Source organism: Streptomyces sp. NPDC093510 (genome assembly GCF_040683555.1).
Lineage (GTDB): Bacteria > Actinomycetota > Actinomycetes > Streptomycetales > Streptomycetaceae > Streptomyces.
This window is the reverse complement of record NZ_JBFBEE010000032.1, coordinates 55851-109671: the sequence shown is the minus strand read 5'-3', so window position 1 is coordinate 109671 and position 53821 is coordinate 55851. Positions and strand designations below refer to the sequence as shown.

Here is a 53821-nt window from a genome sequence, read left to right as displayed (position 1 = left end):
CATGTCGGTCACTTGGCGGGGAAGGCCTCCTTCCTCTCGGTTGCCTTCGCTGGTTCCGGAGCGGCTTGCAGGCCGCACCCATTTCCCCGTAGTAGAAGTCGGCGGCCCCGGGCTCGTGCTTGCCATCCTCGAACGCTTTACGCAGCGCCCGGTACACCGGTGCCAGTTGCAGCGGACCGACGTGGTCAGCGCCGGACGGGGCCGCTTGCCAGCCGGGGGCCGCAGCTAGCTGCCGCGCCCGCCAGTGGTGTTCTTCGACGAGGGTGCGCCGCTGGGTGAACCGTGCGAGGTGCCAGCCCCGCCGGTGCACGGAGCGCGGGACAGTGCTGAAGAGGCAAGCGCCCTCCAGCCGCAGTTGGTCCAGGTGCACGGTCCCGGTGAACAGGCACCCCGTCAGGTCGACGTTGGCGAGCACCAGGTGGGCCGCATCCACTCCGCGTAGCGAGGTGATATGCACTGCGACGTCGGACGTGTCGGACGCCGCGGTAAGAGGCTCTTCTACCATCTGGCGGCCGGGGGCATGCGGTTCGGTGAGAAGCGCCTTGAACGTGCTGCGAGACGAAGGGCTCATCCGCACCATCCACGGCGCGGTAGCTTCGTCGCCGATGTCGGTGAGACCACGGGTGAGTTCAAAATCGACTACACCCCACCTGCCTGGTACCTGGCCAACGACAGCGAAGCCAAGCCGGAGGGAGAAGCCGACCGCGGAACGCGGGCCTGGAGTCCCGGCACGGCCGGCCTCGTGGGTCAGCGCGCCGCTCATCGGGTCGAGGCGGAACAGATCAGCTGACCAAAGCTGGGGGTGCGATCGTTCGCGCTCGGTCGTAGAGATCGCGGGCCGCAGCATTCTTCAGGTGCGGCCGAATCAGGCTGAACATCGTCTTCACGCGATCGTCGGCCCGCCCGGATTGGACCATGGGGTAGTCGTCGAGCGCCTGGTGCCAGGTGGCACAAGCCGCTTCCAAGTGGCCTACCTCCAACTGTCGTTCCGCGAGCGTGGCACGGTGCCGAACCCGTGCCCGCCGGTAGACGCTGAAGCGGACCTTGTCTGATTGCTGCATGGCTTCGACGGCTCCGGGCACGTCACCGAGTTCGTAACGCACCTGGCTGATGTGGTAGTTGAGCGACGACGGATCGTACGAGCCGAACGCTTTGCCGCGAGATTCCGCGCGGTCCATGGCGGCCTCTGCCTCCCGGATGTACCGAAGGGCGCTCGCACGGTCACCCGTCTGCGCCGCCGTGTGCGCTTGCTGACCGGCCAGGAAGGCCCGCATCCGAGGGCCGGCCTTCGGGGATGCTGCGGCAGCGGCGTCCGCCAGTTCCATAGCCTTGGACCCGTGGTGCAGATCGACCGCTTGCACACTCATGCCACGCAAGGTCGTGCAGTACGTGAGGTGATCCTCAGCCGCTCCAGCCAGCTTCAAAGCCTTGACGTAGTAGCGCTGAGCGAGCCCGTGGAGACCTTCATCCACGGCCATGTATCCAGTCAGGTACAGCAGGTCGGAGGCAGCGGATTGCATCGCTTGCCGGACATCGGCGGGAGCATCGGCGCGCAGGTACGAGGCGACCGTGTTGACCATGAAAGAGGCCGCCATGGGGCGGGCGTGACGTCCGCCGAATTGGTCGTCCAGCTCTGAGACGCGCTCGGTCATCGCTATGACCATGTCTACTTCGTTCATGCCGATGCGTGACGCGCGGCCGGACTGCACGGCCTCAGCACGTCCGATCACGTCGGGCCACCCGGGGATCGTCAAGGCGACCGAGAACAGGCCCGCGCCCAGGACTCTGCGGCGGGACGGGTCCATATCTTGCCTCCCCAGATCGATCAGCCCTTCCACGGTATCCGCGGGCACAGGGGAGTGATCGGGGGGAACGGGCAGGCCCGCTTCAGCATGCGTGACCGGACGGCCGAGCCGACGGGAGAAGACTTCGAGGATGCAACCCCGCACAACGTCACGTGGAACGGTGCCGCCAAGCCAGTGGCTCACGGCTGACTCGTCGTAGCGCAAGGGGGTGCCGGTCTCCGTGCCTATGCGGTTTACGGCCCGTGCGAACTGGCGGTACGTCCAACGGCTCTCGGCGAGCAGGTGGCCGAGCGCTCCGTTCGGGTCGCGCTTCGCCATGACTCTCAACTCCCCACGCTCTTGCGTGCTTTCAAGGCTTTCAAGTCCCGAGGGTGCTGCAACGGTACCGCCGTGCGTGGTCGCGCGGTTGCGTAGAGCACACGAAAGATCGGCGAACCGCTCGCCACAGACATCTCCGCCGAAGGGCTGAGTCATGAGAAGCGAAGCGCGGGCAGTACTTGCCCGGATGACCGAGAAACAGGGCACAGACGGAGTGCTGAAGCTCGATGCTGCTGACGGGCACGAGCCGCCCCCGGGGTCGATGAAGTACCTACCGTGCCAGTGCCCCCAGCATCGAGCCCGTCAGGCACAGGACACCGCCAGCGGTGTGCTCCGAGCCAAGGTTCGAGAGGCCAATGAACGCAGTGCGGGCGAACAGCCGTGAGCCGGTTAGCCGCCCGCGTGACGAGCTACGCCGGGCCCCTCCTGATCATCACCATCTCGGCGTCGATCGGATTCGTACTCGGCGTGACTGCCGCAGGCCCGGCCACCCCATGAACTCCTTCCTGGCCGCGTGAATGTGGCTCCCCCACGGGCGGCCAGGGAGGGCAGTACTGCCGCCCACATACGGCGGTAGCCCCCCGTCCGACTGCCTTGGCGTGACGGCGGTTGGCAGCCGGACGGGCCCACCGATGCACCAACCAACGAAGGAGAGTGCAGCAGTGTCCGCAACGCTAGTACGGCCCGCCCCGGAGATTGTGGCGCGGCGAGCTCGCGACATCCTCGCGATCGTCGAGGCTGACCGCGAGTTCGACCGCCTGCGCACGGCGTGCGCGAAGTACGACGAGGACTGGCAGAGCTTCACGGGGTACGCCCTGGTGGATGGGTTCGACGTCGCGAAGGACACCGAGCCTCTGTTCCCCGAGGCCATGCGTGCCATGGCGATCAAGTCGGCCATCTACGAGATGGCGGACCAGAACGAGGAGGCCGCCGAGATTCCCGTGGCGGTGCCGGTCGACGAGATGATCCACGCGCTCGCCGCTCAGTTCACCGTGCTCTGCCGCATCCAGGACCGTACGAACATCAAGTTCGTGCACGCCACCGACTGCGAGGTCATCGGCGAGTGGGATCACGGCGACTACACCCACCAGGTCTACCGGGAGGCGTGGGGACCGATGAACGAGCGCTACTGGTTCGGCAAGGAGGAGACCGCCAGGCGCAAGGCGGTCGTCACCGCGAAGTACGGCCCGATCGGCGTCCTTGACGGTGGCCGCCGCTTCGCTCCCGGCTTCCCCATGGCGAGCCAGGAGCGCTAGTTGAAGGCACGGCGTAGCGCCAGAGTCGCGTCGACCTCCGGGAAGGCTCGCCGGATCTCACGGTCTGCCAGGTCGATCAGCAGCTCCAGCGCACCAGGTGCTGCGCCGTGCACCAGTTCACGCAGGTACTCATCAAGGTCGGCGACGTCAGCGGGTAGCGCTACGTCCCCGAGCAGAGCCACCCCGTCCGTCTTGTACGGCGCGGGCGGTAGCCCCACCTTCTCTGGATGAACACAGACAGGCACACCACGCAGGGTGTACCTGTGGCCGTCCTCCGGGTTGAAGGGGCACTCACGAGACGGACGCTCGACCACGTCGAACTCACCGAGCGGGAAGAGTCGCGACGGACAGATGCCGCACGCGCGGTGGCCGTCACCGGAGACGAATGCCTCAGCCATGGGCGGCAGCGTAGCGTGGTCGACGTGGCGGGACAGCAGCTCTAGGAGGCCCACACCCGCGCGGGTGACGGCCCCTTTTTCGTCATCAGCAATCGGCTGGGTTGTTCGCCCGCTTGGGCAGGCAGAACAGCAGGACCCACATCAGGGCGAGGAGGCTGCCGACCCACCACAGCACGGTGATGAACGCGTCGCGGTTGAGCCCGGCGTCGAGGGAGCCGTCGGTGGTGGCGAAGAACACCAGGGCGGTCAGCGCGGTACCGAGGGCGATGCCCAGGTGCATGACGGTGTTGAACAGGCCCGAGGCCGATCCGGCGTCCTCGTGCGGCACTCGCGCCAGCGACATGTCGGCGAGCGGGCCGCCGACCATGCCGAGGCCGAACCCGATCAGTACCACCGGAGCGGTCATCGCCGGCAGGGTCAAGGCCGCCTGGCCCGCGTCGATCTGGAGCCCGTAGGCAGCCATCGAGGCCAGGGTGATGAGGGCACCGGCCTGTGGCAGCCGGCGGGCGAAGCGCCCGCCGCTCTTCGCCACGACCGTCGCACCAGTCAGCTCTCCGAGGGAGAGCAGCACGAAGGCCAGGGCCGCGTGGAAGGGGCTCATGCCCAGCCCACGTTGGAGGTAGAGCGTCCAGGTCATGAAGAACAGCCCGCACAGCAGACCGTGCATCAGCTGCGCGGCCATGCCGCCGGAGAACTGCCGACTCCGGAAGAGGGACAGGGCCACGAGGGGTGCGTTGCCCTGTTTGCGCTGCTGGTGGCGGAGGAAGGCGCCGAGGACGAGAACGCCCGCGGCGAGCAGGGTGAAGCACCACAGCGGCCAGTGATGCAGGTGCCCCTCGGTGAGAGGGAAGACGATCAGGACCATGGCCAACGCGGACAGCAGCATGCCGGTGAGGTCGAGCCGGTCGGCCTTCTTCACGGTCGACTCGGGGATGAACCTGCGTCCCAGGAGGATCACGGCGAGGCCGACGGGCACGTTGACCAGGAAGATCGGCCGCCAGGACATCCCGAACAGGTCCGCCTCGGTCAGCAGACCGCCCATCACCGGGCCCAGAACATTGGCGAGTGACATGACGGCTCCGTACAGGCCGAACACCTTGCTGCGGTTCTGTCCCTCGAAGGTGACATGAAGGGTGGCCAGGATCTGCGGGATCATCACGGCCACTCCCACGCCCTGGAGCGCGCGGGCGGCGATCAGCACGCCCGGCCCGGCAGCGAGGCCGCACAGCAGCGAGGCCGCGGTGAACACGACGGTGCCGATGAGCAGGACCCTGCGCCGGCCGTAGAGGTCGCCGAGGCGTCCGCCGGTGATCAGCCCGACGGCGATGGGCAGTGAATAGCCGGTGGTCAGCCACTGCACCGTGTCCGGTCCGGCGCCAGTGGACTCCTGGATGGCGGGCAGGGCGGTGAGGACGACCGACTGGTCGATCATGTCCATCAGCTCGGCGCCCAGGAGCACCAAGAGGGCGGTCCAGGCAGCCAGGCCCATCTTCGACAAGCCAGGTACTGGGCGGGTTGGGGACTGGGTGGTGTGCTGCGGCTCGTTGTCGAGCGCGGAGGAAGACACGACGGGAACTCCTGATCCAAAGGAATCGGGGAGCCCTGCCGAAAGCCGCACCGGGGCCGGAAAACACGAAACCCGGGGCAGACGGCAGAGCTGCACCCGGGAAAAGACAGAAAACTGCGGGGGTGACGCAACTCAGACCAGCGCGACGTCCGCCCCCGGACACGTGCGACAAGACAGCACGTGGGGAACGCGGACGACTACTTGGCCTGGTTGATAGGACGTCACCTCAAGATCGACGCAGAAGGAACAGGAACTCCAGCCACTGCTGCCGAAACCTCCGGCGCAGAAGCCTGACCACTTTATGACATCTCGGGGCCCTTCGTACAGCAGATAGTGCGCGGGCTGTCTGCTGAGCAGGAGGTGAGGTCACATCACGGGCGTATGCGGTCACGCATGGCCCGTGAGGCGGGCCGCCGAGGCGATGGTCGAGTGGGCCTCGCGTTCGGTGAGGCCTACACGGAGTGCCGCTTCCGTGAGGTGGGGGGCCAGGGTTTCGCCGAAGCCGTTCTCGTAGGCGCGGCAGGCTGCCCAGAAGAGGCGGGTGTTGCGCTGGCCCTCGTGTGCGGCGAGGACGAATTGGACCAAGCCGTGGCCGCGTTGGGGCTCTGGGGCGGGGTGTCCGGCCGGTGAGTGGCTGACCGGCGAGTTTTCGGCCGGGGGGTGGCCGGTCGGTCGGGTTGCGTGCTGGGGGGTGCGGGGCGGGGGCGTGAGCAGGCGCAGCAGGGACGGGGGACAGTGCGCTGGTGGCAGGCGTGCCGTGCCGGGCGCTGTGCTGTAGAGGCCGTGCTCGGTGCGGGAGCCGGGGCCGACGAGGTAGCCGCCCGCGCCCCGGATGTCGATGCCGGGGGCCAGCCGGCCGGCCGAGTTGGGGATCACTGTGTCGGGCGGCCCCGCCAGCCAGATGTGGCGGCCGCCGCTGGGCGTGATCACTACGACGGTGTCGGGGATCGTGAAGAGGTGGCGCAGCGCCAGTTCGCGCAGGGCCGCCGAGGCGTCCGTACCGGACTTGGTGTCCAGGTCGATGCCGATCAGATGGTGTGGGGGCAGCCCGCAGGCGATGCCGTAGCCGGTGGCCCATGGGGCGGCGGCGAAGAGTTCGCGGATGCGGCGTGGGTCGGTCGTCGCGTCGTACACACCGTGTCCGACACGTCCGCATTCGCCGTGGCAGAGGGCGGGCCGGGGGTCTTCGTGGTGGGGGGAGCGCAGGGCCGGGAGCTTGGTGCGGGACAGCGGGATCACCGCGAGGCCGCGTTCGGCGGCCGACAGGGCGTGGGCGAGCGCGAGGGTGGTGGCATGGCGGTCGGTGGTGGCCATGACTTCATTTTCGTACGCATGTTCGAAGAAGGGAAGGGGGAGCGGTCGGGGAATGGGCCGGACGGGGTGGTCGGGGAGGGGGCGCCGCCCCTGCGCGCGGTCTGCGCGGAGGGTGGTGCAGGAACGCTTCGTCCCTTGCGGCGTATGGCCTGAGCTGCGGTCCGGCCGGAGGTGCGCGAACGTCGTGAGAGGCCGTCGGGGGCGCTAGGAGCGTTTATCGATATGTCATCACGCTTGCGGGGGAATCGCGGCTTCCTGGGTGGTTCGCCGGGGATTCGGTGGGCAACTCTGGACTCGCGACGTCGTGCAGCGCACTCCGGGGCGGTCGGCCAACTGCCTTGGATCAAGCCGTACTTCCGGTGCGCCCGGCCTCGGCCGGCGCGTATCTCCAGCTCTGGAGGAAAAGACATGGCAAGCATCCGTACCGCCCGCATCATCGCGGCCGCCGCGGCCGTACCGCTGGCTGCCGCGCTCTTCTCGGGCGTCGCGACGGCCGACAACGGAGCCTTCGCGAACAACGGATCGAACGCGGGTGTCGCGACCGTGAACGGCAGTGGTGTCGGCGACGACAACGGCGGCAACTCGTCCACGACGCAGCAGCAGGCCGTCGGCAACGGGGCCTCCAACCAGAACAACACCGCCCAGGCGAACGGTCCGGGGTTCACGGCGATCGACCAGTCGAACGACAACCTCGCGGTCAACTTCGCCCAGCTCTGGTGAGCCGGTGGCCCCTGGACCCGCTCGGGACGGCTCCAAGGGGCGCGAGCTGTGGGGTGTGACGGTCTGTGCGGCGGTGTTACGACACCGCCGCACAGGCGTGTTCCCTCCCCCCGGGGCGTCTCTTCCGGGACCGGGGGCGTCTCTTCCGGGGACGTATCTCCTCCGGAGGAGCGGCGGCGGGTGATCCCTTGACACCGGCACGGTAACTGACGGACAGTCAGAAAGCCTTGTCGGTACGAGAAGGAGAGGCCGCCCCCGTGCACCTCGCCCCCACCGAACGCCAGCGCCGACTCCGTGCCGAACTGCGCTCCTACTTCCGGGACGTGATGCCCGAAGGGCCGCCCGACGGCGCGGACGCGCAGGGACGGCGCCGACTGCTGCGACGGATCGGCGCCGACGGCATGCTCGGGCTCGGCTGGCCCGTCGAGTACGGCGGGCAAGGGCGGGGCGCCGACGAGCAGTTCGTCTTCTTCGACGAGGCATACCGCGCGGGCGCCCCGGTGTCGATGGTCACCTTGAACACCGTCGGCCCGACCCTCATGAAGTACGGCACCGAGGAGCAGAAGGCCACCTTTCTGCCCGGCATCCTCAGCGGCGACCTGGTCTTCGCGATCGGCTACAGCGAGCCGTCCGCCGGCACGGACCTGGCGTCGCTGCGGACCCGGGCCGTGCGCGACCGTGACGGTGACAGCTGGCGGATCGACGGGCAGAAGATCTTCACGTCGAACGCGCAGGACGCCGACTGGATCTGGCTTGCCTGCCGCACCGACCCGGACGCGCCGAAGCACCAGGGCATCTCCATCCTCCTCGTGCCGACCGGCGACCCCGGCTTCTCCTGGACGCCGATCGAGACGGTGGGCGGGCTGACGACGACGGCGACGTACTACGACGGCGTCCGGGTGCCCGCCGCGAACCTCGTCGGTGAGGAGAACGGCGGCTGGGGTCTCATCACCAACCAGCTCAACCACGAGCGGGTGGCGCTCGCCGCGATCGGCATGCAGGCCGAGGACTTCTACGCGGCGGCGCTGGACCGGGCGCGGACGCCCGATCCACTGACGGGCGAGCGCCGGATCGACGCGCCGTGGGTGCGGTCGAGACTGGCCGAGGTGCATGCCCGTCTCGCGGCGACGCGCCTGCTCAACTGGCGTCTGGTGGGCGATGTGGGCGCCGGCCGACTGGCGCCGGGCGACGCGAGCGGCGTGAAGTTCACCGGGACCGAGTCGGCGGTGGAGGTGTACCGCATGTGCCAGGAGGTCGCGGGCGAGGCGGGCCTCGTGCGGGCCGGTTCGCCGGGCGGTCTCGGGGACGGTGAGCTGGAGCGGATGAACAGGGCCGCGCAGATCAACACGTTCGGGGGCGGGGTGAGCGAGGTGCAGCGCGAGATCGTCGCGACGATGCGGCTCGGTATGCGGAGGGGGCGGCGGTGACGCCGGTGACGGCAGTGGCGAAGGGGAACGCGGTGACGCCGGTGGCGGAGGGGAACGCGGTGGCGGCGGTGGCGGAGGGGAACGCAGTGGCGGCAGGGACGGCGGTGCGGGACATCGCGTACGAGGAGTTGAAGGCGTTCGAGGGCAGGGCGGCGGCCGAGGCGGGCCGCGGCAAGGACCCGGTCAACGAACCCATGATCAGGCACTGGTGCGAGGCGATGGGTGACACTCATCCCGCCTACACGGGCGCGGACCCGGTGGCGCCCCCGACGATGTTGCAGGTCTGGACGATGGGCGGCCTCTCCGGCCACGGCGGCCACGGCGGCCACGGCGGCCACGGCGGCCACGGCGGCCACGGCGGCCGCTCGGAGGCCTACGGCGAGTTGTTCGGCCTGCTCGACGGTGCCGGTTACACCTCGGTGGTCGCCACCGACTGCGAGCAGGAGTATCTGCGGGCGCTGCGGCCGGGCGAGGAGATCACTTTCGACGCGGTGATCGAGTCGGTGTCGGAGCGCAAGACGACCAAGCTGGGCACGGGGCACTTCGTCACGACACGGATGGACGTCCGCGCGGACGGCGAACTCGCGGGAACACACCGCTTCCGCATCCTCAAGTACGCCCCGGCGCGACGGAGACCCGAAGGCGAGCGGCCCCGCCCGGTCGTCAACCGCGACAACGCGGGCTTCTGGGAAGGCGTCGCCGGGCACCGCCTGCTCATCCAGCGCTGCGGCGGCTGCGGCACGCTCCGCTTCCCCTGGCTGCCCGGCTGCAACGCGTGCGGTTCGCCCGAGTGGGACACGGTCGAGGCGAGCGGCGAGGGCACCGTCTATTCGTACGTCGTGATGCACCACCCGCCCTTCCCCGCCTTCGACCCTCCGTACGCCGTGGTGCTCGTCGAGCTGGCGGAGGGCGTGCGCGTCATCAGCAACCTCACCGGGGTGCCGCACGACAAGGTGCGGATCGGGATGCCCGTGCGCCTCGTGTTCGAGCGGGTGGACGCGGAGTTGGAGCTCCCCCTGTTCCGGCATCTGGAAGGCGCGGAGGCCGCCGGGGGCTCGTCGCGGCCGGCCGCGGAGCGAGGAGGTGGCTGACATGGACTTCACGCCCACGGAGGAGCAGGCGGCCGCGCGCGGCCTCGCCGGAGAGATCTTCGCCGACCTGGCCACACCGGAGCGGCTCGCGGCGGCGGGCACCGGTTCGGACCCCGAGCTGTGGAAGGCCCTGTGCGCGGCGGGGCTGCCGGGTGCGGTGGAGGACATCGGGCTGCTCGGCCTGGTGCTGCTCCTCGAGGAGCAGGGGCGGGTGACGGCACAGGTTCCCTTCGCGGCGAGCTGTGTCTACGGCCTGCTCGCGGTGGCCGCGCACGGCACGGCCGAGCAGCGGTCCCGGCTGCTGCCGCCGCTCCGGCAGGGAAGCGCGGTCGCCACGGGTGCGTTTCCCGCCCGGAGCGGGGTGGAGGCGGCCCCGGACGGGACGCTGAGCGGCACGGTGGGGTGGGTGCCGTGGCTGCGGGACGCGACGCAGGTCCTGGTGGCGGCGGCCGACCGGACCCTGTGGCTGGTGCGGGTCGCCGACGCGTGTGTGGAGCCGGTCGAACTGACCGCGCCCTGGGCAGCGGGCCGGCTGGCCTTGGACCGGGCGCCCGGGGAGCGGCTGGGCGGCCCCGGAGCCTACGAGGACGTGCGGGCCGCCGCGCGGACGGCCTTCGCCGGGCTGCAGGCCGGGGTGTGCGCGGGATCGCTGGCCCGCGCGGTGACCCACACGAACGAGCGCGAGCAGTTCGGCCGCCCCCTCGCCGCGAAGCAGGCCGTCCAACTGCGCGCCGCCGACGCCCATATGGACACCGAGGCGATCAGAGTCACGGCCTACGAGGCGGCCTGGCGCCGTGACGCCGGTCTGCCGTACGGCACGCACGCGCTGACCGCCGCCTGGTGGGCGTCGGAGGCGGGCAAGCGCGTCGTGCACGCGGGCCAGCACCTGCACGGCGGCACGGGCGCCGACCTCGACCACCCCGCGCACCGGCACTTCCTGTGGGGGCGGCAGCTGGACGCGTACCTGGGGTGCGGCAGCGAAGCCCTGGAGGAACTGGGCGAGTTGATCGCGAAGGAGGAGCCGGCATGAAAGAGGACGTCGGCACAGAAGAGGCGACCGGGGCGAAGGCGGGTGCCCATGCGGAGGTGGCCGGGGCGAAAGCGGGTGCCCACGCGGAGGCGGCCGGGGTGAAAGCGGGTGCCCACGCGGAGGTGGCCGGGGCCAAGGCGGGCTTCGGCGTGGCGAAAGGAGAGGAGCTGCCGTCGCTGGAAGTTCCGATCACCCGCACGCTGATCGTCGCCGGAGCCATCGCGTCCCGCGACTACCAGGACGTGCACCACGACGCGGAGCTCGCGCGGGCCAAGGGCTCCCCCGACGTCTTCATGAACATCCTGACGACCAACGGCCTGGTCGGACGGTACGTCACCGATCACTTCGGTCCCACCGCCGTGCTCCGCAAGGTGGCGATACGCCTCGGTGCGCCCAACTATCCGGGAGACACGATGGTGCTGACCGGCGTAGTCGAGGACGTCGAGGCGGGGCCCGGCGGTGACACGGCCGTCGTCAAGGTCGTCGGGGCCAACGGCATCGGCAAGCACGTGACCGGCACCGTCACGGTCACCGTTCCCGCGGGAGGCACCGCATGAGCGTCCGTACGCGCGACAGCCTCGGCGGAAAGGCCGCCGTCGTCGGCATCGGGGCGACCGAGTTCTCCAAGGACTCGGGGCGCAGCGAGCTCAAGCTGGCCGTGGAGGCGGTGGGCGCCGCGCTCGACGACGCCGGGCTCACCCCGGCCGACGTCGACGGCATGGTCACCTTCACCATGGACACCAGCCCGGAGATCACGGTCGCCCAGGCGGCGGGCATCGGGGAGCTGTCCTTCTTCTCCCGCGTCCACTACGGCGGCGGCGCGGCCTGCGCCACCGTCCAGCAGGCGGCCCTCGCGGTGGCGTCCGGAGTGGCGGAGGTCGTCGTCTGCTATCGCGCGTTCAACGAACGTTCGGGGCGCAGATTCGGCTCCGGGGTGCAGCGGCGCGAGCCGTCCGCCGAGGGCGCGGCGCTGGGCTGGGCCCTGCCGTTCGGACTGCTGACCCCCGCCTCCTGGGTGGCGATGGCGGCTCAGCGCTACCTCCACACGTACGGTCTGACGCCTGACGCCTTCGGCCAGGTGGCCGTCATGGACCGGAAGTACGCGGCCACCAACCCCGCGGCGTACTTCCACGGGAAGCCGATCACGCTGGAGGACCATGCCGCGTCGCGCTGGATCGTCGAGCCCCTGCGTCTGCTGGACTGCTGTCAGGAGACGGACGGCGGCCAGGCCGTCGTCGTGACGAGCGTGGAGCGGGCCCGCGACCTCCCGCGTCCGCCGGCCGTGATCGCGGCGGCGGCCCAGGGCGCGGGTCGTGCCCAGGAGCAGATGACCAGCTTCTACCGCGACGACCTGAGCGGGCTTCCCGAGATGGGAGTGGTGGCGAAGCAGCTGTGGCGCACCTCCGGGCTGGCTCCGGAGGACATCGACGTCGGAATCCTCTACGACCACTTCACACCGTTCGTGCTGATGCAGCTGGAGGAGTTCGGGTTCTGCGCACCCGGGGAAGCGGCGGGCTTCGTCGCCGAGGAGCGGCTGCCCATGAACACGCACGGCGGCCAGTTGGGGGAGGCCTATCTGCACGGCATGAACGGCATCGCGGAGGCCGTCCGGCAGGTGCGCGGCACCTCCGTGAACCAGCTGCCCGGCGCCGCGCTCACTCTGGTCACCGCGGGCACCGGCGTCCCCACATCGGGGCTGATTCTGCGGTCGGACGGCTGAACGCGGCGCGTCTACCTGACACGGGACGGGTTCCGGCCCTTTCACTCGGCGTATGCGTCTCCAAAAAATGATCATTGGACTCGTCCTCGTCCTGACGGTCCTGACCGTGGATCTGACCGCCTCGCCGCCGGGTGCCGCGTCCGACCGCCCCGCCGGCAAGGCCCCCGCCGGGGTGTCGACCTTCCGCGGCTGGGCCTTCGACACCTGCCACACCCAGTCCATCGACACCATGCGACGCTGGCGGCAGTCCAAGTACCGCGCGGTCGGCGTGTACTACGCGGGGCGCGGCCGGGCCTGCAAGCGCCAGCCGCATCTGAACCACAGCTGGCTGCGCGAGGTGAAGCGGATGGGCTGGAAGGTCCTTCCGGTGTACGTCGGGTCGCAGTCGCCGTGCGTCGTGGCGAAGAACAAGAAGCACATCCGCATGGGGCGGTACCCCTGGCGTCAGGGGAGGAACGAGGGCCGTGACGCGGTCCGCACGGCGAAGGCGATGGGCATCCGGCAGCGGAGTCCGCTCTATCTGGACATGGAGGCGTACACCTACCGCCAGAAGAACTGCGCGCACACCACGCTCGCCTTCGTCCGCTCCTGGAACCGCGAAGTGCGCAGACACGGCTACGTCCCCGGCTTCTACAGCAGCGCCGACGCCGGTGTGCGGCACATGGACCTGGCGCGGCGCTCGGGCGTGCGCGATCTGCCGTCGGTGATGTGGTTCGCGCGCTGGCACACCCCGCCCCACCTGTACCGGGAGCCCGCGCTGAGCAGCAACGCGTGGCGTCCGGCACGGCGTATCCACCAGTACGCGGGGAACGTGAAGGAGCGGCACGGCGGGCGCACCGTGGTGATCGACCGCAATCTGGTGCACGCCCCCGTGGCACGCATCAGCTAGCGGGGGCGGCCGTCCGGGCGGGCTGTCCGTCCGGGCGGCTCTCGGGGGTCAACCCTCAGGGACGTGCTCCGCCTCCTCCACCTGTAGGAGGTGGAGCCAGCACCACTCGTACAACCTGAGGCGGACACGGCTTCGGGACCTGCGGCCGATCCGCGAAGTAGGGGGCGCTTCTAGCGTGGAGCCATGACCGCATCCATGGTGTCCGTGTGCACCAGCGCTTCCAAGGCCGCGACGCGGGGCACGGGTCCGACACGGGCCACCGGGCCCTGCGCGTACCCGTCGTTCGCGTCCTACGTGCGGGCCCGCCAGCCCGTACTGCTGCGCACCGCCCGCTCGCTGACCGCGAATCCGAGCGATGCCGAGGACCTGCTGCAGACCGCGCTCACCAAGACGTACGTGGCGTGGGACCGGATAGAGGACCACCGCGCGCTCGACGGCTATGTGCGCCGGGCCCTGCTGAACACGCGCACGTCGCAGTGGCGCAAGCGCAAGGTCGACGAGTTCGCGTGCGACGAGCTGCCGGAGCCCGAGGTGACGCCGGCCGGGGACCCGGCCGAGCAGCAGGTGCTCCGTGACGCGATGTGGCGCGCGATCATGAAGCTGCCGGCGCGGCAGCGCGCGATGGTCGTCCTCAGGTATTACGAGGATCTGAGTGAGGCGCAGACCGCCGAGGTGCTCGGGGTGTCGATCGGCACCGTCAAGAGCGCGGTGTCGCGAGCGCTCGGCAAGCTCCGTGAGGACCCGGAGCTCACGCCGGTCCGCTGAGCGGCCACGGTGCCGCCGATGATCGATCATCCCCTGGACTAGTGACATACCGCGCGGTATGCGCGCAGAATCAGCGCAGCCCTTACTGCCGCGTAGGCGATGTCGCCCCAGGAGGACGCCGTGCTGAGCACGATGCAGGACGTACCGCTGACCGTCACCCGCCTCCTGCGGCACGGAACGACCGTGCACGGGACGTCGCAAGTCATCACCTGGACCGGCGAGGGCGCCCCGCAGCGCCGCAGCTACCGCGAGGTCGGCGAGCGCGCCGCCCAGCTCGCACACGCCCTGGTGGAACTGGGCGTCGCGGAGGGCGATGTCACGGGGACCCTGATGTGGAACAACGCCGAGCACGTCGAGGCGTACTTCGCGGTGCCGTCCATGGGCGCGGTCCTGCACACCCTGAACCTCCGGCTCCCCGCCGAGCAGTTGGGCTATGTCGCACGCCACGCGGGCGACAAGGTGATCCTGGTGAACGGCTCGCTGGTCGGGTTGCTGCTGCCGCTTCTGCCGAACCTGCCCCAGCTGGAGCACGTGGTCGTTTCCGGGCCGATGACGCAGGAATGCCGCACGGCGCTGGACGCGGCCTCCGGTGTACGGGTCCACGAGTACGAGGAACTGATCTCGGGGCGCCCCACGGCCTACGACTGGCCCGAGCTGGACGAGCGCCGGGCGGCCTCCCTCTGCTACACCTCCGGCACCACGGGGGAACCCAAGGGCGTCGCGTACTCCCACCGGTCCATCTACCTGCACTCCATGCAGGTCAACATGACCGAGTCCATGGGCCTCACGGACGCGGATCTCTCGCTCGTCATCGTCCCGCAGTTCCATTGCAACTCCTGGGGTCTGCCGCACGCGGCCTTCATGACCGGTGTGAACATGCTGATGCCGGACCGCTTCCTCCAGCCCGCCCCGATCGCCGAGATGATCGAGAGCCTGCGGCCCACGCACGCCGCGGCCGTCCCGACGATCTGGCAGGGCCTGCTGGCCGAACTGACCGCCAAACCGCGTGACGTCGGTTCCCTGACGCAGGTGACCATCGGGGGTTCGGCCTGTCCGCCCGCCCTCATGAAGGCGTTCGACGCGCTCGGGATGCGGGTGTTCCACGCCTGGGGAATGACCGAGACCTCCCCTCTGGGCACGGTGGCGAGGCCGCCGGCCTCCGCGGCGCCCGGCTCCGACGAGGAGTTCGCCTACCGGATCACGCAGGGCCGTTTCCCCGCCGGAGTCGAGGGGCGCCTCATCGGCCCGAGCGGCGAAGAGCTCGCCTGGGACGGCGAATCGGCCGGTGAGCTGGAGGTGCGCGGCCCGTGGATCGCGGGAGCGTACTTCGGCGGTCCGGACGGCGAGCCGTCGCGCCCCGAGGACAAGTTCAGCGAGGACGGGTGGCTGAAGACCGGCGATGTCGGCGTCATCAGCCCGGACGGGTTCCTCACCCTGACCGACCGGGCGAAGGACGTCATCAAGTCGGGCGGCGAGTGGATCTCCTCGGTCGAGCTGGAGAACGCCCTCATGTCCCACCCCGACGTGGCCGAGGCCGCCGTCGTGGCCGTCCCGGACGAGAAGTGGGGCGAACGGCCGCTGGCCGCCGTGGTGCTCAAGGGGGGCGCCGCACCTGACTTCCAGGTTCTCCGTGAGCACCTCGCCACCAGCGGCATCGCGAAGTGGCAGCTTCCGGAACGGTGGTCCGTGGTGGCGGAGGTGCCGAAGACGAGCGTGGGGAAGTTCGACAAGAAGGTGTTGCGGGGGCGCTTCGCCGAGGGGGCACTGGACGTCACCCGGATCTGAGAGTCGTCCGCGCCGGCAGCGTGGTCGTCGCCCAGCCGAGCGCGAGCCAGAGGGCGGCGACCGCGCACACGCCCGTCCACCCCCAGTGGGTGAACGCGGTGCCCGCGAGGGCGGAGGCCACCGCTCCGCCCGCGAAACCGGCCACCACATAGGCGGTGTTGGCGACCGCCGGGCTGGAGGTCGCCGTCAGCGCCCGGGTCTGGTTGGCGACGTGGTTGGCGACCAACGCCATGTGCAGGACGACCGCCGCCGCGCACAGGGCCCACAGCGCCCCGCCGCCCAGCCAGAACAGCGGCACCGACACCGCCGCCGTCCCGTACGCGTACGAGACGATCTTGGCCGCGCCGAAGCGGTCGACGAGGCCGCCCGCGAGCGGTGCCACGACAGCGGCGGCGAGACCGAAGAGACCGAAGAGACCCGCGGCGGCGGTCGTCATGCCGTACCCGTCGTCGCCGCTGCCGGTGAGCAGCAGGGCCAGCGAGGTCCACAGCGCGCTCCACGCCCCGTACATCCCGGCCTGGCGTATGCAGGCGCGTCGCAGCTCCGCGGAGCCCCGCACCACGGCGGGCAGTTGGGCCAGGCCGGAGAAGAGCGGGCCGGGCCGACGGCCGCGCTCGGCGGGCAGCACCGCGGCGGAGGCCAGGCCGAGCAGTGCCGTGAGGACGGCGGCGCCCACGAAGACGTAACGCCATCCGAAGGCCTGGCCGGCGAGGCCGCCGAGGACACGGGCCGCGACGAGGCCCGTGAAGAGGCCCGCTATGAGCGCGGCGACATGCCTGGCCCGCCGGTGCGCGGGTGCCCGCTCGGCGACCAGCGGCACGAGCAGCTGCGGGACGACCGTCGCCGCGGAGGCCACCAGGACGGCGGCGGCGAGCGCGGTGGCCCCCGAGGCGGCCGCGCCCAGGCCGAGCGCCGCCGCCGTGACCACGGAGAGCACCGCGACGAGTCTGCGGCGGTTCACCCTGTCGCCGAGCGGGGCGAAGAACAGCAGCCCCGCCGCGTACCCGAACTGGGCCACCGAGGCGATCCAGGCGACGGCCGACGGAGTCGATCCGAAGTCGCGGGCCATCAGGGGCAGCAGCGGCGCGGCTATATAGACGTTGGCAGCCGTGACGGCGGTGCAGACCGCGATGAGGACGAGGAACAGGCCGGGCCGGACGGTTGTCCCGGTGGCCGTACCGGTGGCCGTACCGGTGACGGTTGGTGTCGTGGGTGTCGTAGGTGTCGTGGGTGGCGCGGATTTCGCTGATGAAGGCATGGGCGTAGGACTCCATCGGGACCGTGTGGTCGTGGACAAGGTGGCCGCGGCCAAGGTGGCCCAGGCCAAGTAACTAACCGGTTGGTTGGAAAAAGTCTGCGCCCGTCGGAGCCGCGCTGTCAAGCAACCAAACGGTTGGTTACCCGAATGGGTTCGCCTACCCTGTGGGCATGGCAGTGAGAGACCCCGAGGCCACCAAGGCGCGGATCTTCGAGGCGGCGGTCGCCGAGTTCGCCCGGTACGGCATCGCGGGCGCCCGCATCGACCGCATCGCGAACCAGGCGAAGGCCAACAAGCAGCTCATCTACGCCTATTTCGGCAACAAGGCGGAGCTGTTCACACAGGTCCTGGAAGCGCGGATGCTGGAGATGGCGGCCGCCAACCCGGTCGACGCGGACGACATGGACGGCTGGATGGACCAGCTGATGGACTACCACGCCGCCCATCCCGAGCTGCTGCGCCTGCTGTTCTGGGAGGGCATCGAGTACAGCACGGACGAGCTCCCCGACGAGCAGGAGCGCCGCGGCCTCTACGACCGCAAGGTCGCCGTCCTCGCCGACGCCCAGGCCCGGGGCGTCATCAGCGACGAGATCCCCGCGTCCCACCTGCTCTTCATGGTGGTCGCGCTGGCCGGCTGGGCCACGGCCGTGCCGCAGATGCGGCGAATCCTCGTCGGGGACGAGGACGCCGACAAGGAGCGGCTGCGCGCCTCCGTCAAGGCGGCGGTGCGGCGCATCACCGCCTGACGTACGAACGTACGCCAGTGGTCAGTTCGTGCCGATCTTCGCCAGGAGGTCCACGATCCGGCTCTGCACCTCGCCGCTGGTGGAGCGCTCGGCCAGGAACAGCACGGTCTCGCCCGCCGCGAGCTTCGGCAGCTCCGTCTCGTCGACGGCCGCGGTGTAGACGACCAGCGGAGTGCGGTTCAACTGGCCGTTCGCACGCAGCCAGTCGACGATCCCGGCCCGGCGACGGCGTACCTGGAGCAGGTCCATCACCACGAGGTTCGGCCGCATCTGCGCCGCGAGCGTCACCGCGTCCGCGTCGCTCTCGGCCCGCGCGACCTGCATGCCGCGCCGCTCCAGAGTGGCGGTCAGGGCGAGCGCGATCTCCTCGTGCTCCTCGATGAGCAGGACCCGTGACGGGTGCTGCTCGCTGTCGCGCGGGGCGAGGGCCTTCAGGAGTACGGCGGGGTCGGCGCCGTACGCCGCCTCGCGCGTCGCCTGGCCGAGTCCCGCCGTCACGAGGACGGGCACCTCGGCGGCGACGGCCGCCTGCCGCAGCGACTGCAGCGCCGTGCGCGTGATCGGCCCGGTCAGCGGGTCCACGAAGAGAGCCGCGGGGAACGCCGCGATCTGCGCGTCGACCTCCTCGCGCGAGTGCACGATCACCGGGCGGTAGCCGCGGTCGCTGAGCGCCTGCTGGGTGGTGGCGTCGGGCGCGGGCCACACCAGGAGACGGCGCGGGTTGTCCAGCGGCTCGGGCGGCAGTTCGTCGTCCATCGGCTGGGGCTGCGGCCGGTTCGCGACCTCGACGGCACCGCCGGGCCCGTCCAGCGGCTCCGGACCCTCGTCGGCGTCCTCGTCCGGGGCGCCGATCGCGTACGAACGGCCGGTGCCCTCGGTGGTCGACGAGATGCGGGACTGCGGGTGCGGGCGCGCCGAAGTCTCCGGGCGTCCGTCGGCCGTCTGGCCAGTTGTCTGCCCTGCTGTCTGTCCTGCTGTTGGTCCTGCTGTCTGTCCTGCTGTCTGTCCTGCTGTCTGGCCGGTCGCGGGCTCGGTCGTCGGTTCGGGCGGCGTGGACAGCCTGCGCCTGCGCCCGGAGCCGCCCAGCGTGTGCGACTGCGCGGCGGCGGGCGGGGCCTCCGGCCCCTGGGGTGCCGGGGCCGGGGCCGGAGCCGGAGCCGGTGCCGGCATCGGCCCCGCCGCGGCAGCCGCGGCCGCGGCCGACTGCTCGGTCTGCGGACCGTGAGGCGCCTGAGCGGCGTGAGGCGGCAGCGGAGGCTGCGGGGGTTGCGGCGACTCCGGGATGCGGGCGGTACGCGGCGGCTGCTGGGCCTGGCCGGGTACGGCCGGGCCACCCTGGGGTCCACCCTGGGGACCGCCCTGCGGTCCGCCCTGAGGACCGCGCTGCTGCTCGGTGATCTGCTGGCCGAACGGCACACCCTGCCCGAGGGTACGCACGCTGATCGAGCGCCCCTGCGTCGAGTTGGGGTCGCCGGGCGCGGCCTCGGCGGGCAGCGGCTGGGCCGCACGGGCCTGCGGGCCGCGCTCGGGCGGGAGCGCGGCACCCCGTGCCTGCGTCGGGACGCCCTGCGCGGGAGTACCTGTCGCGTGCGGCGTGCCCGTGGAGTGCGAGGGGCCCGTGGCGCGCGGCGTGGCCTGCGCGGGCACTCCGCCCGGCGGCGTGGTGCCGTCGGGCCACGGCTGCGGCGGCGGCAGCGGTCCCGGATCGGCGACCCGGGCGCCCCCCTGGTGCGGGTTCCCAGGAGCCTGGGGCGCGCCCTGGGACGGCACCCCTTGAGAGGGCGTCCCGTGAGCAGGTGTCGCCCTGCCCGAGGCAGCGCCCGGAGCCCCGCCCGAAACCTCGCCCGAAGCAGTGCGCGGAGCGCCACCCGGGTTCACCGGGTGCGGCTGCGGCGGGGTGTGGTCGTCGCCGCCGCGCACGGCCGCGGCGTGGTGCCCGGTGTCGCCCTGGGGGGCCGCGAACTCCTGCCCCGCGGTGGTCTGGCCCGCGGTGGCCTGGCCCGGCGTGCGGTCGGCCGGGGCGGGCGGCAGCGCGAAGACGCGTCCGTTGTTCGCCTCCTCCGCGGCGGCACGCTCCTTCGCGGCGGCCAGCGCGCGTCGCGCCCGCCGCCCCGTGGGCCGCGCGGCGTCCCCGTGCTGCCCGGCGGCCTCCACCGCGGCGAGCTCGGTGCCGGGCGTGGCCCCGGAAGTCTCCGCGGGCCCGGAGGCCAGCGCGGGCAGCGCGTGCTGCTCGCCGGCGCGCCGGGCACGACGGCCCGTCCCCCCGGCAGGCACGGGCACGCCCTGCGGCGGCACCGTCTCGCCCAGCGCGGCGGAACCTGCCGCGTGCTCGGCCGCCGTCATCACGGCACCCTCGGCGCCCTCGGCGGCGCTCGGCCGGCCGCGTCGCCGTCCGGTACCGCCACTGGCCGTCTCCGTGGCCTGCGCCCCTACGCCGGGGCCGCCCACCGGACCGCCCACCGGACCGGCGGGACCGGCCGTGGTCCCGGCCGCGGGCCCGGGCACCGCTTCCGTGGCCACCGCCCCGCCGAGGGTCTCCGGAGCAGCGGCCTCCGCCGCACGCCGACCCCTGCGCCGTCCCGTACCGCCGTCGGTACCGACTTCGGCCCCACCAGGAGAACCCGCTCCGCCAGAAGAACCCGCCTCACCGGAAGAGCCCGGCGCGGCACTCGCACTTCCCAGGAAGGAGTCCACCGAGGAACGCCGAGCCCGCCGACGCCCCCCACCGGAGGTGCCCGACGCCTGCTGGGGCACCACAACCGCACTCCCCGGAGTGGCAGCCGCAGAGGACGAACCCGAACCCGCCCCCTCCGTAGAGACCGAAGAGACCGCGGAGACCGTAGAGACCGCGGAGACCGTAGAGGCCGCGGAGACCGCCCCGATCGGCACTTCGAGGACATACGCACTGCCGCCCATGCCCGGCACCTCGTGCGTCTGCAGGACGCCTCCGTGGGCCCGCACGATGCCGCGCACGATGGGCTCGTGCACCGGGTCTCCCCCGCCGAACGGCCCCCGCACCTCGATGCGGACGACCTCGCCGCGCTGAGCCGCGGCGACGACGACGGTCGAGTCCACGTAGCCACCCGCGCGCGTGTTGCCGGTCGCGTCGATTCCCGCCACGTCCGCGACGAGGTGGGCGACCGCCGTGGCGAGCCGTCCCGCGTCGGCCACGAGCTCGATCGGCGGCGCGTGCACCGCGAACTGGGCGCGCCCGGGCCCGATCAGCTCGACCGCGCCCTCCACGCCGGCGGCGACGACCGCGTCGAGCATGACCGTCGTACGGGAAAGCTGTTCGTCGCCCGCGTCGAGCCGCTGGTAGCCGAGGACGTTGTCGACGAGCGTGGTCATCCGCGCGTACCCGGCCGACAGGTGGTGCAGGACCTGGTTGGCCTCGGGCCACAGCTGTCCCGCGTCGTCAGAGGCGAGCGCGGCGAGCTCGCGGCGCAGCTCGTCCAAGGGGCCGCGCAGGGACGAGCCGAGCACGGCGAGCAGCTGTTCGTGGCGCGCGGCCAGCGCGTCGTACCGCGCCTTCTCGCGTTCGGCCAGCTCTTCGAAGCGGTCCTTCTCGCGCTCGGCTAGCGCCGCGTACCGCTCCTGTTCGGCGGCGAGTTCCTCGGCCCGCTGCTCCTCGGCGGCCTTGATCTCGGCGGCGCGCTCCTCGGCGGCGGCGGTGAGCTCTTCCGCGTGCCGGGCGAGAGCAGCCTCGTACTTCTCGTTGAGCTCGTCGTAGGGCCTGCGGTCGGTGAACGTCATCACCGCGCCGACCAGTTGGTCCCCGTCGCGCACGGGCGACGTCGTGAGGTCGACCGGCACCTTGGCGCCGCTCTTGGACCACAGGACCTGCCCGCGCACCCGGTGCTTGCGCCCGGAGCGCAGGGTGTCGGCGAGCGGGGACTCCTCGTAAGGGAAGGGCTCGCCGTCGGCGCGCGAGTGCAGGACCAGCGGGTGCAGTTCCTGCCCGCCGAGGTCGCTCGCCCTGAAGCCCAGTATCTGGGCGGCGGCCGGGTTGACGAGGACGACCCGGCCGTCGGTGTCCGTGCCGACGACACCCTCGGCCGCGGCGCGCAGGATCATCTCGGTCTGCCGCTGCGAACGCGCCAGCTCGGCCTCGGTGTCCACCGTGCCCGACAGGTCGCGCACGACGAGCATCAGCAGCTCGTCGCCGGTGTACCCGTACTGGTCGTAGGCGTCCCTGCCGTCCTCCAGCGGGGAGCTGGTGACCTCGACGGGGAACTCGATGCCGTCCGTGCGCCGGGCGGTCATCCGCGTCGGCTTGGTGCGCCCGCGCTCGTCGATGGTGTCCGGGCGCCGCATCGACCCGGGGATGAGCCGGGAGTCGAACTCCGGCAGCAGGTCGAGCAGACCGCGCCCCACGAGCGCGGTGCCGGGTGCCTCGAACGCCTCCAGCGCGATGGCGTTGGCGTTCACCACCGTGCCGTTGGCGTTGACGAGGACCAGCGCGTCAGGGAGCGCGTCGAGTATGGCTGCGAGGCGAGCAGCGCCTCGGGATGGCCTGCTGCTCACGACGACGCTTCCTCCCTGGTTACCGCTGCTTGCCGACTCGCTCAGGCCATTTTGCCCCTCGGCCCGTGGCGTGTCACGGGAGGGAGTCTACGGGGAGTGGTTGTGCGCGCGACGCCGGATGAGAGGGAGGTCGCACGCAGAACATGTGAGTTTTCAGTACCGCCTGGTCACGCGGAGGTCGCGGGGAGCACCGGCACGAGAGCGTTCCACCGCCCGATCTCGCAGCCGTTGCTGCGGTCGTACGTCGCGTTGACGGGCCGCCCCTGCCAGGTGCCCGTGACGTGCGCGGTGGCGGGCCCGCCGTACTGCATCGTGCACATCGCGCCCTTGGGCACGGGCGCGAAGGGGTCGGTGCCCCAGACGGTGACTTCCTTGAGGCGCTCGCACGCCTCCGCCGCGTTCGGGTGGGTGCCGCCGGTCGGGTGGCAGGTCAGCTTGTACTTCCCGTCGGCCTCGCCCCCCGTGCCGGTGACCGTCACGGTGAGCTGGTCGGCCGGGGGCACGGGGGGCGTCGAGGCGTGGGCCGTGGCGGGCACGGCGGACAGCGCGGCGACGGAGGCGGCGGCGGTGAGGGCGAAACGACGCAGCATTGCGGGCTCCTCGGAGAACGGGGGGGAGGGGCGGAGCGGTGGGTTCGGCACCGCCCCCGGGACGGATGGCTCACCCCTCTAACGCCGTGCGCCGCGCTACGTTGCGGTGCGACGAAACGCTTTGCCCTGCGGGCCGCGCGACTAGTACCGTGGAGGCCGCGATTGGTGGCACACCGCTCGGCTGTGTCATCATCTGCACGCACCCCGCGCTCGCGCAGGTGTGCAAGCTGGAGGCGTCGCCTAGTCCGGTCTATGGCGCCGCACTGCTAATGCGGTTTGGGCCTTAAAGCCCATCGAGGGTTCAAATCCCTCCGCCTCCGCACCTTGATCCGAAGCCCCGGTCCGTCTGGACCGGGGCTTCGGTGCATCCTGGCGCGTCACCGCTCCGGAGCGCGTTTTCGCAGCTCACAAGGGGTCCGCCTAACGGATTTCACATGGCGGCGGCAGTCATGTAATGTTCTTCCTGTCGCCGCGAGCGGGCCGAAGGGCCGGGGAGCGGAGACGGAAACAAAAGAAAAAACAAGCACTCGTAGCTTAACGGATAGAGCATCTGACTACGGATCAGAAGGTTGCAGGTTCGAATCCTGCCGAGTGCACACAGTCGAAAGGCCCCCGGAGAACATCCGGGGGCCTTTCGCGTTGTCGAGGCCGTCGAGCCGATGAGCTCGATGAGGTTGTTGAGCTCGATGAGGTTGTTGAGGGAGTCGCGGGGATGGAGTGGCGGTGCGCGGGGCTCGGGTGGCCGGACGGCAGGCCCGTGCTGCGGTGGGAAGGGGGCCGGCGCAGCGAACTCGCGTACGGGACGGACATCGGATTCCGTGCCGTCGGTGAGCGGCGGTGCGTGGGGGCGCGTGGGAATCCGTGCCCGCTGCGGGCCGTCGTGCCGGGCCGGGCCACGCAGGCGCGCTGTCCGGAGTGCGCGCGGCTCGACCGGGCCTTCTCGGTGGCCGCGGACGGCGTGCCCGACGATCCGCGGACGTACCGGGTCTATCTGGCGTGGTTCGGGGCCGGACTGGTCAAGGTGGGGATCACCGCGGAGGAGCGGGGTGCCGTGCGGCTCCTGGAGCAGGGGGCGGTGGCGTTCTGCTGGCTGGGGCGCGGGCCGTTGATGGCCGCGCGGCGTACGGAGGAGCTGCTGCGGGCGGCGCTCGGAGTGCCGGACCGGGTGCCGTATGCGCGCAAGCGGGAGGTTCGGGGGGCGCTGCCCGCGTGGCCGGACCGGGTGGGGGAACTGACGCAGCTGTACGGGCGGGCCGTGGCGCTCGACGGGTGGGCCGAGACGCTGGAGCGGGTGTCGTTCGAGGCCGTGGATCACTCGGGGGCGTTCGGCCTGCGTGCGTTCGGGTCGGGCATGGGCAGGCTGCGAGCAGATGGGACGGGAGCGGGTGGTGGTGACGCTGCGGTCGTCGCCGGGGCGTCGTTCGGGGTCGTGCGGGAAGTGGTCGGCGGCGGGGCCGTCGCGGGGCGGCTCGTGGCCGCGGCCGGGCCCGACCTGCATCTGGAGACCGCGGGCGGGGACGCGCTGGTGGTCGACACGCGGGTGCTCGTGGGGTGGCAGCTGGTGGCGGCCGACGCGGCGGCCGGCGTCACGGTGCCGGTCCAGGCGGTGGAGACCGGGGGTGGCGGTGCCGAGCAGGAGGGGCTCTTCTGACAGGGCTGGGGTGGTGTGCCTCCTGACGAAGGGCCTCTTGTCGAAGCGAGGGCAGCGGGAGGGACCGGGTGCACCCTGCCGTCGTTTCTCAGGGAATTCACAGGTTCGCGCAAGAGTGCTCTCAGGGGCGCGGCGGAGGGTGTGGGGCATGACCACGATCTCGCCTCAGGCGCGTACCGAACTGCTCAGGCCGGACGGGAGCCCCGTCCGCGTGCTCGTCGTGGACGACGAGGTGTCGCTCACCGAGCTGCTGTCCATGGCCCTGCGGTACGAGGGCTGGCAGATCCGCAGTGCGGGTGACGGGGCGGGCGCTGTGCGGGCCGCGCGCGCGTTCCGGCCCGACGCCGTCGTGCTCGACATGATGCTGCCCGACATGGACGGGCTCTCCCTGCTGGGCAGGCTGCGGCGCGAGATGCCGAGCGTGCCCGTGCTGTTCCTGACCGCGAAGGACGCCGTGGAGGACCGCATCGCCGGTCTCACGGCCGGCGGCGACGACTACGTGACCAAGCCGTTCAGCCTGGAGGAGGTCGTGGCGCGGCTGCGCGGGCTCATCCGGCGTGCCGGGGCCGCTGACAAGCGCAGCGAGTCGACGCTGGTCGTGGGGGACCTGACCCTCGACGAGGACAGCCACGAGGTGACGCGGGGCGGCGACAGCATCCATCTCACCGCCACCGAGTTCGAGCTGCTGCGCTACCTCATGCGCAACCCGCGGCGCGTGCTCAGCAAGGCACAGATCCTCGACCGGGTCTGGAACTACGACTTCGGGGGCCAGGCCAACGTCGTCGAGCTCTACATCTCGTATCTGCGCAGGAAGATCGACGCCGGCCGGGAGCCGATGATCCACACGCGGCGCGGGGCAGGCTACCTGATCAAGGCCGCCGTCCCGGTGTCCACCGTGTCGGCGTGAGACACGGCGACGGCCCCGGGAGACGGATTCGCGGGCGGCAGCGGCCGCGCACCCTGCGGACGCGGCTCGTCCTCTCCGCCGTCGCGTTGATCGCCGTCGTGTGCGCGGTCATCGGGGTCGTCACCACCATCGCCCTCAAGTCCCATCTGTACGAGCAGTTGGACGGGGCGCTCGGCGGGGTCGCGGAGCGGGCGGCGGGGCCTACCGTCGCGCCGGGCGGCGACAAACTGCCGCCCCGGCCCGGCGAAGGGCCGGGCACGAACGACGACCCGCTGGACTTCGTCACCCGGGGCCCGCAGGAGATCGGGGCCGTCGGCGCCGAGGTGCACGACGGCTCCGTAGGGCGTGCTCTCGTCAGCACTGAGGATGACGGCGGCGGAACGGTGCCGGACGCGACGCGGCTGGACAGGGCGCAGGTCGCCGCGCTGGCCGGTGTGCCGAGGGACGGTAAGCCGCACAACGTGGACGTTCCCCGGCTCGGCGAGTACCGCGTGACGTACGCGACTGGGCACAAGGGCGACTTCCTCGTCGGCCTGCCGACCGCGAAGGTGCGGAACACCCTCAGCACGCTGATCGTCGTCGAGGTCTGCGTCACCGCGGCCGGTCTCGTCGCCGCGTCGCTCGCCGGTGCCGCCATGGTCGGCGTCGCGCTGCGCCCGCTGCGCAGGATCGCGAGCACCGCCACCCGCGTGTCCGAACTCCCGCTGCACAGCGGCGAGGTGGCCCTGTACGAGCGCGCTCCGGACGCCGATCCGCGTACGGAGGTCGGGCAGGTGGGCGCCGCGCTCAACCGCATGCTCGACCACGTCCAATCGGCGCTCGACGCGCGCCAGCGCAGCGAGACCCGGGTACGGCAGTTCGTCGCGGACGCCAGCCACGAGCTGCGGACGCCGCTCGCCTCGATCCGCGGATACGCCGAACTGACGCGCCGCGGACGGGAGACCACCGGGCCCGACACCCGGCACGCGCTCGGTCGGATCGAGTCCGAGGCCGAACGGATGACCGGTCTTGTCGAGGATCTGCTGCTGCTCGCGCGGCTCGACGCGGAGCAGCCGCTCTCGTACCAGAGCACTGATCTCGCGCCGCTCGTCGTCGACGCCGTCAGCGACGCGCGGGCCGCGGGACCGGATCACCTCTGGCGTCTCGAACTGCCCGACGCGCCCGCCCTGGTGAGCGCCGACACCGCCCGCCTGCACCAGGTCGTCGTCAACCTCCTCGCCAATGCGAGGACCCATACCCCGCCCGGCACGACCGCCACCGCCCGCGTGCGGCGGGCCGGGCCGCACGTCCTCCTGGAGGTGCAGGACGACGGGCCGGGCATCCCGCCCGACCTCCTGCCCGCCGTCTTCGAACGGTTCGCCCGCGGTGACGCCTCCCGTGCGCGCCGGGCCGGCGCGGGATCGACGGGCCTCGGCCTCGCCCTCGTACGCGCCATCGTGACCGCGCACGGAGGCTCGGTGACCGTCGAAAGCGCCGCGGGGCGGACGGTCTTCGCCGTCGCGCTCCCCGCGCTCGACATCGAGAACGTGAACGAGAACGCGCTGGCCACCACCTCACAGCCTGGCCACAGCCTCACCACACAGCCCTGACAGACCACTTGGCGAGTGTCGGCCGCATGCGCACCGACTCTCCCCTGGGCGTCCTGCCGTCGCGGGACCACCTCCCCGCCACCTGGCGCGACGTGCCCGTCCTGGACGTCGTGATTCCCGTCCACAACGAGGAGAAGGACCTCGGGCCGTGCGTCCTGCGGCTGCACGACCACCTCACCCGCACCTTCCCCTACCTCTTCCGCATCACGGTCGCGGACAACGCCTCCACGGACCGCACCCCGCAGGTCGCCGCCGAACTCACCGCCTCCATGGCGGAGGTACGGCACGTCCGGCTCGACCGGAAGGGCCGCGGCCGGGCGCTGCGCGCCGTCTGGTCCGGCTCCGACGCGCCGGTCCTCGCGTACATGGACGTCGATCTCTCCACCGACCTCAACGCGCTGCTTCCGCTGGTCGCGCCGCTGATCTCCGGCCACTCGGACCTGGCGATCGGCTCGCGGCTCGCCCGCAGTTCACGGGTGGTGCGCGGCCCGAAGCGCGAGCTGATCTCCCGGGCGTACAACCTCATCCTGCGCGGCTCGCTGCACGCCCGCTTCTCCGACGCCCAGTGCGGGTTCAAGGCGATCCGCGGCGATGTGGCACGGGTGCTGCTGCCGCTGGTGGAGGACACCGGCTGGTTCTTCGACACCGAGATGCTGGTCCTCGCCGAACGCGCCGGGCTGCGCATCCACGAGGTGCCGGTCGACTGGGTCGACGACCCGGACTCCACGGTCCACCTGGTGCGGACGGCCATGGACGACCTCAAGGGCGTGTGGCGGGTGGGCCGCGCGCTCGCGGTCGGCGCGCTGCCGCTCGACCGGCTTGTCCGGCCCTTCGGCGACGACCCGCGCGACAGACAGCTCACCGGCGTCCCGGGGGGCCTCGCCCGCCAGCTCGTCGGCTTCTGCGTGGTCGGCGCTCTCTCGACCCTCTTCTACCTCCTCCTCTACAGCGGCTTCCGTACGTTCACGGGGTCGCAGGCCGCCAACGCGCTCGCCCTCCTGGTGTCGGCTGTGGCCAACACCGCGGCGAACCGGAGGCTCACCTTCGGCGTGCGCGGCCGGAACCACGCGGTCCGCCACCAGGCGCAGGGCCTCGTCGTCTTCGGCATCGGCCTCGCCCTCACCAGCGGCTCCCTCGCGGCGCTCGGCGCGGCATCGGGCGAGCCCGCGCACTCCACGGAGCTCGCCGTCCTCATCGCGGCGAACCTCGCGGCGACGGTGCTGCGCTTCCTGCTGCTGCGGGCGTGGGTGTTCCCGGAGCGGGATGTTCCGGAGCAGGACGTTCCGGAGCGGGGCGGCCCGGAGCGGGGCGGCCCGGAGCGGGGCGGCCCGGAGACCTCAGTAGTCACATCAGCCCCAACAGCTGCACCGACCACGCCCCACGACTCAAGGAACGCACGATGACGACGACCTCCCCCACGGCGGCATCGCTCCCGGCGGCATCGCTCCTGGCGGCATCGCTCCCGGCGGCACCGCTCCCGGCGGCGCCCGACGGGTCCGCGCACCGGCGGGCAGGCACGCTGCCCGGCCGACTGTGGCGAGGCCGCGCCGACGACCCCCGCTGGGCGCGCCCCGCGCTCCTCGGCCTGCTGCTCGCCACCGCGCTGCTCTACCTCTGGAACCTCAGCGCGTCCGGCTACGCCAACTCCTTCTACTCCGCCGCCGTGCAGGCGGGCAGCCAGAGCTGGAAGGCCCTCTTCTTCGGCTCGCTCGACGCAGGCAACGCGATCACCGTCGACAAGCCGCCGGCGTCCCTGTGGCCGATGGCGCTCTCCGTGCGCCTCTTCGGCCTCAGCTCCTGGGCGGTACTGGCCCCGCAGGTCCTGATGGGTGTCGCGACGGTAGGCGTCCTGTACGCGGCGGTGCGGCGTCGCTTCAGTGCCGCCGCGGGCCTGATCGCGGGCGCGGTCCTGGCCCTCACGCCCGTCGCCGCGCTCATGTTCCGCTTCAACAACCCGGACGCGCTGCTTGCCCTCCTGATGACCGTCACGGTCCACTGCGTCCTCCGCGCGCTGGAGCACGGCCGCACCAAGTGGCTGGTGTGGGCGGGCGTCGCGGTCGGCTTCGCCTTCCTCACCAAGACGCTTCAGGCGTTCCTGATCCTGCCGCCGCTCGCGGTCCTCTACGCGGTGTGCGCACCGGTGAGGCTCCGCAAGCGCTTCGGCCAACTCGCCCTCTCGGCACTCGTGATGACCGTCGCGGGCGGCTGGTGGGTGGCGATCGTCGAACTGTGGCCCGCGTCCTCCCGCCCGTACATCGGCGGCTCGCAGAACAACTCCTTCCTGGAGCTGACCTTCGGCTACAACGGCCTCGGCCGCATCAAAGGCGAGGAGACCGGCAGCGTGGGCGGTGGCGGCGGCCCCGGCGGCGGGGGCGGGCCCGGCGGGGGCGGCGGCGGTCAGTGGGGCGAGACGGGCATCGGCCGGATGTTCGACTCCGAGATCGGCGCCCAGATCTCCTGGCTGCTCCCGGCCGCGCTGATCCTCCTCGCGGCGGGTCTCGTCCTCACCCGCACGGCGCGCCGCACGGACACCGCACGGGCGGCGTTCGTGGCGTGGGGCGGCTCGCTCCTGATGACCGCGGCGGTCTTCAGCTTCATGGCGGGGATCTTCCACCAGTACTACACGGTGGCCCTGGCCCCCTACATCGCCGCGCTCGTCGGCATGGGCGCCACGGTCCTGTGGGAGGAGCGCGCCTCGCGGTGGGCGGGCGTGGTGCTCGGGGCGACGGTCGCGGGCACGGCGGTGTGGGCGTACGTCCTGCTCGACCGGGTCCCGGACCACCTGCCGTGGCTGCGGTGGGCGGTGCTCGTCGCGGGTGCCGTCGGGGCGGCGGGCCTGGTGGCGGCGCGCCGGCTCGGCCGCCGACTCGCCCTGACCGCCGTCGGGTTGAGCATGGCGGCGTCCTTGGCGGGCCCGGTGGCGTACACCCTGTCCACGGTGGACAGCGCGCACACGGGCTCGATCGTGACGGCCGGTCCGGCTTCCGCAGGGGGAATGGGCGGGCCGCGTGGCGGGGGCGGGCCCGGGGGCGGTGGTCCCGGGGGCCGGGGCGGCGACGGTGGTGCCGGCGGCGGAGGGATGCGGCAGCAGCCGGCGGGCCAGGGAGGGCAGGCGCCGGGCGCGCCTCCCGGGCGGCAGGGCAACGGTGTGCCGCAGGGCGGGCCGGGTGGCGGCGCCCAGGGGGAGCAGGCCCGTCCGGGCGGTGGTGGCACGGGCGGCGGTGGTGGCATGGGCGGCCTGCTGAACGGCGCCCAGGTCTCCGCTAAAGCGAAGAAGCTCCTGGCCGAGGACGCCGAGGACTACACGTGGGCCGCGGCGGCCATCGGCTCCCAGAACGCGGCGAGCTACCAGCTGGCGACGGGCGACCCGGTGATGGCGATCGGCGGCTTCAACGGCAGCGACCCGTCACCGACACTCGAGCAGTTCGAGCAGTACGTGGCGGACGGCAGGGTCCATTACTTCATCGCGGGCGGCACGGGCGGTGGCGGAGGCGGGAACGGCACCGCGTCGGCGATCACCTCCTGGGTCGAGTCGACGTTCGAGAAGGTGACGGCCGGCGGCGCGACGTTCTACGACCTGACGCGACCGAAGGAGTAGCACCGGCCGAAGAGAGAGCCATCCCACGCGGACCCCTTTCCGAAAACCTCTTGTACGGCGTACGGGAACTGTTCTACGGTGTACATCGCCAAGCCCCGTACACCGTACAAGAACGCGTACGAGAACGCGTACAAGAACCGTGCAAGCCCTATCCGGAAAGGGAGGACCGCATGACGGCAACGACCGCCGAGACCCCCGCCGCCTCGCAGAGGCACCCACAGCGCTGGCTGATCCTCGGCGTCATCTGCCTGGCCCAGCTCACCGTGCTGCTGGACAACACCGTCCTGAGCGTCGCGATCCCCTCCCTCACCCGGGAGCTGGACGCGTCCACGTCCGACATCCAGTGGATGATCAACGCGTACTCGCTCGTCCAGTCCGGCCTGCTGCTCACCGCGGGCAGCGCCGCCGACCGCTACGGGCGCAAGAAGATGCTGGCCGCGGGCCTCGCCCTGTTCGGCATCGGCTCGCTGGCCGCGGGCCTCGCCCAGAGCTCCGCGCAGCTCATCGCCGCCCGCGCGGGCATGGGTATCGGCGGCGCGCTGCTCATGACCACCACTCTCGCGGTCGTCGTGCAGATCTTCGACGACGCGGAGCGCGTGAAGGCGATCGGGCTCTGGGCCACGATCAACTCCCTCGGATTCGCGGCCGGTCCGCTGCTCGGCGGGTTCATGCTCGACCACTTCTGGTGGGGCTCGATCTTCCTGATCAACATCCCCGTGGCGCTGATCGGCCTCGTCGCCGTCCTCAAGATGGTGCCCGAGTCCAAGAACCCGCAGGGCGACCGCCCCGACCTCCTGGGCGCGCTGCTCTCGACCATCGGCATGGCCTCGGTGGTCTACGCGATCATCTCCGGCCCCGAGCACGGCTGGACGTCGGCGCAGGTGCTGGTCTCCGCGGCGGTCGGCGTGCTGGTCCTCGGCGCGTTCACGTTCTGGGAGCTGCGCATCCCGTACCCGATGCTGGACATGCACTTCTTCCGCAACCAGCGCTTCATCGGCGCCGTGGCGGGTGCCATCCTGGTCGCCTTCGGCCTGAGCGGTTCGCTCTTCCTGCTCACGCAGCACCTGCAGTTCGTGCTCGGGTACGAGCCGTTGGAGGCGGGTCTGCGCACGGCGCCGCTCGCGGTGACCATCGTGGCCCTGAACCTCGCGGGCATCGGCGCGAAGCTGCACGCCAAGATGGGCACGCCCGTGACCATCGCGTCCGGCATGAGCCTGCTCTCCGCGGGCCTCGCGGCCATAGCGCTGCTCGGCGGCCACAACTACAACGGCCTGCTGTTCGGCCTGATCGTCATGGGCGCGGGCATCGCACTCGCCATGCCGGCCATGGCCAACGCCATCATGAGCGCCATCCCGCCGGAGAAGGCGGGCGTGGGCGCGGGCATCAACGGCACGCTCGCGGAGTTCGGCAACGGCTTGGGCGTCGCCGTGCTCGGCGCGGTCCTCAACTCCCGCTTCGCGTCGCTCGTCGCGGTCTCCGCCGCGTCGTTCCCCGCCGCCATGGCGGCGGCGAAGTCGGCGGGTGAACGCGAGCGGATCGCCGACGCGTTCTCCTCCGGCCTGGAGACGAGCCAGCTGGTGGGCGCGGTGGCGGTGCTCGCCGGCGGCATCCTGGCAGCCGCGTTGTTGCGCAGGGCGGAGAGGGCAGACTCCGTGGGTAGGACGGCGGCATAGCATCAAGGGAAGGGCGGACCACCCGGTTCCGGACCGTCCGCCCTCCCACGCCGACCCACCCGGAGAACAACCGCTCCAGACCCGGAGACCAACCGCTCCAGACCCGGAGACCAACCGCTCCAGACCCGGAGACCAACCGCTCCAGACCCGGAGAACAACGGCTCCAGATCCGGAGAACAACCGCTCCAGACCCGGAGACAACCGCTCCAGGCCCGAGGACCAACGAGGAAGGTGCGCCATGGCGAAGGCAGCCGGCCGCACGAAGAACACGGCGCGGACGAGTGTCTGGCTGCAGGCCAAGGCCCCCCGGGGCGGCGGCCGCAAGGGCGACCAGCCGAACGGCCTCGACCGGGAACGCATCACCGAGGCCACGGTCCGGCTCCTGGACGCGGAGGGACTCGACAAGTTCTCCATGCGCAGACTCGCCGGGGAACTGAACGTCACGGCGATGTCGGTCTATTGGTACGTCGACACCAAGGACGACCTCCTGGAGCTGGCCCTCGACGCGGTGTGCGGCGAGATGCGGCTCCCCGACACGGAGACGGCGCCCGAGGAGTGGCGCGAGCAGCTCCGTGCGCTGGCGGACGAGTACCGCGCGACGCTGATCCGCCACCCCTGGGTGTCGCCGCTCGTCGGCCGTTACCTCAACATCGGCCCCAACTGGCTGGCGTTCGCCCTCGCCATCCAGAACACGGTCCGCAGCACCGGCCTCCCCGCGTACACGCAGAACGGGGTGATCTCGGCGGTCTTCCAGTTCGTCTACGGCTTCGGGACCATCGAGGGCCACTACATCTCGCGGTGCGCGGAGGCGGGGATGTCGCAGGAGGAGTACTACCGGGAGGCCGCCGGTACGGTCCGCAACGAACTGGCGACGCAAGGGGTGCTGGAGAGTGCGGACGAGTTGATGGCGGCACGGGAGGGCGACACGGTCGAGGAGATGTGGCAGCGGGACTTCACGATCGCCCTCGACCTGATGATCGCGGGCATCGAGGCTCTCCTCTCCAAGAACCCCTGAATCAGGAACCTCTTAACCAAGAACCCCTTAACCGGCCGGGGCGGGGAGCCTCACGGCGCCCCGCCCCCCGTCCGAACCGTCAGCCGGCCTGAGGGAGCCCCTCGCCCTGCACGGCCTGGATGTCCAGCTCGACCTTCAGCGTCGTGCCGATCGCCGAGATGCCCGCCTGCACCACCTGGTTGTAGTTCATGGCGAAGTCCTCCCGGCGCAGCTCGGCCGTGGCGCGGAAGGCGGCCCGCGTGCCGCCCCAGGGGTCCGCGCCGGTCCCCAGGTAGCTCAGGTCCAGGTCGACCGGCCGTACGACCCCGTGCATGCCCAGCTCGCCGTGGACGGTCCACCGGTCGGCCCCGGCCGGAGTGAGCCCGTTCGAGCGGTACGTGATCTCCGGGTACTGCTCGACGTCCAGGAAGTCCGGCGACTTCAGGTGCCCGTCCCGCATGCCGTTGCCCGTGTCGATCGACGCCGACCGGATGACGGCCTCGACGCTCGACTTCTCGACGTCCTCGGCGATCTCGATCCGCCCGCCGAACTCCGTGAACCGGCCGTGCACGCTGGTGATCCCCAGGTGCTGGGCGACCGCGCCCACGGTCGAGTGGGCCGGGTCGACGGTCCACGGGCCGGGCGGCGGCAGCTCCGTGCCGCCCTGCCGGGCGAGGACGACGTTGCCGACCTCGGCCCGCCCGCTGGCCGTGACGAGTGCCGTGGAGGCGACGGGCGCGTAACCGACGGCGGTCACGATGACGGTGTAGGGCCCGGCCGCGAGGGCGGTCCCGTCCCGTACGACGCCTTCCTCGTCCGTGGCGGCCCGCAGTACCTGCGTGCCGGTCATGTCCGTCACCGTGACGACGGCGTGGGGCACGGCCCACCCGTCACGCGTCCGGATCCGAGCGTTGAGTGCCATCCCGTTTTACTCCTTGCCGGGCTTCCCGCTCCGGGAAGCCTCACAGTCCAAGCTCAATTCACGCTGTACGAATGCACGCTGTACGAATACACGCTGTATGAATTCACGCTGTACGAATGCCCGCTGCAACAAGCAGACGGCCCCCGGCGGCGGTGACTGGCCGTCCCCTGCCATGAATGCCACCGCCGGCCCGGGGGCCCTTTCCGCAACCGGCCAGGGGCCGCGCCTCCGCTCGGGGCGCGGCCTCGGGCCGGAGCCGTCACTCGCCCGGGTGGGAGAGCTCGATGTCGTGGCCGTCGATGCCGCTGCCGGCCACCGTCAGCCCCGTGGCCACCGGCGGGTACCCGGTCGCGATGACCGTGTACTCCCCGCTGTCCAGGTCGGTGAAGGCGTACGCCCCGTCCGCCCCGGTGGTGGCCGTGGCGACGACGTTGCCCGCGGCGTCCACCAGCGTGACGCGGGCGTCGTTCAGCGCCGAGCCGCCCGCCCGCACGGTGCCGAGCACCTGCGCGCCGGAGTTGAGCTCGACCTCGACCCGGGTGACCCCGGTGCCGCCGACCTCGACGGGCAGCGCCAGCGGCCGGTGACCCGCGGCGTTCACCGCGATGGTGACGGTGCCGGGGACCAGCTCGGCGAAGGTGAACTCGCCCTGCTCACCGGAGAGTCCGGTGGCGAGGACGTCACCGCGCACGTCGGTCACGATGACCATGGCGCCGCTGACGGGCAGCTTGCTGTCCGCGTCCCGCACGAGTCCGCTCAGGCCGCTGGTGCCGCTGAGGAGGATGTCGTACGACAGGGCGTCCTCGCCCACGACGACGGTCGAGGCCTGCGGCTGGAACCCGTCGGCGGACGCGATGAGCACGTACGAACCGGCGCCCGGGGCGTCGACGGCGTAGGAGCCGTCGCCCTGCGCGACCGACCGGCCGAGCTGCCGTCCCCCGAGGGAGATCAGCGTGACGGCGGCCTGCGGGACCGGGACGCTCTCGGCGCCGCGGACGTAGCCGTGGACCGGGATGCCGCCGGTGATCTGCGGGAGTTCACCGGAGCCGGCGCCGGGCTGCGCGGCGGACGCCACGGCGGCGAGCCGCTGTGTGCCCTCGGGGCCCGCCTCGGTGTGCGAGGCGACGGACGCGAGGACGGGCTGCTCGGCGGTGGCCGCGGGAGCGGCACCGGCCGAAGCCTCGGAGGCGTCGGAACCCTCGGCACCGGGGGCGTTCTCCGACGCGGCCTGGGCGAGACCGCCCGACGTCCGCAGCGGGACCTCCTTGATGAAGATCGTGATCAGGAAGGCGACCAGCGCCATCGGCGCGGCGATCAGGAAGACATCGGCGATGCCGTGCCCGTACGCGCTCTCCATCACCGTGCGGAACGGCTCGGGGATCTTGTCCAGGTCGGGGATGCCGCCGCCGCCCGTGCCGCCGTGGCCGAACTGGGCCGCGGCCTTCGGGCCGAGGTCGTTGACGCCGTCCTTGACGTAGTCGCTGATCCGCGTGGCCATGACCGCGCCGAGCGCCGAGACACCCATCGCACCGCCCAGGGAGCGGAAGAAGGTGACGGTGGAGCTGGCGGAGCCGAGGTCCTCGGGGGCGACCTGGTTCTGCGTGCAGAGGACCAGGTTCTGCATCATCATGCCGATGCCGAGACCCATCAGGGCCATGAAGATCGCGATGTGCCAGTACTCGGTGTCGTACCGGATGGTGCCGAGCAGACCGAGGCCCGCCGTCACCAGCACGCCACCGCTGACCAGCCACGCCTTCCACTTGCCGGTCTTGGTGATGACCTGACCGGACACGGTGGAGGAGATGAACAGACCACCGATCATCGGAATGGTCATCACGCCGGACATCGTCGGGGACTCGCCCCGCGCCAGCTGGAAGTACTGGCTGAAGAAGACCGTGCCCGCGAACATCGCGACACCCACGAAGAGCGAGGCGAGCGAGGCGAGCGTGATGGTGCGGTTGCGGAAGAGCCGCAGCGGAATGATCGGCTCGGTCGCCTTGGACTCGACGAGGACGAAGATCAGCGCGAGCAGGATCGAACCGCCGACCATGGCGCCGGTCTGCCACGACATCCAGTCGTACTTGTCACCGGCGAAGGTGACCCAGACGAGCAGCAGGCAGACGGCGGCGCTGATGAAGAACGCGCCGGCCCAGTCGACCTTCACGTCGCGCTTGACGACGGGAAGCTTCAGGGTCTTCTGGAGCACGATCAGCGCGATGATCGCGAAGGGCACGCCGACGTAGAAGCACCAGCGCCAGCCGAGCCACGAGGTGTCGGTGATGACACCGCCGAGCAGCGGCCCGCCGACGGTGGCGACGGCGAACGTCGCTCCGAGGTAACCGGAGTACCGGCCGCGCTCACGCGGGGAGATCATCGCGGCCATGACGATCTGCGCCAGGGCGGAGAGGCCGCCCACGCCGATGCCCTGCACAACGCGGCAGGCGATCAGCATCCCTGCGCTCTGCGAGAGACCGGCGACGACCGATCCGCCGACGTAGATGATCAGGGCTATCTGTACGAGCGCCTTCTTGCTGAAGAGGTCGGACAGCTTGCCCCACAGGGGCGTCGTCGCGGTCATCGCGAGCAGCGACGCGGTGACGACCCAGGTGTAGGCGGACTGGCCGCCGCCGAGGTCGCCGATGATTTCGGGCAGGGCGTTGGAGACGATCGTCGACGAGAGGATCGCCACGAACATGCCGAGCAGCAGCCCGGACAGCGCTTCCATGATCTGCCGGTGCGTCATCGGAGCGTTCTCACCGCTGTGACCGTGATGTGCTCCGTGCTTGGCATGGCTGCCCCGCACACCGGCTGGTGTGGTTGTTGCCATGGAGTTCCTTTTCTTACGCGGGTGTACGGGTGGTCTCCGACGTGGTCTGTACGTCGTGGGGGGAGTGGGGCAGCCGGGCCGAAGCCGCGCGGCAGTCCCCGAAGCTGTCGCGCAGTCGCGCGAGCAGCGTGCTGAGCTGGACGACCTCGTCGTCGGTCCAGTCGTGCAGGTAGTGGGTGAGCGTCCGGATGGAGAGCTCGGAGAGCTCGTCCACCTTGGCCTTGCCGTCGGGCGTGAGCCGCAGGATTCGGGAGCGCTTGTCCGCGGGGTCGGGATCGCGGACGATCCACTCCTTCTCCGCGACGTGGGCGACATGCCGGCTGGTCACCGACGTGTCGACGGCGAGCAGCTCCGCGAGCCTGCTCATCCGCATCGCACCGTGGCGGTCGAGCAGGATGAGTACGGCGGCGGATCCGGCCGGGCAGTCGTGGGGCAGGCCCCGTCCGAGACCACGCTTCACGGCACCGATGGCGCTGAGCTGTCGGGCCAGCTCCTCGTACTGTCGCTGCGCGGCCACGGCACCTCCTCATTTTTTGTTGCTTAGGGCAACGATAGAAGCAGTTGGTTGCCGCAGGCAAACTAAAAAGGGCTCATCGGACTAAAGAGTCGGCAAAGCGTTGGGACCCCGTGCGTAAAGTCCCTGGCCAGAGGGGGTTGGGCGGATGGCGGTCGATTCGCTAGGGTCCTGCTCCATGGCACACAACCCCCAGGGCAACCAGGGCAACCCCGATCCCGCCGGCAGCACGCAGATGTTCCGCGCCTTCGTCGACGAGGCGCCGCGCGGGGGGCGCCAGCAGGCGGCGACGTCCTCTTCAGGCCCGCGCGTGGGCCTGATCATCGGCGTGATCCTCGCGATCGCGATCGTGGCGGGAGTGGCCTGGCTGGCACTCAAGTAACTCGACGTTTCTACGGGTGGGGGCACCCCGCCCCTAGGGGCAGCCCGACTACTTGACCGCCTGCGTCGAGTCGCGGGCCGGCCGCGCAGTTCCCCGCGCCCCTGGGGCCGCCGCGACTGGACACGCCCGCGCGCGAGCGCCCACGACGGACCTGCAGATGGCAGCGCTGGGGTGGATGTTCAGGGGCGCGGGGAACTGCGCGAACGTCCACGACGGGCCCGCAGATGGCAGCGGCGGGGTGGATGTTCAGGGGCGCGGGGAACTGCGCGAACACCCACGGCGGGCCCGCAGATGGCAGCGGCGGGGTGGATGTTCAGGGGCGCGGGGAACTGCGCGAACACCCGCGACGGGCCTGCAGATGGCAGCGGCGGGGTGGATGTTCAGGGGCGCGGGGAACTGCGCGAACACCCGCGACGGGCCCGCAGATGGCGGCGGCGGGTGGATGTTCAGGGGCGCGGGGAACTGCGCGAACGCCCACGACGGGCCTGCAGATGGCAGCGGCGGGGTGGATGTTCAGGGGCGCGGGGAACTGCGCGAACGGCCACGGCGGGCCCGCAGGTGGCAGCGGCGGGGTGGATGTTCAGGGGCGCGGGGAACTGCGCGAAAGGCCACGGCGGGCCCGCAGGCGGCAGCGGCGGGGCGGCCGGTCAGGGGCGCGAGCGGTCACGGCGGGCCCGTAGACCCAGGCGGAAACGGAGAGCCCCCGCCCCCCGGCGGGGACTAGTCCCACTTCACTGAGACGTCCCGCGTCTCGACGTGCATACCGAGCGGAACCCGCCACGCGTCAACACATACCGGCCACGTTTTCTCCTTCTTCTGCCCCGCAGCGATCGGCACCGGCAACTTCACGGTCGACTCGATCGTGGCCCAGTCGACGCCGAGCGCGCCGATGATGTGCGTGCCGAAGGTGACCGTTCCCGAACGCACCGGTGACCCACCGGTGTTGCGGAAGGTGACCGTCACCTTGTCGCACCAGCGCTTGTCCGCGGGCTCCCGCTCGGGCTCACCGAAGCTGAGCTTCGCGGGCCCACTCGGCGGCGTAGTCGGCGTACCCGGCGTATCCGGCCTGCCCGGAGCAGACGGTGGCGTAGACGGGGAATTCGGCCCCGGAGCGTCCGGGGACGGAGTCGACGGGCCTCCGGAGTCGCCACCCGCACCGGCCGGAGCGCGCCCCGCACCGTCCCCGCCAAGTGCCGCGCCCCCACCGCCACCCGGCGACTTCCCCTCCGAGTCACCCGGCCCCCCGGAGCCCACACCAGAGCCAGAACCAGAACCAGAACCAGAGCCGGAGCCGGACCCTTTCGGCGAGTCCGCCCCGTCCGCCCCGTCCGCCCCATCACCCCCGTCGAGCGGGATCAGCTTCACATCCGCGGTCGGGCCCACCGGAGCACCCGGAGCCCGCTCCGGAGAGGAGCCGGCCGCGCCGGTCGCCACGTAACCGTCACCGCTGCCGCCGCCGCAGGCGGACAGCGCCCCGCCGAGGCAGAGCGCAGCGGCACCCGCACAGAGCACGTTCCGCACACCACGTCGCATCGCGCCAGTGTGGCTGACGGCCCGTCAATTAGGAACCCCGTCAGCAACACCGGCCACGCACCGCTCCGTTGACGCCCTCAGTCCGAGATGAGGCCCTCACGCAGCTGCGCCAGCGTCCGCGTCAGCAGCCGGGAGACGTGCATCTGCGAGATGCCGACCTCCTCGCCGATCTGCGACTGCGTCATGTTGGCGAAGAAGCGCAGCATGATGATGCGACGCTCGCGCGGCGGCAGTTTGGCGAGCAGCGGCTTGAGGGACTCGCGGTACTCCACACCCTCCAGGGCCGAGTCCTCGTACCCGAGCCGGTCCGCGAGGGAGCCCTCGCCGCCGTCGTCCTCGGGGGTCGGGGAGTCGAGCGAGGAGGCTGTGTAGGCATTGCCGACGGCGAGGCCGTCGACGACGTCCTCCTCCGATACGCCGAGTGCGACGGCGAGTTCGGGCACGGTCGGCGAGCGGTCGAGCCGCTGGGCGAGCTCGTCGCTGGTCTTCGTGAGCGCAAGCCGCAGCTCCTGGAGGCGGCGCGGCACGCGCACCGACCAACTGGTGTCGCGGAAGAAGCGCTTGATCTCACCGACGACCGTCGGCATCGCGAACGTCGGGAATTCCACGCCGCGTTCGCAGTCGAAACGGTCGATCGCCTTGATCAGACCGATCGTGCCGACCTGGACGATGTCCTCCATCGGTTCGTTGCGGCTGCGGAAGCGGGCCGCCGCGTACCGCACGAGAGGGAGGTTGAGCTCGATGAGCGTGTCGCGTACATAGACGCGCTCCGGGCTGTCCTGGGCGAGCGTGGCGAGCCGCAGGAAGAGGGAGCGGGACAGGGTCCGGGTGTCGATGGCTTCCGAGGCTGGTGAGCTGTGAAGCGCGTCGGGCGCGGATTCGCTCGGGCTCTTCGTGAGCGTGAGCGTGAGCACCTTCGAGCTGCCCTGGTCTGCGGACATGCCACCCCCTTGAGGTCGCGGACGGTCGCGGTGGGCGCTCCCGTCGGAGGAACGCAGCCTCCACCTGAATACCGGAGGTGGGGCTACGGCAAACGCGGTTCCAGCAGAATGTCACATGTCGGCAACACGCTGTAGTTACTTGTCGACAAACAAGGGTGACATCCGTGCAGGAAAGAGGGGGTCTGCGCCATTTCAGCAAAGAGTGCCGTCGGGAACAGCCCCGACGGCACTCCACTCGATACGGTTACGCCTCGATCCGATTTGCGGACCGAAGTCGTGCGAAGCTTCTGGCCAGCAATCTCGACACATGCATCTGGGAAACGCCCAATTCGGCGCTGATCTGTGACTGCGTCAGATTGCTGTAGTAGCGGAGCAGCAGGATCCGCTGCTCGCGTTCGGGCAGTTGGACCAGGAGGTGGCGTACGAGATCGCGGTGCTCCACGCCGTCGAGCGCGGGGTCCTCGTAGCCGAGCCGGTCGAGCAGGCCGGGCAGTCCGTCGCCCTCCTGGGCGGCCTCCAACGACGTTGCGTGGTACGAGCGTCCGGCCTCGATGCAGGCGAGCACCTCGTCCTCGGTGATGCGCAGCCGCTCGGCGATCTCCGCGGTCGTCGGTGAGCGTCCGAAGGCGGTGGTGAGGTCCTCGGTCGCGCCCGTCACCTGCACCCACAGCTCGTGCAGCCGGCGCGGTACGTGGACCGTGCGGACGTTGTCGCGGAAGTACCGCTTGATCTCGCCGACCACGGTGGGCATCGCGAAGGTGGGGAACTGCACCCCGCGCTCCGGGTCGAACCGGTCGATGGCGTTGATGAGCCCGATGGTGCCGACCTGGACGACGTCCTCCATCGGCTCGTTGCGGCTGCGGAAGCGGGCGGCCGCGTACCGCACGAGCGGCAGGTTGGCCTCGATGAGCGCACCGCGCACCCGGCCGTGCTCGGGGCTGCCCGGCTCCAGCTCCTTGAGCTGGCCGAAGAGCACCTGGGTGAGGGCGCGGGTGTCGGCGCCGCGGGTGCTTCCGGTGCCCGGCGAGGGCTTCGTGGGGGGCGTGCTTCCGGTGCCCGGCGAGATGTTCGCGGGTGGCGTGCTTCCGGTGCCCGGCGAGATGTTCGCGGGTGGCGCGCTTCCGGTGTCCGGTGAGGGCTTCGCGGGTGGCGCCTCGGGCGCAGTACTGGCCGGCACGGTCAACGCCACCCCTTCTCAAACAAGCACAGTCAAGCTCGGTCGACCTCGGTCAACTCATCCGTCAAAAGCGGTCATAGCATCACAAGACATGTGCACTGTGTGCAAGCACCCGTTCACTCCGTGTTGAGGGGCGCGATGGGCCGACGGGACGCGAAACGGCCCCGCACCGTTGCGGTGCGGGGCCGTTCGGGAGCTGCAGCGCCCCCGTGGCTCAGAACTCGTAGTCCGCGATCACCCACGTCGCGAACTCGCGCCACAGCGCGACGCCCGCCTGGTGGGCCGGGTGCTCGATGTACCGCTTCAGCGCATCGGTGTCCTCGACCGCCGAGTTGATGGCGAAGTCGTACGCGATGGGGCGGTCGGTGATGTTCCAGTCGCACTCCCAGAACGTCAGCTCCGGGATCTGCTCGCCGAGGGCGCGGAAGGCCTTGACGCCCTCGATCACGCGCGGCTCGTCGCGTCGCACGCCGTCGTTGAGCTTGAAGAGGACCAGATGGCGGATCACGGGCACTCCTTGGAGAGGGCTGGGGCCTGACGGCCTCGGCGGCCGCTCAGTCCTTGCCTCCGTTGGCGACCCACGTCATGAAGTCGCCGATGCTCCGAGCGGCGCTCGAGACGCCCTCGAACCCTATCTGCACATAGTCGGCGGCCTTGGCGGGGTCGGTGATGATCACATAGAGCACGAAGACGACCACCGCGAAGAGGCCGAGCTTCTTCCACTGCACTGCCACGATCTGGCCCTCCCCTTGCCGCGCCCCGTGTGACCTCTGTGACGGCGGTGAGTCTAACCCGGACCGTACTCACTGGGCTTTTAGGGACCAACGGCCCGGCAGCAGAGGCCCTTTGCCCGCGCTCCACGGGTGGCGCCGGGCGCAGCATTGAGGGTGAGCCCGGCGGATCTGGCAGGAATCCGCGGGGCATGGGACCGGCTCCACTGCGGGGTCCGCGCCGTCTGCTTCCCCCCTGACGGCGGCGCTGACCGAGGGCCTGGTTCTCGTCGGGGGGAGCGGCTGGTCCCCCCGATGCCGCTTCCCCCGCCCATACCCCCGAGCGTCCATACCCCCGAGCGTCCATACCCCCGAGGGGAACGACGAAGGGCCCGTCCAGCTCGGCTGGACGGGCCCTTCGTGTCAAGAGCGGTAGCGGTGGGATTTGAACCCACGGAAGGGGGTTACCCTTCACTCGCTTTCGAGGCGAGCTCCTTCGGCCGCTCGGACACGCTACCGAGAGGAACTCTAGCCCAAAGTGGGCCGAGGACAGAAATCCGTATGCGCCGCCCCTCCCGGCCCCGAATGCGCCGCCCCTCCCGGCCCCGCTTCGAAGCCAGGCTCTCAGCGCTTGCGGAAGAAGTCCGTCAGCTGCGCGGCGCACTCGTCCGCGAGGACGCCGTGAATGACTTCGGGGCGGTGATTGAGCCTCCTGTCGCGTACGACGTCCCAGAGGGAGCCCGCCGCTCCGGCCTTCTCGTCGCGCGCGCCGTAGACGACCCGGTCGACGCGTGACTGTACGAGCGCGCCCGCGCACATCGTGCACGGCTCCAGCGTCACGACGAGGGTGCAGCCGGTCAGCCGCCACTCGCCGGTCGCGGCGGCGGCCCTGCGCAGGGCGAGCACCTCCGCGTGCGCGGTGGGGTCGCCGACGGCCTCGCGTTCGTTGTGCCCCGTGGCGAGCACCGTCGTGCCGTCCGGGGACAGCACGACGGCGCCGACGGGGACGTCACCGCCCCCGACGGCGAGCTCGGCCTCGGCCAGCGCGAGCCGCATGGGCGCCCGCCAGCGGTCGCGTACGGGATCGGTCTCGGTGGTGTGGCAGGTCGGGTCGGTCACACGGGGAACCTAGCGGACGGTCTCGAGCACCTCCGCCGCTCCGAGGACGTCGGCGATGTCGTTGAGCGCGTCGCCGGCCTCCAGACCGAGCAGATCCTTCTCGGGCACGCCGAGGTCGGCGAGGATTCCCGTGTCCCCGAGCGGCCCGGACGGAACCCCCGAGGCGCCGGGGGTCTCGTCGGTGGCGTCCGGTTCGGCGTCGGACGCCTCCGGTTCGCCGTCCTCCGTGCCGTCGAGATCGAGGGCGTCCAGGTCGACCGCCCTGTCGTCGTCCGGATCGCGGCCGAGCATCTCGTCGGTGAGCAGGATCTCCCCGTACGAGCTGCGGGCGGCCGCGGCCGCGTCCGAGACGTAGATACGGGGGTCCTCCTCACCGTCCACGCGGACGACGCCGAACCACGCGCCTTCCTGTTCGATGAAGACGAGCACTGTGTCGTCGTCGTAATCGACCGTGGCTTCACGGGCCAGGTCGGCCAGATCCGACAGGGTCTCCACATCGTCGAGCTCCGTGTCGCTCGCTTCCCACCCGTCTTCGGTGCGCGCGAGCAGTGCGGCGAAGTACACCGTGACTCTCCCACTGGTCATAAGCGGTGCCGGTTGGCGGTTTTGGGGTCCCCCCGGCGAGGTCGGGGAGCGGGGAACGCTGGTGCCGAGCCCCGCCCATTCGGAATCGTGGCAGAAACGACGCCGTCAGGAGAGGTCTTCCGGCCGCTGTGTTCCGCGTCGCGTTCTTCCCGGCACCCGCGGGGCCTGTCACGGGGCGGCCGACTACCAGCGGAACGTACGCATGCGCATCTGCTGCCGCATGCGTGCCGCCCGGGCGCGGCGCGGCTTCACGCGGTCCCGGAGCTCGATGGCCTCGGTGCGTTCGCGCAGGAACTGGGCGCGGCGCCTGCGCCGCTCGGCGTCCGTCTCGTCTTCCGGCTTGCGTTCCGCCATGGGCCACACCACCTCAGTCCGTACGTCCCCACCTTCCCTCCGTCGGCGGGGTTGATGCCAGCGAGGAGAGAGGGGCTCCCGCCCGGTTACTGTTGATGTCATGCGGATCCACGTCGTCGACCACCCGCTGGTGGCGCACAAACTCACCACGCTGCGCGACAAGCGCACCGACTCCCCGACCTTCCGGCGCCTCGCCGACGAGCTGGTCACCCTGCTCGCGTACGAGGCCACCCGGGACGTGCGCACCGAGCAGGTCGACATCGAGACCCCGGTGACGAGGACGACCGGCGTGAAGCTGTCGCACCCGCGCCCGCTGGTGGTGCCGATCCTGCGCGCCGGTCTCGGCATGCTCGACGGCATGGTCCGGCTGCTTCCGACCGCTGAGGTCGGCTTCCTCGGCATGATCCGCAACGAGGAGACCCTGGAGGCATCCACGTACGCGACGCGCATGCCGGAGGACCTCTCCGGGCGCCAGGTGTACGTCCTCGACCCGATGCTCGCCACGGGTGGCACACTGGTCGCGGCGATCCGTGAGCTCATCAAGCGCGGCGCCGACGACGTGACCGCCGTGGTGCTGCTCGCCGCCCCGGAGGGCGTCGAGATCATGGAGCGCGAGCTGGCGGGGACGCCGGTGACGGTCGTGACGGCCTCGGTCGACGAGCGGCTCAACGAGCAGGGCTACATCGTGCCGGGCCTCGGCGACGCGGGCGACCGGATGTACGGGACCGCGGAGTAGTCAGCAGTTCTTCTCGCCGGACGACGTGGACGTCGGCTTGGGCTTGGCCAGCGCGGCCAGGGCCTTGTCGGCGTCCTCTTTTTTGGCCAGGTTCTTGAACTGTGTGCCGATGACCAGGTCGACCTCGCCGTTCTTGCGGCCGTCGGCCTTGCGCTCGGCGCCGGCGAGCTGCGTGCCGAGCACGGGGATCGCGGTGTCGGCGGCGGCCCCGGCACCGAGCAGCAGCCCGATGCCCTTCACCTTCTTGTCGTACGCCTTCGTCGCGTTGCCGACCTCGCCGATGGTGAAGCCGCGTTTCTTCAGCTCGTCGGCGGTGTTCTTGGCCAGGCCGCCGCGGGGCGTGGCATTGAAGACGTTGACGGTGATCTGCCCCGGCCGGGGCAGCGCCTTCGGTTTCGGTTTCGGGACCGTGGCGTCCGCGGCCCGGCCGCGGTCGCAGCCACCGGTCGCGCGGGACGCGGCCGACGCCTTGTCGCCCCCCGTGAAGACGTCGATGAGCTGCAGTGTGCCCCAGCCGAACAGCCCCACCACCGTGGCGGACGCCACGACCGCGAGCGCGATCCTGCGGCGACCGCTGGGGCGGCGCATCCGTGGGTATTTGTCCCCCGTGATGCGGTACTTGCCGCCCATGCCGGGGGGAGTGAGCATGCTCATGGGCGCAGCGTAGTGCGGCCGGGCGGCGATGCCTACTAAATGATCAACGCCCGCGGCCCACTCCAACCCAAAAGGGCCAATGCGGCACCGGGGCCGCTCGGGCGGGGGAGCGGGAGCGTCAGCCCAGTTCGAGCACGCGGGCGTGGAGCACCTGGCGCTGCTGGAGCGCGGCGCGGACCGCGCGGTGCAGTCCGTCCTCCAGATAGAGGTCGCCCTGCCACTTCACGACGTGCGCGAAGAGGTCGCCGTAGAACGTGGAGTCCTCGGCGAGCAGCGTCTCGAGGTCGAGCTGGCCCTTGGTCGTCACGAGCTGATCGAGGCGGACCGGGCGCGGCGCGACGTCCGCCCACTGCCGGGTGCTTTCCCGGCCGTGGTCGGGGTACGGCCGGCCGTTTCCGATGCGCTTGAAGATCACACGGAAAGCCTACCGGGCAAGGCTCTCCGGGCGCAGCCATGGCGACGGAGTGCGAGTCCGGGAAATACCGCCTCAAGGTGAGGCAAACCGGGAACGCGTCAGCCGGAACAGGGCCCGAAGTGAGCGAGAGCCAGCCGAATCCGCCCATGCCGGGTCATGCGAACCGCCCGAACGAGTCTGCGCCTGTCGCCGGGATGACGGACGAGACGAAGGTTTCCGGGGGTGCGCTGTGCGCGGGCGCGCTGTCTGAGGGGGCGCTGTCCGGGGGTGCGCTGTCCGAGGAGGCGCCCGAGGAGGCGTCGCCCATCCGTGGGTACGCAACGGGGACGAGAGGCCTCCGCCCCGGACTTCGGAACGGCCCGCCGCCGACGCTGGATCTGGCGGGGGCGCCTTGAGCGAGCGCGATACGCGCCGGGCCGTCCTCGACGAGCGAGCCCTGTCAGCGCCTTTCGGTACGCCTCTGACTCTCCTCGCGCGGGCGACTGTCCGCTGCGTCGCGCTCGGGTTTCGTGGCGGTGGGAGGGGCCTCGGAGTGGGTGGTACGTGCGGCTTCCGCACGGAGAAGGGCCTGGAGGGCCGCGTAGGGGTCCATCGGCATGGGGGTGTCCTTGATCTGCGCTGCTGATCTGCACTGAGCTGCACCGACCTGAGCTGAGCTGGCCTGAGCTGGCCTGTGGTGATCCGTGCTGATCTGCGGTGCTCGGCGCTTGTACTGGCGGGATTCGGGGATTCGCGCGCATGCGCTCCCCTGTCAGCAGCGCAGAACCACCGAGCGCGGGGCAGGAACGTACGGATGGGGACCGCGGGGACACGGGCCGGCCGACGGCACACGGCACCCCCGGCCCTGGGCACGGTTCCGCCTGGTGGGCAGACGAGTGGCATGCCGGGTGGGAAGCCGCAGCGCCGCCTCAGTGATGTCCGCCTGGCTCTCGCCCCCGGTCTCCATGGCGAGGGCGGCCGGGGGAGCCGGACTCGCCTGGGCGGCGGGCCCCACGGTGAACGCGGCGAGAAGAACCGCGAGCAGAGTGAACACCACCCGAAGCCACGCGACGTGGCGACGTGACGGCTCCGGAACACTCATGTCCCCCATCTCCCCGAACCCCCCGCCCCCCGACCACCGAGCGCCGAGATCCGCCCTCATGGCCTACGACGCGCGAGGGTCTGGGGGCCGTTGCCCCGCGACGTCCTGCCTGGGTAGGGGCACCGAGCCCGCCGCTCCGCGGCGGATGTATCCCACCCACCCACCCGTTTGCCCCGCGACGCAGCTGCCAGGTAGGAGCAGGAGAGGCTGCGACCCCCCACCGGGCCGCAGCCGCAAACGCGTCCCGAGGGGACGTGGGGGTATGTGCGCACGGAGCACCGAGCACACTGTGGCGTCTTTGGACTTGAGGCGCGACGCAGGGATAGCGAGTACGTACATACCCCCACGGCCCCGCCCCACAGAACAGCAGGCGCAGACCCGCGCGCACGCGCAGGCAAAAGTTACTTCGCCGCCGCCTTGGCAGCCGCCTTCAGCTCCTGCTTGTGAGCGCGCACCTTCCGCAGAGACCCCGGCCCCGTAATGTCCGCCACCGAGCGATACGCCGAGGCGGCGCCATAGTCCCCCGCCGCCTCCCGCCACCCCTCCGGACGCACGCCCAGCTGCTTGCCGAGCAGGGCCAGGAAGATCTGCGCCTTCTGCTTCCCGAAGCCGGGCAGGTCGTTGAGCCGCTTCAAGAGTTCGCCACCAGTCGCCACGTCCCGCCACAGACCCGTGGGATCACCCCCATAGTGCTCCACCAGATACGCACAGAGCTGCTGAATCCGCTTCGCCATCGAGCCGGGATACCGGTGCACGGCCGGCTTGGTGGAGAGGACCGACGCGAAAGCGTCGGGATCGTACGCGGCGATCTCGTGCGCATCGAGATCATCCGAGCCCAGCCGCGTAGCGATCGTGTGTGGCCCCGCGAACGCCCACTCCATGGGGACCTGCTGATCCAGGAGCATGCCGATGAGCGCGGCCAGCGGACTGCGGCCGAGAAGTTCGTCGGCCTCCGGGTCCTGTGCGAGGTGAAGGGTCACGTCCATGGCTCGATGATCCCGCGCGGACGGGCACGGCGCAGCGCGGGTGGGGAAGCGCAGCGCAGTACGGGGAGCGCAGCGCAATCCGGGAAGCACGACGCGGTACGAGAGGGAAATCGGGATGCAGCGAGCCCAGAGGGTTCGCTAGCGTGGAGGACATGTCTACGCCCCGCATCTCCTAGCCAGGACACACGCCTCCACGCCACCCGTGTGTCCATTCGCTATTGCGGAGCGTTACCTCATGATCACCGTACGAGGCGCCGACGTGCGCGTCGGCGCCCGCCTCCTGCTGTCCGGCGTCTCCTTCCACATCGCCCCCGGCGACCGCGTCGGCCTGGTCGGGCGCAACGGCGCCGGCAAGACGACCCTGATGAAGATCCTCGCCGGACAGGCGTCCCCCGCCGACGGCACCGTCACCCGCGCCGGCTCCGTCGGCCACCTCGCCCAGGACCCGCGCGCCGCCGACCCCGCCGTCACCGTCACCGACCGCATCCTGTCCGCCCGCGGACTGGACGAGGCGGTCACCGCGCTGCGGGCCGCCGAGGCCGCCATGGCGGCGGCCGAGGGCCCCGCGGCGCAGGAGCGGGCCATGGCCGCGTACGCGCGGGCGGACGACCGGTTCCAGGCGCGGGGCGGCTACGCCGCGGAGGCGGAGGCCGCCCGCGTCGCCGCGGGGCTCGGGCTGCCCGAGCGCGCCCTGCACCAGCCCGTCGGCGACCTGTCGGGCGGCCAGCGGCGCCGCGTCGAGCTCGCGCGGATCCTGTTCTCGCAGCACGACACGCTGCTCCTCGACGAGCCGACCAACCACCTCGACGCCGACTCGGTGGGCTGGCTGCGCGGCTACCTCGCCGGGTACCCGGGCGGTCTCGTACTCATCAGCCACGACACCGGACTGCTCGCCGACACGGTCAACCGGGTCTTCCACCTCGATCCACGGCGCGCGGTCATCGACGTCCACAACACCGGCTGGGACGCCTACCTCGCGCAGCGCGCGGCGGACGAGCGGCGGCGCACCCGGGAACGCGCCAACGCCGAACGCAAGGCGGCGTCGCTGCGCGCCCAGGCCGACAAGATGCGCTCGCACGTCGCCACCGCCACCGCCGCGAAGAACATGGAGCGGCGGGCCGAGCGGATGCTCGCCGGGACGGAGCCGGTGAGGCGGGGCGAGAAGGTCGCGCGGATCCGGCTGCCCGAGCCCGCGCCGTGCGGGCGGATGCCGCTCGGGGCGGTCGGACTGGCGAAGGCGTACGGGTCCCACCACGTGCTCCGCGGCGTCGACCTGGCCGTCGACCGGGGCAGCAGGCTCGTCGTCCTCGGCCTCAACGGAGCCGGCAAGACGACGCTGCTCCGGCTGCTCGCCGGGCGTGAACGCCCGGATGCGGGGCGGGTCGTCGCCGGGCCCGGACTGCGGCTCGGATACTTCGCGCAGGAGCACGACACGTTGGACGGGGCGCGGACCGTGCGGGAGAACCTCGCGGGGGCGGCTCCCCATCTGACCGATGGGGAGGTGCGGCGGGTGCTGGGAGCGTTCCTGTTCGGCGGGGACGACGCGGACAAGCCCGCCGGGGTGCTCTCCGGCGGGGAGAAGACGCGGCTCGCGCTGGCCGGGCTCGTCCACTCGGGGGCGAACGTGCTGCTGCTCGACGAGCCCACGAACAATCTTGATCCGGCGTCGCGGGGGGAGGTGCTGGGGGCTGTGGGGACGTATCCGGGGGCGATTGTGATGGTGACGCACGACGAAGGGGCGATTGACGCGTTGCGTCCGGATCGGGTGCTGTTGCTGCCGGACGGCGACGAGGACTTGTGGAGCCCCTCCTACAGGGACCTGGTCACGCTCGCCTGACCGTACTTGCTGGGGCGTGGCGTGGGGGTCTCCCTTGGTGCCGGTCTGCGCCTGCTGTTGCGTTGTGGGGCGGGGCCGCGGGGGTATGTACGTACTCGCTATCCCTGCGTCACGCCTCAAGTCCAAAGACGCCAGAGTGTGCTTGGTGCTCCGTGCGCACATACCCCCACGTCCCCTCCGGCCGGTTGCGCGGCTGCGGCCCGGTGGGGGGTTGCCCCCCTCCTGCTCCTACCTGGCAGCTGCGTCGCGGGGCAAACGGGTGGGTGGGTGGGATACATCCGCCGCGAAGCGGCGGGCTTGGGGCTCCTACCCCGGCAGGGGGTCGCGGGGGACACCCCACCCGCCCGCCCCTACTCCCGCGGGGCGTCGCGGGGAAACGGGTGGGGAGGGAGGATCAGGGGATGGTGGATGGGGAGGGTGAGGGGGGTGGGCCGGGGGTTGTGGCTCGGCGGGTGGCTGCTCGGTGCGGGGTGGGCGTCAACTCGTTGGCACGGCGAATGACCCGGGACGCCTTTCCGCGGCTGCCGGGTTATGACGAGTTGCCGGCGGATGTGAAGGACGTCGAGATCGCCGCCACCGCCAGGTACGGGCTGCGGCTCTTTTTGGAGCGGGTGGCTTCGCCTGACGCCGGGCCCGGCGACTACGAGTACTTCAGGGAGCGTGCCGCCCAGCGAGCGGACGAGGGCATGCCCCTGCACCTGCTGCTCGGCACCCACTGTGTCGGTACGCACGAGCTGTGGCGCGCGCTGCGTGATGTGACCCTGCCGGGTGAGGAGGCCGCGCTCGCGGAGCTGAGCGATTACCTGTTCGCCGCGCAGGAACGCATCGTCGCCGCCGTGACGGAGACCTACCTCGACGAGCAGGCGGCCATCGTGGCCGAACGGCGGGAGGAGCGTAGGTCGTTGGCTCGGGCTTTGTTGGAGGGTGTGGGTGGGGGGACGGGGGTGGAGGCGTTCGAGGAGGGCGCGCTCGTTGTTTTTGTGTGTCTGCCCGTGGCGGTGCGGGATGAGCGGTCCGTCGCCGTGCGGCGCCTCGTGCGGCGGTTGCAGGCCGCGTTCGACCGGGTTTTCGGCGTGGGGGTGCCGGCGCTTCTGGGCGGGGCGGGCGGGCACGCCGTCGTACCGGGGCGCGATGTCGTGGAGGTGCCGGGGGAGTTGGGGGCAGCGCTCAGGGAGTTCTGTGGGCCGGGTGTGCGTCTCGCCGCTGCCGTCGCCGACTCGGTCGGCGGGATTCCGGAGGCCGCCCGTACGGCCGAGGAGATCGTGCGGGTGGCCCGTGCGTGCGGGCGGCCGCCGGGCCCGCACCGGCTCGACGACGTCCTGCTCGAGTATCACCTGTCGCGGCCCAGTGCGGGCAGCGAGCGGATAGCCGCGCTGCTCGAACCGCTCGCCGGACGGCCCGAGTTGGTCGAGACGCTGCGTGCTCATCTGGAGTTGCGGCAGGATCGGCGGGCCACCGGCCGGCGGCTCGGTCTGCATCCGAACACGGTCGACAACCGGATCGCCCGCGTCTCGTCGCTGACCGGGCTCGACCTGGCCTCGGCGCACGGCACGGCGCTCGCTCTCGCGGCGTTGCTGCTGCGGGAGGCCGAGGAGACGGCGGCGGACGACGCGTGAGCCGTTCCGTCGACTTGGGCGTGCGGGCCGTACCGTCCCCGTGGCTGTGATTCGATGCTCGGATGAAGCGAGACTGTGTCGCCGACGCGGCCGACGGCCATCCTGTCCTTCGGGTGCGGGGACGTTCCGGCCAGCGCGATCTGGAGGCGTGCGTCGGTGTGCTCGCGGCCGTGCACGAGGCGGACGGGTATCCCGTCAACTGGCCGGAGCAGGCCGGTGACTGGCTTGAAGGGGACGGCCCTCTCGGCGCTTGGGTGGCCGAGCTGGACGGGCGCGTCGTCGGGCATGTGGGGCTTGCCCGTCCGGGGGCGGGCGACGTGGCGCCGGGTCTGTGGGGTGAGCGCGCGGGCCGGGGGGCCGAGTGTGCGGCGGTCGTCAACCGCCTCTTCGTCGCGCCGGACGCACGCGGGCATGGCATCGGCGCCCTTCTGATGCGCCGGGTCGCGCGGGAGGCGCGGGCGCGCGGGCGGCATCCCGTCCTGGACGTGGTGTCCTCCGACAAGTCGGCGGCCACGCTCTACGAACGCCTGGGGTGGCAGCTGCTGTCCGTCGTGGAGCAGGAGTGGCAGCCGGGGCAGCGGGTCGCTCTGCGCTGTTACGCGGCCCCCGTGGACCCGGACGCCCTTCCGGCCGGGTCCTCTGCCGAGGAGGTGGAACCTTGCGCGTCTTCCGCCGGGGAGGCGGGCGGGGAGGCGGACTCCTCTGCCGCGCCCGCGTGAGCGCTCCCGGCTGCCGCCCGCAACGCCTTCGGCAGTGCGCGCGGCGTGAGCCGGGCCGGTGACGCGGCGCGTACCGCCGCGTGGGTCGATCCGATCGGCTCGGGGCTCCTGACCTCGCGTACGACCACGTCGGGGTGCGTTCGCCCTGCCCGCCGCCGGATGAGTGCCGTCGCGTCCCTGTTCAGGGTCCCGCTCAGCCGAGCAGTGAGCGGACCGCCGCGCGGTCGACGCCGGTCAGGGCGCGGACCAGCTTCGGGGTGAGGAAGAGGATCACGGCGCCGACGAGGGAGACCGCCGCGATCTGGGCGGGCGAGGTGATGTAGTACTGGTGCCGCTCGCCGCCGGACGTGAAGTCGTAGACGCGGTAGCCGGGCCAGCCGACGTAGCGGTGGAAGACCCAGGAGTACGTGGGGAACAGCGCGACCACCCAGCCGGTGACGAGGAACGTCACCGTCAGGACGAAACTCGCCACGCGCCAGGGGAACATGACCAGCTGGAACAGCAGCGCCCGCCAGCCTGCCCCGTCCGCGAGCCGGGCCCTGATCCCGGCCCACCGGCCCTCGCCCCGCGGCACGTCGAGCGCCCGGGGACCGGCGACCTCCAGCCCGAGCCTCACGCGGGCCCGACGTCGCTCGACGGCACCGAGCCCGCGCGCCCCCGCCAGCGCCGCGGCCAGGACGGGCAGTCCGATCACGGTGACGAGCAGGCCCGCGGCGAGGGAGAACATGGTCACGGCGTAGACGAACCCGGCGATCGCCACGGGCAGCGAGAGCATCACGTATCCGATCTCCCGGAAGGTGACGGCGGAGAACGGCGCGCGCCAGAATCCGGGCGCCGAAGTCAAAGCCGAAGTCGAAGCCGAAGCCGAAGCCGAAGTCGTGTACGGCAGCGGCGAGGCGTGGGTGCCGGTGCCGGTGCTGGGATGGGTGCTGGTGCCGGTGCTCATGGCGGCCTCGAATTCGTCGCGGTGGGGAGGGGAGGGGCGGAGGGGACGTGCCGTGCTGACGTCCTCCACACTCTCCGATCCGCCGCTCCGGCGGCATACGGCGACATGGTGTCTCGGGGGTGGTGCCAGGCCCCCTGTCGTGCGGGGGCAGA

The 53821-nt window shown here is 71.4% G+C and carries 46 protein-coding genes, 3 tRNA genes and 1 pseudogene; 26 read left to right on the top strand and 24 right to left on the bottom strand.

Annotated elements, in window-relative coordinates; translation table 11 throughout:
* Positions 1-433 (bottom strand): annotated as a pseudogene (locus tag AB0N81_RS36415) (hypothetical protein); the annotation flags it as partial.
* A gap of 18 nt (positions 434-451) precedes the next feature.
* On the opposite strand from AB0N81_RS36415, the gene AB0N81_RS36410 reads away from it, so the two are divergent.
* Positions 452-790: an SCO5717 family growth-regulating ATPase gene (locus tag AB0N81_RS36410; RefSeq protein WP_365366176.1), complete on the top strand. Its 339-nt coding sequence runs from the start codon at positions 452-454 to the stop codon at positions 788-790.
* Here AB0N81_RS36410 and AB0N81_RS36405 read toward each other — a convergent pair.
* The gene (locus AB0N81_RS36405; protein WP_365366174.1) at positions 783-2123 is read right to left on the bottom strand and encodes a tetratricopeptide repeat protein; all 1341 of its coding nucleotides are present in this window, start codon (positions 2121-2123) and stop codon (positions 783-785) included. The two genes, AB0N81_RS36410 and AB0N81_RS36405, sit on opposite strands and share 8 nt — an antisense overlap.
* A gap of 662 nt (positions 2124-2785) precedes the next feature.
* On the opposite strand from AB0N81_RS36405, the gene AB0N81_RS36400 reads away from it, so the two are divergent.
* A complete protein-coding gene (locus AB0N81_RS36400) occupies positions 2786-3379 on the top strand; it encodes a hypothetical protein (protein WP_365366172.1) in 594 nt (197 codons plus the stop codon).
* On the opposite strand, the gene AB0N81_RS36395 is transcribed toward AB0N81_RS36400, so the two are convergent.
* From AB0N81_RS36395 to AB0N81_RS36385, 3 genes are all read right to left on the bottom strand, one after another.
* Complete coding sequence (locus tag AB0N81_RS36395; protein ID WP_365366170.1) at positions 3376-3777, bottom strand: hypothetical protein; 402 nt, start codon at positions 3775-3777, stop codon at positions 3376-3378. The two genes, AB0N81_RS36400 and AB0N81_RS36395, sit on opposite strands and share 4 nt — an antisense overlap.
* Positions 3778-3862: 85 nt before the next feature.
* Complete coding sequence (locus tag AB0N81_RS36390) at positions 3863-5344, bottom strand: MFS transporter (RefSeq protein WP_365366168.1); 1482 nt, start codon at positions 5342-5344, stop codon at positions 3863-3865.
* 387 nt (positions 5345-5731) lie between these two features.
* Positions 5732-6658, bottom strand: a complete 927-nt coding sequence (locus AB0N81_RS36385; protein WP_365366166.1) for a bifunctional DNA primase/polymerase — start codon at positions 6656-6658, stop codon at positions 5732-5734.
* A gap of 408 nt (positions 6659-7066) precedes the next feature.
* Between AB0N81_RS36385 and AB0N81_RS36380 the strand changes: the two genes are divergently transcribed.
* The 9 genes from AB0N81_RS36380 (at position 7067) to AB0N81_RS36340 (ending at position 16085) form a co-directional block, all read left to right on the top strand.
* Positions 7067-7378, top strand: coding sequence for a hypothetical protein (locus AB0N81_RS36380; RefSeq protein WP_365366164.1), 312 nt, complete (start codon positions 7067-7069; stop codon positions 7376-7378).
* Positions 7379-7635: 257 nt separating this feature from the next.
* The gene (locus tag AB0N81_RS36375; protein WP_365366162.1) at positions 7636-8805 is read left to right on the top strand and encodes an acyl-CoA dehydrogenase family protein; all 1170 of its coding nucleotides are present in this window, start codon (positions 7636-7638) and stop codon (positions 8803-8805) included.
* Between the two features lie 86 nt (positions 8806-8891).
* Complete coding sequence (locus tag AB0N81_RS36370; RefSeq protein WP_365366189.1) at positions 8892-9896, top strand: bifunctional MaoC family dehydratase N-terminal/OB-fold nucleic acid binding domain-containing protein; 1005 nt, start codon at positions 8892-8894, stop codon at positions 9894-9896.
* A 1-nt stretch (position 9897) separates the two neighbouring features.
* A complete protein-coding gene (locus AB0N81_RS36365) occupies positions 9898-10926 on the top strand; it encodes an acyl-CoA dehydrogenase family protein (protein ID WP_365366160.1) in 1029 nt (342 codons plus the stop codon).
* Between the two features lie 149 nt (positions 10927-11075).
* Complete coding sequence (locus tag AB0N81_RS36360) at positions 11076-11483, top strand: MaoC family dehydratase (RefSeq protein WP_365366187.1); 408 nt, start codon at positions 11076-11078, stop codon at positions 11481-11483.
* The gene (locus AB0N81_RS36355) at positions 11480-12646 is read left to right on the top strand and encodes a lipid-transfer protein (protein WP_365366158.1); all 1167 of its coding nucleotides are present in this window, start codon (positions 11480-11482) and stop codon (positions 12644-12646) included. The genes AB0N81_RS36360 and AB0N81_RS36355 overlap by 4 nt, the downstream gene beginning before the upstream one ends.
* A 52-nt stretch (positions 12647-12698) precedes the next feature.
* Positions 12699-13535 carry a glycoside hydrolase domain-containing protein gene (locus tag AB0N81_RS36350; protein WP_365366156.1) on the top strand — a complete coding sequence of 279 codons (837 nt, stop codon included), beginning with the start codon at positions 12699-12701 and terminating at the stop codon, positions 13533-13535.
* Positions 13536-13718: 183 nt separating this feature from the next.
* On the top strand, positions 13719-14300 hold the full coding sequence (locus AB0N81_RS36345; protein WP_365366154.1) for a SigE family RNA polymerase sigma factor: 582 nt from the start codon (positions 13719-13721) through the stop codon (positions 14298-14300).
* Positions 14301-14399: 99 nt separating this feature from the next.
* Complete coding sequence (locus tag AB0N81_RS36340) at positions 14400-16085, top strand: long-chain fatty acid--CoA ligase (protein ID WP_365366152.1); 1686 nt, start codon at positions 14400-14402, stop codon at positions 16083-16085.
* Here AB0N81_RS36340 and AB0N81_RS36335 read toward each other — a convergent pair.
* Positions 16072-17343 (bottom strand): MFS transporter, encoded by a 1272-nt coding sequence (locus AB0N81_RS36335; RefSeq protein ID WP_365366150.1) that lies wholly within the window; start codon positions 17341-17343, stop codon positions 16072-16074. The genes AB0N81_RS36340 and AB0N81_RS36335 overlap by 14 nt on opposite strands.
* 170 nt (positions 17344-17513) lie before the next feature.
* Here AB0N81_RS36335 and AB0N81_RS36330 point away from each other — a divergent pair, with 170 nt between their 5' ends.
* The gene (locus AB0N81_RS36330) at positions 17514-18089 is read left to right on the top strand and encodes a TetR family transcriptional regulator (RefSeq protein ID WP_365366148.1); all 576 of its coding nucleotides are present in this window, start codon (positions 17514-17516) and stop codon (positions 18087-18089) included.
* A gap of 21 nt (positions 18090-18110) precedes the next feature.
* On the opposite strand, the gene AB0N81_RS36325 is transcribed toward AB0N81_RS36330, so the two are convergent.
* Together AB0N81_RS36325 and AB0N81_RS36320 are read right to left on the bottom strand one after the other, a co-directional pair.
* Positions 18111-22613 carry a PAS domain-containing protein gene (locus AB0N81_RS36325; RefSeq protein WP_365366146.1) on the bottom strand — a complete coding sequence of 1501 codons (4503 nt, stop codon included), beginning with the start codon at positions 22611-22613 and terminating at the stop codon, positions 18111-18113.
* A 167-nt stretch (positions 22614-22780) separates the two neighbouring features.
* Complete coding sequence (locus tag AB0N81_RS36320; protein WP_365366144.1) at positions 22781-23203, bottom strand: SSI family serine proteinase inhibitor; 423 nt, start codon at positions 23201-23203, stop codon at positions 22781-22783.
* A 229-nt stretch (positions 23204-23432) separates the two neighbouring features.
* Between AB0N81_RS36320 and AB0N81_RS36315 the strand changes: the two genes are divergently transcribed.
* From AB0N81_RS36315 to AB0N81_RS36275, 9 genes are all read left to right on the top strand, one after another.
* Positions 23433-23523 (top strand) — tRNA-Ser (locus AB0N81_RS36315).
* 203 nt (positions 23524-23726) lie between these two features.
* A tRNA-Arg gene (locus AB0N81_RS36310) sits at positions 23727-23799 on the top strand.
* A gap of 116 nt (positions 23800-23915) precedes the next feature.
* Positions 23916-24854: a DUF2797 domain-containing protein gene (locus AB0N81_RS36305; protein ID WP_365366142.1), complete on the top strand. Its 939-nt coding sequence runs from the start codon at positions 23916-23918 to the stop codon at positions 24852-24854.
* A 148-nt stretch (positions 24855-25002) separates the two neighbouring features.
* Positions 25003-25761 carry a response regulator transcription factor gene (locus tag AB0N81_RS36300; protein ID WP_365366140.1) on the top strand — a complete coding sequence of 253 codons (759 nt, stop codon included), beginning with the start codon at positions 25003-25005 and terminating at the stop codon, positions 25759-25761.
* The gene (locus tag AB0N81_RS36295; protein WP_365366138.1) at positions 25758-27350 is read left to right on the top strand and encodes a HAMP domain-containing sensor histidine kinase; all 1593 of its coding nucleotides are present in this window, start codon (positions 25758-25760) and stop codon (positions 27348-27350) included. Before AB0N81_RS36300 ends, AB0N81_RS36295 begins: the two co-directional genes overlap by 4 nt.
* 26 nt (positions 27351-27376) lie before the next feature.
* Positions 27377-28753, top strand: a complete 1377-nt coding sequence (locus AB0N81_RS36290; RefSeq protein ID WP_365366136.1) for a bifunctional glycosyltransferase family 2/GtrA family protein — start codon at positions 27377-27379, stop codon at positions 28751-28753.
* Positions 28750-30948, top strand: a complete 2199-nt coding sequence (locus AB0N81_RS36285) for a glycosyltransferase family 39 protein (RefSeq protein ID WP_365366134.1) — start codon at positions 28750-28752, stop codon at positions 30946-30948. The genes AB0N81_RS36290 and AB0N81_RS36285 overlap by 4 nt, the downstream gene beginning before the upstream one ends.
* 170 nt (positions 30949-31118) lie before the next feature.
* Positions 31119-32621: a DHA2 family efflux MFS transporter permease subunit gene (locus AB0N81_RS36280; protein ID WP_365366132.1), complete on the top strand. Its 1503-nt coding sequence runs from the start codon at positions 31119-31121 to the stop codon at positions 32619-32621.
* Between the two features lie 238 nt (positions 32622-32859).
* The gene (locus tag AB0N81_RS36275; RefSeq protein WP_365366130.1) at positions 32860-33636 is read left to right on the top strand and encodes a TetR/AcrR family transcriptional regulator; all 777 of its coding nucleotides are present in this window, start codon (positions 32860-32862) and stop codon (positions 33634-33636) included.
* 79 nt (positions 33637-33715) lie between these two features.
* Here AB0N81_RS36275 and AB0N81_RS36270 read toward each other — a convergent pair whose 3' ends face one another.
* From AB0N81_RS36270 to AB0N81_RS36260, 3 genes are all read right to left on the bottom strand, one after another.
* Positions 33716-34537: a YceI family protein gene (locus tag AB0N81_RS36270; protein ID WP_365366128.1), complete on the bottom strand. Its 822-nt coding sequence runs from the start codon at positions 34535-34537 to the stop codon at positions 33716-33718.
* 259 nt (positions 34538-34796) lie between these two features.
* Positions 34797-37364, bottom strand: a complete 2568-nt coding sequence (locus tag AB0N81_RS36265) for an MFS transporter (RefSeq protein ID WP_365366126.1) — start codon at positions 37362-37364, stop codon at positions 34797-34799.
* 13 nt (positions 37365-37377) lie between these two features.
* Entirely contained in the window at positions 37378-37881 is a 504-nt protein-coding gene (locus tag AB0N81_RS36260; RefSeq protein WP_365366124.1) for a MarR family transcriptional regulator, read from the bottom strand.
* A 175-nt stretch (positions 37882-38056) separates the two neighbouring features.
* On the opposite strand from AB0N81_RS36260, the gene AB0N81_RS36255 reads away from it, so the two are divergent.
* Complete coding sequence (locus tag AB0N81_RS36255; protein WP_365366122.1) at positions 38057-38260, top strand: hypothetical protein; 204 nt, start codon at positions 38057-38059, stop codon at positions 38258-38260.
* 720 nt (positions 38261-38980) lie between these two features.
* Here the strand turns inward: AB0N81_RS36255 and AB0N81_RS36250 are convergent.
* The 9 genes from AB0N81_RS36250 to AB0N81_RS36210 form a co-directional block, all read right to left on the bottom strand.
* A complete protein-coding gene (locus tag AB0N81_RS36250; protein ID WP_365366120.1) occupies positions 38981-39223 on the bottom strand; it encodes a hypothetical protein in 243 nt (80 codons plus the stop codon).
* 647 nt (positions 39224-39870) lie between these two features.
* Positions 39871-40734, bottom strand: coding sequence for an RNA polymerase sigma factor SigF (locus AB0N81_RS36245; protein WP_365366118.1), 864 nt, complete (start codon positions 40732-40734; stop codon positions 39871-39873).
* Between the two features lie 244 nt (positions 40735-40978).
* On the bottom strand, positions 40979-41911 hold the full coding sequence (locus AB0N81_RS36240; protein ID WP_365366117.1) for a SigB/SigF/SigG family RNA polymerase sigma factor: 933 nt from the start codon (positions 41909-41911) through the stop codon (positions 40979-40981).
* Between the two features lie 214 nt (positions 41912-42125).
* Entirely contained in the window at positions 42126-42419 is a 294-nt protein-coding gene (locus tag AB0N81_RS36235; RefSeq protein WP_125513835.1) for a Dabb family protein, read from the bottom strand.
* A 46-nt stretch (positions 42420-42465) separates the two neighbouring features.
* Positions 42466-42645 carry a hypothetical protein gene (locus tag AB0N81_RS36230; RefSeq protein ID WP_365366115.1) on the bottom strand — a complete coding sequence of 60 codons (180 nt, stop codon included), beginning with the start codon at positions 42643-42645 and terminating at the stop codon, positions 42466-42468.
* A 406-nt stretch (positions 42646-43051) separates the two neighbouring features.
* Positions 43052-43139, bottom strand: a tRNA-Ser gene (locus tag AB0N81_RS36225).
* Between the two features lie 106 nt (positions 43140-43245).
* Positions 43246-43677, bottom strand: coding sequence for a tRNA adenosine(34) deaminase TadA (gene tadA / locus AB0N81_RS36220; protein WP_365366185.1), 432 nt, complete (start codon positions 43675-43677; stop codon positions 43246-43248).
* Positions 43678-43749: 72 nt separating this feature from the next.
* Positions 43750-44304 carry a hypothetical protein gene (locus tag AB0N81_RS36215; RefSeq protein WP_365366113.1) on the bottom strand — a complete coding sequence of 185 codons (555 nt, stop codon included), beginning with the start codon at positions 44302-44304 and terminating at the stop codon, positions 43750-43752.
* 204 nt (positions 44305-44508) lie between these two features.
* A complete protein-coding gene (locus tag AB0N81_RS36210; protein WP_365366111.1) occupies positions 44509-44679 on the bottom strand; it encodes a hypothetical protein in 171 nt (56 codons plus the stop codon).
* 100 nt (positions 44680-44779) lie between these two features.
* On the opposite strand from AB0N81_RS36210, the gene upp reads away from it, so the two are divergent.
* A complete protein-coding gene (upp, locus tag AB0N81_RS36205) occupies positions 44780-45415 on the top strand; it encodes a uracil phosphoribosyltransferase (RefSeq protein ID WP_223775558.1) in 636 nt (211 codons plus the stop codon).
* Here the strand turns inward: upp and AB0N81_RS36200 are convergent, their stop codons facing one another.
* From AB0N81_RS36200 to AB0N81_RS36190, 3 genes are all read right to left on the bottom strand, one after another.
* Complete coding sequence (locus AB0N81_RS36200) at positions 45416-46069, bottom strand: LytR C-terminal domain-containing protein (RefSeq protein ID WP_365366109.1); 654 nt, start codon at positions 46067-46069, stop codon at positions 45416-45418.
* A 118-nt stretch (positions 46070-46187) separates the two neighbouring features.
* Complete coding sequence (locus AB0N81_RS36195; protein WP_003955420.1) at positions 46188-46484, bottom strand: type II toxin-antitoxin system VapB family antitoxin; 297 nt, start codon at positions 46482-46484, stop codon at positions 46188-46190.
* 1482 nt (positions 46485-47966) lie between these two features.
* Positions 47967-48551, bottom strand: coding sequence for an HhH-GPD-type base excision DNA repair protein (locus AB0N81_RS36190; RefSeq protein ID WP_365366107.1), 585 nt, complete (start codon positions 48549-48551; stop codon positions 47967-47969).
* A 235-nt stretch (positions 48552-48786) separates the two neighbouring features.
* Here AB0N81_RS36190 and AB0N81_RS36185 point away from each other — a divergent pair, with 235 nt between their 5' ends.
* The 3 genes from AB0N81_RS36185 (at position 48787) to AB0N81_RS36175 (ending at position 52723) form a co-directional block, all read left to right on the top strand.
* Positions 48787-50388 (top strand): ABC-F family ATP-binding cassette domain-containing protein, encoded by a 1602-nt coding sequence (locus tag AB0N81_RS36185; RefSeq protein ID WP_365366105.1) that lies wholly within the window; start codon positions 48787-48789, stop codon positions 50386-50388.
* A gap of 497 nt (positions 50389-50885) precedes the next feature.
* Complete coding sequence (locus tag AB0N81_RS36180; protein ID WP_365366103.1) at positions 50886-52004, top strand: helix-turn-helix domain-containing protein; 1119 nt, start codon at positions 50886-50888, stop codon at positions 52002-52004.
* Between the two features lie 62 nt (positions 52005-52066).
* The gene (locus AB0N81_RS36175) at positions 52067-52723 is read left to right on the top strand and encodes a GNAT family N-acetyltransferase (RefSeq protein WP_365366101.1); all 657 of its coding nucleotides are present in this window, start codon (positions 52067-52069) and stop codon (positions 52721-52723) included.
* A gap of 193 nt (positions 52724-52916) precedes the next feature.
* Here AB0N81_RS36175 and AB0N81_RS36170 read toward each other — a convergent pair whose 3' ends face one another.
* Entirely contained in the window at positions 52917-53567 is a 651-nt protein-coding gene (locus tag AB0N81_RS36170) for a sensor domain-containing protein (protein WP_365366099.1), read from the bottom strand.
* Positions 53568-53821: the final 254 nt, after the last annotated feature.

Coding starts and splice junctions, on each gene's coding strand:
- AB0N81_RS36410 (WP_365366176.1), top strand. CDS start 452: ATGCACTGCGACGTCGGACGTGTCGGACGCCGCGGTAAGAGGCTCTTC.
- AB0N81_RS36405 (WP_365366174.1), bottom strand. CDS start 2,123: ATGGCGAAGCGCGACCCGAACGGAGCGCTCGGCCACCTGCTCGCCGAG.
- AB0N81_RS36395 (WP_365366170.1), bottom strand. CDS start 3,777: ATGGCTGAGGCATTCGTCTCCGGTGACGGCCACCGCGCGTGCGGCATC.
- AB0N81_RS36385 (WP_365366166.1), bottom strand. CDS start 6,658: ATGGCCACCACCGACCGCCATGCCACCACCCTCGCGCTCGCCCACGCC.
- AB0N81_RS36380 (WP_365366164.1), top strand. CDS start 7,067: ATGGCAAGCATCCGTACCGCCCGCATCATCGCGGCCGCCGCGGCCGTA.
- AB0N81_RS36365 (WP_365366160.1), top strand. CDS start 9,898: ATGGACTTCACGCCCACGGAGGAGCAGGCGGCCGCGCGCGGCCTCGCC.
- AB0N81_RS36355 (WP_365366158.1), top strand. CDS start 11,480: ATGAGCGTCCGTACGCGCGACAGCCTCGGCGGAAAGGCCGCCGTCGTC.
- AB0N81_RS36350 (WP_365366156.1), top strand. CDS start 12,699: ATGCGTCTCCAAAAAATGATCATTGGACTCGTCCTCGTCCTGACGGTC.
- AB0N81_RS36345 (WP_365366154.1), top strand. CDS start 13,719: ATGACCGCATCCATGGTGTCCGTGTGCACCAGCGCTTCCAAGGCCGCG.
- AB0N81_RS36340 (WP_365366152.1), top strand. CDS start 14,400: ATGTCGCCCCAGGAGGACGCCGTGCTGAGCACGATGCAGGACGTACCG.
- AB0N81_RS36335 (WP_365366150.1), bottom strand. CDS start 17,343: ATGCCTTCATCAGCGAAATCCGCGCCACCCACGACACCTACGACACCC.
- AB0N81_RS36330 (WP_365366148.1), top strand. CDS start 17,514: ATGGCAGTGAGAGACCCCGAGGCCACCAAGGCGCGGATCTTCGAGGCG.
- AB0N81_RS36320 (WP_365366144.1), bottom strand. CDS start 23,203: ATGCTGCGTCGTTTCGCCCTCACCGCCGCCGCCTCCGTCGCCGCGCTG.
- AB0N81_RS36305 (WP_365366142.1), top strand. CDS start 23,916: ATGGAGTGGCGGTGCGCGGGGCTCGGGTGGCCGGACGGCAGGCCCGTG.
- AB0N81_RS36300 (WP_365366140.1), top strand. CDS start 25,003: ATGACCACGATCTCGCCTCAGGCGCGTACCGAACTGCTCAGGCCGGAC.
- AB0N81_RS36290 (WP_365366136.1), top strand. CDS start 27,377: ATGCGCACCGACTCTCCCCTGGGCGTCCTGCCGTCGCGGGACCACCTC.
- AB0N81_RS36285 (WP_365366134.1), top strand. CDS start 28,750: ATGACGACGACCTCCCCCACGGCGGCATCGCTCCCGGCGGCATCGCTC.
- AB0N81_RS36280 (WP_365366132.1), top strand. CDS start 31,119: ATGACGGCAACGACCGCCGAGACCCCCGCCGCCTCGCAGAGGCACCCA.
- AB0N81_RS36275 (WP_365366130.1), top strand. CDS start 32,860: ATGGCGAAGGCAGCCGGCCGCACGAAGAACACGGCGCGGACGAGTGTC.
- AB0N81_RS36270 (WP_365366128.1), bottom strand. CDS start 34,537: ATGGCACTCAACGCTCGGATCCGGACGCGTGACGGGTGGGCCGTGCCC.
- AB0N81_RS36265 (WP_365366126.1), bottom strand. CDS start 37,364: ATGGCAACAACCACACCAGCCGGTGTGCGGGGCAGCCATGCCAAGCAC.
- AB0N81_RS36255 (WP_365366122.1), top strand. CDS start 38,057: ATGGCACACAACCCCCAGGGCAACCAGGGCAACCCCGATCCCGCCGGC.
- AB0N81_RS36245 (WP_365366118.1), bottom strand. CDS start 40,734: ATGTCCGCAGACCAGGGCAGCTCGAAGGTGCTCACGCTCACGCTCACG.
- tadA (WP_365366185.1), bottom strand. CDS start 43,677: ATGCGGCTCGCGCTGGCCGAGGCCGAGCTCGCCGTCGGGGGCGGTGAC.
- AB0N81_RS36210 (WP_365366111.1), bottom strand. CDS start 44,679: ATGGCGGAACGCAAGCCGGAAGACGAGACGGACGCCGAGCGGCGCAGG.
- upp (WP_223775558.1), top strand. CDS start 44,780: ATGCGGATCCACGTCGTCGACCACCCGCTGGTGGCGCACAAACTCACC.
- AB0N81_RS36200 (WP_365366109.1), bottom strand. CDS start 46,069: ATGAGCATGCTCACTCCCCCCGGCATGGGCGGCAAGTACCGCATCACG.
- AB0N81_RS36190 (WP_365366107.1), bottom strand. CDS start 48,551: ATGGACGTGACCCTTCACCTCGCACAGGACCCGGAGGCCGACGAACTT.
- AB0N81_RS36185 (WP_365366105.1), top strand. CDS start 48,787: ATGATCACCGTACGAGGCGCCGACGTGCGCGTCGGCGCCCGCCTCCTG.
- AB0N81_RS36180 (WP_365366103.1), top strand. CDS start 50,886: ATGACCCGGGACGCCTTTCCGCGGCTGCCGGGTTATGACGAGTTGCCG.
- AB0N81_RS36175 (WP_365366101.1), top strand. CDS start 52,067: ATGAAGCGAGACTGTGTCGCCGACGCGGCCGACGGCCATCCTGTCCTT.